The following is a 56,676-nucleotide window of genomic DNA, read 5'->3' as shown; positions in this document are numbered from 1 at the left end:
GCGGCCAACTACACGAGCGCCGCGCTCGACGGCGTGCTCTCGCCCAACGACACCCTGGCCCGCGCGGTCATCACGTCGGTCAAGGATGCCACCAAGCCGGTGCCGATCGTGACCGGACAGGACTCCGAGGTCGAGTCGGTCAAGTCGATCATGGCGGGTGAGCAGTACTCCACCATCAACAAGGACACGCGCAACCTCGTCAAGGAGACCATCGCCATGGTCACCGCCCTCCAGAAGGGTCAGACGCCGACCGTCAACGACACCAAGTCCTACAACAACGGTGTCAAGGTCGTCCCGGCCAACCTGCTGCCGCCGGTCATCGTGACCAAGGAGAACGCGGCCGAGGCCTACGCGAACGACCCGACGCTGGCCCCGCTCACCAAGTGAGCTGAGTCCGCCCGGTCACCGCAGTCTCGGTGAAAGCTCGGTGAAGGCCCGCCCCGTCAGGGGCGGGCCTTCGTCGTCCCCGGACGCTCCAGCCTCGCGCTGCGGGCGAGGCGTAGCGTCGCCCCCATGGCTGACGTCTACCTCCACGGTCACCACGCGAGCGTCCTCGCGTCGCACGGCGCGCGCACCGCCGCCGACTCGGCGGCGTACCTGCTCCCCCACCTCCGCGAGGGCCTGCTAGTCCTCGACGTGGGCTGCGGACCCGGCACGATCACGCTCGACCTCGCCGAGGCGGTCGGCCCGTCGGGTCAGGTCGTCGGTGTCGAGAACGTCGACGGCCCCCTCGACCAGACCCGTCGCCTCGCTGCGGCGCGTGGCGACGATCGCACGCGGTTCGAGCTCGCCGACGTCATGCGGCTCCCGTATGCCGGAGCGTCCTTCGACGTCGTCCACGCCCACCAGGTGCTCCAGCACCTCACCGACCCCGTGGGGGCCCTGCGCGAGATGGCGCGGGTCGCGCGCCCGGGTGGCCTCGTCGCGGTGCGCGACGTCGACTACGCCTCGATGGCGTGGCACCCGGCCTCCGAGGGCATGACGCGCTGGCTGGGGCTCTACCGCCGCCTGGCACGGCTCAACCACGCCGAGCCGGATGCCGGGCGCCACCTCGTCGCGTGGGCGCACGCCGCCGGCCTGTCCCACCTCACGCCGTCAGCCTCCCTGTGGACGTATGCGACGCCTGAGCAGTGCGGCTGGTGGGGCGGCACATGGGCGCGGCGCACGCTCGAGTCGACCTTTGCGACGCAGGCCGTCGAGCGCGGGCTCGTGACACCCGAGGAGCTCGCGGAGATCAGCGACGCCTGGCACGCCTGGTCGCGACACCCGGACGCGTGGTTCGCGATGACCCACGCCGAGGTCATCGCCCACGTCTGACGGCCTCCGGCCGCCGGCCACGGAAACGGCTCGCGACGGGCCCGCCACCTTTGCGAGAGTTGTCGTATGCCGCGCTCCTCCTCCACGTTCACGCTGGTCACCGACCCCGCCGAGGCCCGGGCACGTCTCGACGGTCTCGTCCGGCAGGAGCCGGAGGCGCTCAGCGTCGTCGCGAGCGTGACGGAGGGCCTCGTCGCCGACCCGGGCCGTTACGTCGGCCCGCGCTGGTGGGTGGTCGCCGACGACGCTGACCGGCTCGTCGGCGCCGTCATGCACACACCGCCACACCCGCTCCACATCGCGCTGGCTACGGCTGACGAGGCCCGCGACCTCGCCGCGCTGCTCGCGGACCAGGGCGACGAGCTGCCGGGCGTCGGCGGCCGGCGGGGGCCGGCCGAGGCCTTCGCCGACGAGTGGGCCACCCGCACGGGAGCGACGACGACGGTCGTCATGGAGGTGGGTCGCTTCGACCTGCCGACGCGCCCGCGAGTGCCCTTCGAGGTCAGCGGCTCCTTCCGGCCGGCCGACGGCGCCGACACCGCGCTCGTCGACGACTGGCACCAGCAGTTCGTCGACGCCATCGAGGGAGGTGGGCGGGCAGCCTCATCCCTCGCCCGGCACGTCGAGCACGGTCGGGTCGGCCTCTGGGAGGACGCCGGCCGCGCCGTGTCGATGGCGTACGCCTCCCCCGCCAACGGCGGCGTCACCCGCATCTCGGGCGTGTGGACGCCGCCGGCGCTGCGTGGCCGGGGCTACGCGAGCGGGGTGGTCGCGGCCCTCAGCCGTGCGCGCCTCGACGCGGGCGAGTCGTGCATGCTCTACACCGACCTCGCCAACCCGACGTCGAACGCCATCTACCAGGCCATGGGCTACCGCCGGGTGGGCGACAGCATCAGCATCACCTTCGGCGGCTGACGCCTCAGCGCACCACACCCCCGGCGCGCAGCGCGGCGCGGATCATCGGCCACTGGAGCGGCAGCCGTGCGACGGTGGCGGCGAGGTAGCCCTGCTTCTTCGGGTCGTCGGGGTCGCGGTCGAGCCGGCGCTTGGCCTGGCCCGTCATCGTGACGTTGGCCGGGAAGACGGCGACGAGCAGGGCCGCGGACGCGAGTCCCGCGGCGCGACGGGTGTGAGGGATGAAAAGGCCGACGGCACAAGCGATCTCGAGTGCGCCGGACGCATACACCAGTGCCCGGCGCGAGGGCAGCTGCCGGGGCACCATCGCCTCGAACGGCTCGGGCTTCACGAAGTGCATGGTGCCCGAGGTGAGGAAGAGGCCGGCCAGGGCGATGGCGTCCTTGCCGAGCGGTGCGTTCGTGGCGGTCTTCATGGGCCCCACCCTAGGCTGGGCGCCCGGTGAGGCTAGAGCAGGACGGTGGTGAACGCCCCGACCTCGCGGAAGCCACAGCGCTCGTAGGTCGCCCGGGCCGCGACGTTGAAGTCGTTGACGTAGAGCGACACCTCGTCGGCCAGGCCCGACAGCACCTGCTCGACGACGCTCGCCATGGCCGGCACCGAGAGCCCCCGTCCGCGCAGCCTGGGGTGCAGCCACACGCCCTGGACCTGCGCGCAGCCCAGCGCGAGCGAGCCCACGTCGGCCTTGAAGACGACCTCGCCGTCCTCGACCTTGACGAAGGTGTGGCCGGCGCGGATGAGTGCGGCCAGGCTCGACCGGTAACCGCGGTCGGAGCCGAAGTACGGCGGGTAGCCGATCTCCTCGGTGAACATGTGGGCGGCCGCGGGCAGGACGAGGTCGACCTCGTCGAGGCGCGCCGGGCGCACGTCGGGGTCGAGCGTCAGGCCGAGGCCCGAGGGCCGGGCGCGCGTCGTCAGCAGCGGCTGGTGGGTGCGGATCGCGCGGACCGGTCCCCACATCGGGCCGAGCCGGTCCCACAGGCCGCCGACCTGCGCGCTCGGGCCGAAGATCGAGGCGCACTGGCGTCGCATGCGGCTGATCCGCGCCGCGACGGCCGTGACCCCGTCGTCGTCGAGCTCGACCGGCACGACGTTGGCGCTGACCCACGCGAGGCCGCGCAGCTCCCCGTCGCCCCAGTGGCCGAGGAGCGCGCCCGGCGAGGCGCGCAACGAGCCCTCGACGATGCGCGCCGCGACGAAGGCGTTGGCCACCCGGTCGCGCGCGCACACCTCGAGCGCGGCGTCGTGGTCGGCCACCGACAGCGGTCGCACGGGGAGGCGTTGGCGGAGCACCACCCAAGAGTGCCTGCCCGCGGGCACCCTGTCACCCCGGCGCGCTTCACCAGCCCCGTCACGGGCTGTCCGTGACCTCCGCCGTGCTCAGCGCCGTGGGTGCAGCACCGGGCGCTCGAGGTCGGTGTTGTCGAGGACCCACGTCGCGCGGGCGCGCGGGTCGACCGCGGCGAGGTAGAGCCGCTGGCCGCCGACGTAGCGCCGGTTCGGCTCCGCGTCGGGGTCGGGGTCGTGGCCGTCGCCGAACCGGGCGTTGCCGCGCGGCACCGACACCTCGAAGGGCACGTCGACCCAGACCGCGGCGTCCCACACGTCGGCGAGCTCGGGCCGCTGGAGGAAGATGCCGTCGACGACGAGCACCGGGTCGCGTCCGACCGCGACCGGCTCGGGGTGCACCGGCCGGTCGGCCTCCACGTCGTTGACGGCCGTGGTGACCGGCTCGCCACGACGGAACGGCTCGATGACGGCGCGACGGAACGCGGCGTAGTCGTAGGAGTCCTCGTAGAAGGTCTCGGGGCCGCGGCCTCGGGCGACCCGTTGCGCCCGGGGGCGGTGGAAGCCGTCGATCGACACGCGCAGCACGTCGCGGGCACGGTCGACCGCGCCGATCACCTCGGCGAGCTGGTCGGCGAGCACCGTCTTGCCCGCGCCGTCGAACCCGTCGACAGCCACGGCCACGCGCTCACCCGGCCGCAGCGCGACGACGCGCTCGGCGAGGTCGCGCACGACGGCGAACCGCTCGCTCGACCGGACCGGGGCACGCACCTCAGCTGACGGTGACGCTCGGGGCACCGGCCGACTCGTCGTCGACCGGCTCGCCCATCTCCTCGGCGAGGCGCATGGCCTCCTCGATGAGCGTCTCGACGATCTGCGCCTCGGGGACGGTCTTGATGACCTCGCCCTTGACGAAGATCTGGCCCTTGCCGTTGCCGGACGCGACGCCGAGGTCGGCCTCGCGGGCCTCGCCCGGGCCGTTGACGACGCAGCCCATGACGGCGACGCGCAGCGGCACGGTCATGCCCTCGAGTCCGGCGGTCACCTGGTCGGCGAGCGTGTACACGTCGACCTGGGCGCGGCCGCACGACGGGCACGAGACGATCTCGAGCTTGCGGGGGCGCAGGTTGAGGCTCTGGAGGATCTGGATGCCGACCTTGACCTCCTCGACGGGCGGGGCCGACAGCGAGACGCGGATCGTGTCGCCGATGCCGCGCGAGAGCAGCGCACCGAAGGCCGTCGCCGACTTGATGGTGCCCTGGAAGGCAGGGCCGGCCTCGGTGACGCCGAGGTGCAGCGGCCAGTCGCCCCGCTCGGCGAGCAGCTCGTAGGCACGCACCATGATGACGGGGTCGTTGTGCTTGACCGAGATCTTGAAGTCGTGGAAGTCGTGCTCCTCGAAGAGGCTCGCCTCCCAGACCGCCGACTCGACGAGCGCCTCGGGCGTCGCCTTGCCGTACTTCTCCATGATCCGCTTGTCGAGGCTGCCGGCGTTGACGCCGATGCGGATGGAGACGCCGGCGTCCTTGGCGGCGCGCGCGATCTCCTTGACCTGGTCGTCGAACTGGCGGATGTTGCCGGGGTTGACGCGCACGGCCGCGCAGCCGGCGTCGATGGCCGCGTAGACGTACTTCGGCTGGAAGTGGATGTCGGCGATGACCGGGATCTGGCTCTTGCGGGCGATCGCGGGCAGCGCATCGGCGTCGTCCTGGCTGGGGCAGGCCACGCGCACGATGTCGCAGCCGGACGCGGTCAGCTCGGCGATCTGCTGGAGCGTCGCGTTGATGTCGGTCGTCGGAGTCGTCGTCATCGACTGCACCGACACGGGGAAGTCGCTCCCGACACCGACCTTGCCGACCTGGATCTGGCGGGTCTGTCGCCGCGGGGCGAGGACCGGCGGGGGCAGGGGCGGCATACCGAGGGAGACGCTCATGGCGCCATTATGTCGCGCCCCACCGAGCCCGGAGCCGAGGAGGTGCCACTCCCGGGCTCGCAGGGGTCGCTCAGCCGAAGAGCCTGATCGGCTTGACGATGTCGGCGTAGATGAGCAGGACGGACATCGTGATGAGGACGAGGCTCATCCCGTAGGCGACGGGCAGTCCCTTGGCGACGTCGACGAAGCCCGGGTCGGGGCGGTGGCGCAGTCGCGCCCAGCCTCGCTTGATCGCCTCCCAGACGGCTCCGGCGACGTGTCCGCCGTCGAGCGGGAGCAGCGGGATGAGGTTGAAGACGAAGAGCGCGAGGTTGAGCGAGGCGATGAGCAGGATCAGCTGGGCCAGCTTGACCCAGTTGCCGCCCTCGTCGGCCGGGATGTCGAGCGCCGCGACCTCGCCGCCGATGCGTCCGACGCCGACGACCGAGATGGGTCCGTTGGGGTCGCGCTCCTCCGAGCCGAAGGCCGCCTGCACGACGCCGGTCATCTTCTCGGGGATCTTGACGATGATCGAGGCGGTGTCGACGAGGCGGTCCCAGACGAAGCCCGGCGCCTGCGCGATCGGGGTCCGCACGAGCTCCTGCCCGGGGGTGATGCCGGCGAAGCCCATCGACGCGAGCACGGGCCTGCCGTCCTTGGCGACGGGGTTGCCCTGGTCGTCGTAGGTGGCACGGTCGAGGACGGCCGGGGTGATCGTGATCGGCACCTGCTGGTCGCCGCGCTGGACGACCCACGTCATCGTGCGTCCCTTGTTGTCGCGGATGGCCGCGGTGACCTGGTCCCACGTGCTGACGGCCGTGCCGTCGACGGAGACGATGCGGTCGCGCTCCTGCAGGCCCGCGGCCTTGGCGGGGGCAACGGGGTCTCCGGGCTTGCACTGCGGCTGCGGCACCTGCAGCGTCGGCGCGGTGGTCGGCACGCAGGCCGACAGGAGGCCGACCTTGGGCGCGACCTGGGGCAGCCCGTAGAGCGTGATGACGCCGGTGAGCAGCACCGCCGCGATGATGAGGTTCATGATCGGGCCGCCGAGCATGATGATGATCTTCTTGCCGGGGCTCAGCTTGTAGAAGACGCGGTCCTCGTCACCGGGCCTGACCTCCTCCATGGAGTCGGCCCGGGCCTGGTCGACCATCTGGCTGAAGCGGCCGGTCGAGAGGGTGCGCAGCTCGCCGGGCTTGTCACCGGGTCGCGGCGGGAGCATGCCGATCATGCGGACGTAGCCGCCGAGCGGGATCGCCTTGAGGCCGTACTCGGTCTCGCCGCGCTTGCGCGACCAGACCGTCGGGCCGAAGCCGACCATGTACTGGGTCACCTTGACCCCGAACTTCTTGGCCGGCACGAGGTGGCCGATCTCGTGCAGCGCGATGCTGAGCGCCACGCCGACGACGACGACCAGGACCCCTAGGAAGAACAGCACCCCTCCATTGTCACATCGACTTCCTGTGATTCCCGATTCGATGTGTTCCACGGTCACCGGTGACCGTGGAACACATCGAATCCGGGGTCATCCCGAGATGGTGCGCCGGGCGGCGTCGCGGGCCCAGGAGTCGGCGGCGAGGACGTCGTCGAGCGTCAGGTCGGTGACCCGGGAGGCCGGCTCGGCGGCATACGCGTCGACGACGTGCGCGACCGTGTCGACGATGTCGACGAAGCCGATGCGACCGTCGTGGAAGGCGTCGACCGCGACCTCGTTGGCGGCGTTGTAGACCGCCGGCCACGTGCCGCCCGCCTCCCCCACCCGGCGGGCGAGCGCCACGGCCGGGAAGGCGTCGTCGTCGAGCGGCTCGAAGTCCCACGACTGCGCCGTCGTCCAGTCCACGGGCACGTCGGCGTCGGCGATGCGCTCGGGCCAGCTGAGGCCCAGCGCGATCGGCACGAGCATCCGCGGGGGCCCGGCCTGGGCGATCGTCGAGCCGTCGACGAACTCGACCATCGAGTGGATCATCTGCTGGGGGTGCACGACGACGTCGATGCGCTCGAACGGGATGTCGAAGAGCAGGTGCGCCTCGATGACCTCGAGCCCCTTGTTGACGAGCGTCGCGGAGTTCGTCGTGATGACGCGGCCCATCGAGAAGTTCGGGTGGGCGAGCGCCTGCTCGGGAGTGACGTCGGCGAGCTCGGCTCGCGTGCGCCCGCGGAACGGGCCGCCGCTCGCGGTCACGACGAGCCGGCGCACCTCGTCGGCGCGACCTCCGCGCAGGCACTGGGCGATCGCGGAGTGCTCGCTGTCGACCGGCACGATCTGGCCGGGCCTCGCCAGGGCCTTGACGAGCGGGCCGCCGATGATGAGCGACTCCTTGTTGGCGAGCGCGAGCGTGGTGCCGGCGCGCAGCGCCGCGAGCGTGGGCTCGAGGCCGATGGCGCCGGTGATCCCGTTGACGACGACGTCGGCCTCACGGGCGGCGAGCGTCGTGCTCGCATCGGGGCCGACGAGCACCTCGGGGTCGTATGCCGTCACGCCGGCCGCGTCGGCAGCGCGGGCGACCGCTCGGGCCAGGTCGTCGTGCGTCCCGCTCGCCACCGCGATGACCGGCACGCGGAGCGCGACGGCCTGCTCGGCGACGAGGTCGAGGTTGGCGCCGGCCGAGAGCCCGAGCACCTCGAAGCGGTCGCGGTTGCGCCGGACGAGGTCGATGGCCTGGGTGCCGATCGAGCCCGTCGAACCGAGCAGGACGATGCGGCGGGGGCGGGCCGAGGTGTCAGTCACCCCGGCATTCTCGCGCAGGCTCACGCTCGGCGGTCAGGTGGTCACTCCTCTCGCCCGGAGGAGCTCGTCGCGCTTGAAGGCGTAGGCGACGGCCCAGGTCATGCGCAGGCGGTACATCCGGATGTCGTCAGCCCACGACCATGGGCTGCTGCCGTAGTGCGCCGTCCAGTGGGCCTCGACCTCGTCGCGCTCCGGTCCGGGGGCCATGAGCTCGGCGTAACCGTGGCTGAAGAGGGCGAGGTCCTCCCCGTCGACGTGGGCCACGCTCACGGCCGGGCGCGTCTCGAGGTGCTTGGCCTTGGCCGACGTGCCGGCGGTGCTGAACGTCCACGTGCCGTGGAGGAAGTGGCCGTCGAGGGCGCTGATGCGCGGCTCCCCCGACGCCGTGACGGTGGCGACCGAGAGGACCTTCATGCCGGTGAGCAGCGCGACGAGCTGCTCGGCGGTGAGGGTGCGGTCGTCGTCGATGATGCTCCTCAGGTGGCCCGTCGCCCTGGCGTGCGAGGCGTCGAGCAGGACCTGGAGCGCGGCTGTCTCGTCAGGTGTCTCGAGCATCCTCCGACGCTAGCGCCGTCCGCCGACAGCGGACCCGATCGTTCGTGATCGGTCGACGGCGCGCGGCGTCACCACCAGCTGGCCTCGCTTGCGGCGTAGAAGCCGTCGTCGCCCCAGACGAGCCACTCCCCCACGTCGTAGCCGGCCGCGGGCGCGGCGACGTGGGGTGGTGGGAGCAGGACGCTCGAGGGCAGGGCGACGTGCGCCGGGAGGGCCGCCGCACCGGGACGCGACCCACCGTCCGCCGACGGCGGGCTGAGTGGCGGGCCGAGTGGCGGGCCGAGTGACGGGCTGGGTGGCGGCCCCGGCACCCCGCCCGCCGGCGCGCCCGACGGGGGCGGCAGGTCGGGCGGCAAGTCGGGCGGCAGGTCAGGCGGCAGATCGGGCGCCTGTCCGGGAGGCAGGAAGCCCGTGCGAGGGTCGCGCTGCGGGACGACGCCGGCCTCGGCGAGGTTCTTGACGACGGCGAGCCGCGTCCCCATGAGGGCGGCGATCCCGGAACCGTCGACGACGCGCCCCGGCCCGGCCGGCAGCCACCCGGTGAAGGTCTCGGTCAGGCGGGCACCGGCCTCGCACGGCTCGATCGTCGTGACCACGTCGGCCTCGTGGGACGAGGTCAGGTCCCGCTCGACGATCCGCGTCGGCGCCGACGCCTCGACGACGAGCGAGACCGAGCATGCACGCCGCCCGTCGTCATGGCGGTGGACGGCGACCACGTGCTCGCGTCCCGGCTCGTCGGCGAGCTCGGTGCGCACGAGCTGCTCGAGCGACGGCTTGAGCAGCCGCTCCGACGAGGGCTGGGCGAGCAGCTCCCAGAGCCGGCCGGGTGCGACGGCGACCTCGATCGAGGCCGTCTCGTGCACGGGTATCACGCCGAGGCCGCCGGCCGTGGCGGCGCCGTGTCCGACGAAGCCGCTCGCCGTCGCGGCCTGCACCGGCTCGTCGGACACCGGGTCGCTCGTCCGGCTGCGCGCGGTGCCCTCGACGTCGGCCTTGAGACCGAGGAGCGCCCGGGCCATCCAGGCCCGGGCGAACTCCGCCACGGGGTCGGTCGGCGCGAGGCCGTCGAGCGTCTGGGCGACGACGCAGCCGCCGTCGAGCGCTTCGACCGTCGTCGTCAGGGCGAGCGTCGGGCCGTCCGCCGTCCGGGACACGACGCGCACGCCGTGCGCGACGTCGACGACGGTGCTGAGGCCCACCCAGAGCCGGCCGTTCGAGCGCCGCCACACGCCGACGAGCTCCGGCAGGCCGCCGGGGCCGGCCGGCAGGGCCAGCACCCGTACGCAGTCGACGCCGAGCTCGGCTCCCGGCCCGGGCGCGACGAGGTGCGGCCAGACGTCCTCGGGAGCGCGCTCGATGAAGACCCGGTGGCCGACGTCGCGCGCCACGACCGCGGGTGCCGGCTCGTCGCGTCGACCGCCCCGCTCCCCGAAGAGGCCGCGTAGAAGGCTCACGCCCGGCAGTCTCCCCCAGCACGGCCGTCCCGTCACCGGATTCGGGGCATTGCCTGCTCGGGCATGATGGCGAGGTGAAGACGCTCGGCTCGCGCCAGGTGCTGCTCGGGGTGCTCGCCGTGGCGCTCGTCGTGCTGGGCTGGGTCGTCGTGCGCGCCGCGCAGGGCCCGTCGGCGCCGGCCGGCTCCTCGGCCCGCGACGCCTCGGCGACCGGCCCGTCCGTCAGCGGCACCGCCGGGTCCGGCGCCACCGACCCCGTCTCGGGACTGCCGTGGGTCGCCGAGTCGGCCCTGCCCGCACAGGCCAAGGAGACGCTCGCCCTGATCCGCGCCGGCGGCCCGTTCCCCTACCCCCGCAGCGACAACCGGACGTTCGACAACCGCGAGCGGCTGCTACCACCGCACACGAGCGGCTACTACCGCGAGTTCACCGTCGTGACACCGGGATCCGACGACCGCGGGGCCCGCCGCATCATCACCGGCAGCAGCGGCGAGAAATACTGGACCGACGACCACTACGCGTCGTTCAGCCGGATCAGGGAGGGCACGTGACGACGTTCCTCGGCCGGCACAGCGAGGCCGACGACCACATCGCCCAGCTCGTCTGGCTCGGCCACGACGTACGCGTCGTCTCCGGCGGGGACGACAAGGCGGGCGTGCTCGAGGCGTTCGCCACGGGCCTCGACCTGCCCGACTGGTTCGGGCACAACTGGGACGCCCTGCTCGACGCGCTCCGCGACCTCGACGCGCCCCGCGGCGTGCCTATCGAGCTCGTCTGGGACCACGCGGCGTCGCTGCGCGCGCGTGACCGCACCGCCTTCGACACCGTCGTCGACATCCTCGAGCAGGTCGCCGACGAGCGCGACGACCTCCACGTCACCGTCGTCACCCGCTAGCCCCGCCGGTCCGTAGGGACCGAGGAGGTATGCCGTCACGCCACCCGTGCGCGACGCCGCGGGCCGCGGACGCCACCGGACTGCCTACCCGAGCGGACGGCATACGCCATCGGGTGCGACGGGTCAGGAGACGAAGACCCGGTCGTCGATGAGGCGCTCGGTGACCTCCTGGCCCTCCGTGTGGAAGCGGCCGTGCTCGAAGTCCTTGGCGAACTCGAGCTCGACGTGGGCCTTGCCGTGGCGGTTCTTCTCGACGCTGACGACCGACCAGCCGCGGAAGCGCTGGATGTTGCCGAGGTTGTAGACGAGGTGCTCGCGCGAGACGACGTCGACCTTGTCGTTGACGATGAGGACGACGTCGGCCTCGAAGGCCAGCGCTGACGACCCGCGCAGGTCGTGGGTGCGCATCCGGTGGCCGGAGGCGAGCGCCTCCTTGTCGGCGGCCGAGATCGCGACGACGGGCACGCGCGCGGACAGGGCGAGGTCCTTGAGGCCCTCGGCGACGGCGGTGATCCGCTCGTCCTCCTCGGCGCCGTCGGCGGGCACCTTCTGGATGTAGTCGAGCAGCACGAAGGGCGCCTGGCCCGTCGCCTCCGTGACGCGGTCGACGGTCTCGCGGACCGTGTCCAGCGTCGTCGTCGCGCCGGACGACTCGTGGATCTGGAGGCGGTCGCCGTAGCCGCTGAGCGCGGCGAGGGCGCGGCCGCCCCCGGGGAGGGCGCCGAGGACCGCGTCGAGCGAGCCGCCGTGGACGGCCGTCTCGAGGGCGTGGCGCACGTCGATGACACCGGCCACCTCGCCGGGGTCGCCCTCGGCGGCCTCCATCGAGATCAGCCGCTCGAGCAGGGTGTGGCTCTCGTGCTCGTAGGAGAGCACGAGGGCGCTCGCACCCGCGGCGACGACGTTGCGGGCGAGCTGCAGCCCGATCGTCGTCTTGCCGTGCCCGGCCGGGCCGCCGAGGAGGACGAGCTCACCGGAGCGGAAGCCGCCGGTCAGGACGGTGTCGAGCGCCGGGAAGCCCGTCGACCACACGCGCGCGCCGGCCGGGGACCCCCGTCGCAGCACGTCGTCCGTCTCGGTGAGGAGGGCGTCGAGCGGTCGCAGGGATCCCGCGTCGCGAGGGCCGGCTGGTGTGACCATGCGCAGATTGCACCACAGGCCGCCCACGCGTCGGGCCGGTTCGGCGAATGTGCCGAGCGCGCGGCACCGTCGACCCGAGACGTCAGAGCGCGATGCCGACGTACTTCGTCTCGAGGTACTCGTCGATGCCCTCGAAACCGCCCTCGCGCCCGACACCGGACGCCTTGACGCCGCCGAAGGGGGCCGCGGGGTTGGACACGATGCCCTGGTTGACGCCGACCATGCCGTACTCGAGCGCCTCGCTCATCGTGATCGCCCGCGAGAGGTCGCGGGTGAAGAGGTAGGCGACGAGGCCGTACTCCGTGTCGTTGGCGAGGCGGATCGCCTCGGCGTCGGTGCGGAACGTCGTGACCGGCGCGACGGGACCGAAGATCTCCTCGCGGGCCATGTCGGCGTCGGTCGGCACGTCGGCGAGGACCGTCGGCTCGTAGAACCAGCCGGCGCCCTGGGGTGCCGAGCCTCCGACGAGGACCTTCGCGCCCTTGGCGACGGCGTCGTCGACGAGTGCCGACACCTTGTCGCGCGCCTTCTCGTCGACGAGGGGTCCGACGTCGACCCCCTTCCTCGTGCCCTTGCCGAGCGTCAGGGCCCCCATCCGCCGCGCCAGCTTCGCACTGAACTCGTCGGCGAGGGACTCGTGCACGTAGAAACGGTTGGCCGCGGTGCAGGCCTCGCCCATGTTGCGCATCTTGGCGAGCATGGCGCCGTCGACCGCCTTGTCGACGTCGGCGTCCTCGAAGACGAGGAACGGGGCGTTCCCGCCGAGCTCCATCGAGACGCGCAGGATGCCCTGCGACGCCTGCTCCATGAGCGAGCGCCCGACGGGCGTCGAGCCGGTGAAGGTCAGCTTGCGCAGCCGCGGGTCACGGATCAGCGGCTCCATGACGTCGCCCGTCGTGGCGTGGGATGTCATGACGACGTTGAGCACGCCGTCCGGCAGGCCGCACTCGCGGAGGAGGTCGGCCAGGGCGAGCATGGTCAACGGCGTCTGGCTGGCCGGCTTGACGACCATGGTGCAGCCCGCCGCGATGGCCGGACCGATCTTGCGGGTGCCCATCGCGAGCGGGAAGTTCCACGGCGTGATCATCAGCGTCGGGCCGACGGGCTGCTTCATCGTCATGAGGCGGGTCGCGCCGTTGGGGGCGGTCGACCAGCGCCCGGAGATGCGCACGGCCTCCTCGGAGAACCACCGGAAGAACTCCGCGCCGTAGGCGACCTCGCCTCGGCTCTCGGCGAGCGTCTTGCCCATCTCGAGCGTCATGAGCATCGCGAACTCCTCGGCCCGCGCGGCGATCTTCTCGTATGCCGCCCGCAGCAGCTCGCCGCGGTCGCGCGGCGCCGTGCGCGCCCAGTCGGCCTGCGCCGACACGGCGGCGTCGAGCGCGGCCCGGCCGTCGGCGACCGAGGCGGCCGCGACGTGCGTGAGCACCCGGCCGGTCGACGGGTCGTCGACCGCGATGGTCTGCCCCTCGCTGCCGTCGCGCCACTGCCCGCCGATGAGCAGGCCCTTGGGCACCGAGTCGATCACTGACTTCTGCGTCACCGCTGCCATGCCTGAAACCCTATTCCTGTCGTGGTGCTCGTCCTCGGGGTCCCCGTCGGACGGTTCAGCGGTCGTCCATACCCCACGGGGAGCCGTAGCCCTCGGGCTTGGGCGCCGCCAGCAGGTCGAGGAACGGGACGGCGTCGAACGCCTCGGGTCCGAGCACGCCGGCGCCCTTCCACGTGCCGCCGGCGAGCAGCTCGAGCGCGACGACGGGGTTGACCGCGGTCTGCCAGACGACGCACTGGGCGTCGTAGCCCGCCATCGTCTCGGCGTTGTCGACGACGTGGTAGAGGTAGGTGCGGCGCGGCTGACCGTCCGTGCCCGTGCCCGTGACGAAGAGCCCGGCGCACGTCTTGCCCGTCATCCGCGGACCGATCGTGGCGGGGTCGGGCAGCGCAGCAGCGACGACGTCACGGGGCGAGACCTGCACGCCCTTGACGGTGATCGGCTCGGTGCGGTCGAGACCGAGCGTGTTGAGGACCTTGAGGATGGTGATGAACTCGTCGCCCAGGCCGTACTTGAAGGTGACCCGCTTGGCGTCGACCCAGCGCGGCATGAGGAGCACCTCCTCGTGCTCGACGTTGACGCACTCGACCGGCCCGATGCCCTCCGGGAAGTCGAAGACCTCCGGCTCGCTGAAGGGCGCCGTCGTGAACCAGCCGCGGTCCTTCTCCCAGACCACGGGCGGGTTGAGGCACTCCTCGATGGTCGTCCACATCGAGAAGCTCGGCGCGAAGATCTCGTTGCCGTCGTCGTCGTGGACGACGAGGTTGGCCCCGTCGCGTGTGCCGAGCTCGTCGATCTCGCTGAAGAGGTGGTCGGCGGCGTAGCGGGCGAAGACGTCGGAGAGCCCCGGCTCGACGCCGATGCCGACGAGCGCGAGGCGACCGTCGGCCTCCCAGTCGCCTGCCACGGCGAACTGCTCGTCGCCGAGCATGACGCCGACCTTCTCGTAGGGCTGCTCGGGGTGTCGCTGCGACAGGCTCATCGCCATGTCGAGGTAGTCGGCCCCTGCGGCCTTGGCGCCGTTGAAGATCGACATGTTGAACTTCGGGTCGACCGCGTTGAAGACGTGGGTCGCCCCGTGCTCGCGCGCGAGCGCCGTCACCGCCTCGGCCGACGAGGCGTCGACCTGGGCCGCGACGAAACGGGCCTCCCCCGGATGACGGCCGGCCACGGCCAAGACGGTGCGTTCGGCACGCGTTTGGTCGTAGTCGGCGACGACCCAGCGCTCGAAGAAGCCACGCTCGGCGGCGATGCGCGCGGCGGCGTCACCGACCCCGCCGGAGCCGATCATGAGGACACGCATGGGCGTTCAGGCCACCTGTCGGTTGCGCCGCTTGCCGATGACCTGACCGGTCACGACGAACAGCAGGGCGAGGAGGAACATCACGGTGCCGATGACGTACACCTGCACGGGCACCCCACGAGCCGAGGCACCCCAGACGAACATCGGGAAGGTGATCGAGCTCGGGCTGGCGTTGAAGTTCGTGATGATGTAGTCGTCGAAGCTCAGCGAGAAGGCGAGCAGGGCCCCCGCGGCGATACCCGGTGCCGCCAGGGGCAGCGTGACCCGGAGGAAGGTCTGGGCCGGGTTGGCCCCGAGGTCTGCGGCCGCCTCCTCGAGCTTGGGGTCGAGGGTGGCCACCCTCGCCTTGACGGCGACGACGACGAACGACACGCAGAACATGATGTGCGCGATGAGGATCGCCGTGCGTCCCGAGGGCACCCCGAGCATGAGGAAGAGCGTGAGCAGGCTCGAACCCATGACGACCTCGGGCGTGGCCATTGGCATGAAGATCAGCAGGTTGGTCGCAGAACGCCCGCGGAAGCGGTAGCGACCGAGGGCGAAGGCGATCATCGTCCCGAGCACGGTCGCCGTGAGCGACGCGATGACACCGATCTGCAGGCTGAGCCCGAGCGACTCGCAGATGCCTTGTGCCCCGCACGGGTTGGTCCAGGCCGCGGTGGAGAACTCGTTGAAGTTGTAGTTGTACTTGCCCTTGGGGTCGTTGAACGAGAAGGCCGCCACGATCACGTTGGGCACGAGCATGTAGATGAGGACCGCGATCGCGGCGAAGGCGATGAGGTGTCGTTTGATCCAGGCCATCAGAGCAGCTCCTCCGTTCCGGCCCGGCGCACGTAGACCGAGACTATGCCGACGATGAGGATGAGCAGGATGAACGACAGCGCGGCGGCCAACGGGTAGTCGAGCACGCGCAGGAACTGGCTGTCGATGACCGAGCCGATCATCGTCGTCTGGGTGTTGCCGAGCAGGCGGGCGTTGATGAAGTCACCGGCCGCGGGGATGAAGGTGAGCAGGGTTCCCGCGACGACACCGGGCAGAGACAGCGGCCAGGTGACCTTGCGGAAGGTCTGCCACGGTGACGCGTAGAGGTCGCCCGCCGCCTCGATGAGCCGTGGGTCCAGGCGCTCGAGCGAGGTGTAGAGCGGGAGGATCATGAAGGGCAGGAAGTTGTAGGTCAGGCCCATGATGACAGCGAACTTCGAGTTGAGGAGCGAGTCGTTCGAGGTGAGGCCGACGGCCTGCAGCAGGTCGGTGATGTGCAGCTTCTGAGCCCACGTCGTGACGAACCAGTCGTCGGACAGGATCGTGCGCCACGCCAGGGTGCGGATGAGGAAGCTGGTGAAGAACGGCGCGATGACGAGCACGAGCACGAGGTTCTTGTAGCGCCCGGCCTTCTGCGCGATGAAGTAGGCCAGCGGGTAGCCCAGGAGCAGCGCGAGCACGGTGGCGGTGCCGGCGTAGAGGAAGGAACGCAGGTACTGCGGCCAGTACTGCCTCAGCGCGTCGGCGTAGATGCCGACGTTGCCGGTGAAGGTGTAGCCGTCGTCGACGTTGCCCTCCTGAAGCGACTGCGACCCCAGGGTCACCATCGGCAGCACGAAGAAGACGACGAGCCAGAGCAGACCCGGCAACAGCAGGGCGTAGGGCACCCAGTTGCGCCGGCGCCGTGACGGCGGCGCCGAGGAGCCGGTCGAGAGGACCGAGCCCTCAGCCATGGTCGTCCACCAGCTCCGCCCCGGCCTCGGCGTCCTGCGACGCGTCGAGGGCGAAGCCGTGCTGGGCCGCCCACGAGACCGTGACGTTCTCGCCCAGCGCCGCCCGTGCCGTGCCGTCGTTCTGCTGCACGACGATGAGCTCCTGGCCCCACGGCATCTGCACGGAGTACTGCGTGGCGACGCCGCTGAACGACACGTCGCGGACGGTGCCGCGCAGGTGGTTGGGCCCACCCGCCTCGCCGAGGCGCAGCTTCTCGGGACGCACCCCGAGCCACACGTCGTTGACACCGTCGGGCAGGTGCTCGCGGGAGACCTCGAGGTCGGTGTCGTGGGTCCGCACGGTGACGATGTGGTCGGTGCCGCCGGGGTTGACCGTCGCCCGCAGCAGGTTCGACTGCCCGAGGAAGTTGGCGACGAAGGTGGACTGCGGCTGCTCGTAGAGCGTGGCCGGGTCACCGAGCTGCTCGAGACGACCCGCGTTCATCACCGCGATGGAGTCGGCCATCGTCATGGCCTCCTCCTGGTCATGGGTGACGTGGATGAAGGTCAGGCCGACCTCCTGCTGGATGCGCTTGAGCTCGATCTGCATCTGGCGCCGTAGCTTGAGGTCGAGCGCCCCGAGCGGCTCGTCGAGCAGGAGCACGTCGGGCCGGTTGACGAGGGCGCGGGCCAGCGCGACGCGCTGCTGCATGCCGCCCGAGAGCTGGGTCGGCTTCTTGTCGGACACCTGTCCCAGCTGCACGAGCTCGAGCACCTCGTTGGCCTTGGCCTTGGCGTCCTTGTCACCGCGCCGACGCAGGCCGAACATCACGTTGTCGAGCACGCTCATGTGCGGGAAGAGGGCGTAGCTCTGGAAGACCGTGTTGACGTTGCGCTGGTAGGCCTTCGTGTGGGTGATGTCGCTGTCGCCGATGCGGATGCGGCCACCCGTGGGCTCCTCGAGACCCGCGATCATCCGCAGGGTCGTCGTCTTGCCGCAGCCCGAGGGTCCGAGCAGGGCGAAGAACGAGCCCTGCGGGACGGTCAGGTCGAGAGGGTGGACAGCCGTGAAGGAGGCGAAGGACTTCGTGAGGGCGACGAGGCCGAGATCGCCCTTTCCCTCCTGCTCGCTCATGCTGTGGTCAGGCCCGAGAAGAGCTTGTTGTACTTCGTCTCCTCCTCGGGGGTGAGACCACGGAAGACCTGTGCGCGGGACAGCACCTCCGGCGTCGGCACGATCAGGGGGTTCTTGCCGAGGTCCGGGTCGATCTTCACCAGCTCCTCCTTGGTGCCCTTGACCGGCGCGATGTAGTTGACCCACGCGGCGACCTGCGCCATCACGGCCGGGTCGTAGTAGTAGTCGATGAGCTTCTCGGCGTTCTTCTTGTGGTTCGCGAGCGCCGGGATGACGAAGTTGTCGGACCAGAGCGTGAACCCCTTCTCCGGCAAGGCGTACTGGATGTTGGGGTCGTCGAACTGCAGCTGCACGACGTCACCGGTCCAGGCCACGCACGCGGCGATGTCGCCCTTGGCGAGGCCCTCGGTGTACTCGTTGCCGGTGAACCGGAGGATCTGCCCGGAGTCCTTGGCCTGCTGGATCATGTCGATCGCGGCCTGGAAGTCGGCATCGGTGAAGGAGTCGATCTTCTTGCCCTGCTCCATCATCACGAGGCCGACGGTGTCGCGCATCTCGGTGAGCAACGTGACCTTGCCCTTGAGGGCGGGGTCGGTGAGCAGCTGCGTGATCGACTCGATCTTCTTGCCCCCGGTCGCCTTGAGGTTGTAGCCGATCCCGGCAAAACCGCTCTGCCACGGGAGTGAGTACAGCCGGCCCGGGTCGAACTCGACGTTCTTGAGGGAGTCCTCGAGGTTGGCCGCGTTCGGGATGTTGGCCAGGTCGAGCTTCTGCAGGTAGCCCTGGCGGATGAGGCGGGCGACCATCCAGTCGGTGCTGCACCAGACGTCGCGGCCGGTGTCCTTGCCGCCCTCGAGGAGCGGACGCACCTTGGCGTAGAACTCGTCGTTGTCGAGGTAGTCCTCGTTGTAGGTGACCTTGATGCCGGTCTTCTTGTAGAAGGCGTCCAGGGTCGGCCGCGACTTGCCGTCCTCGCTCGTGTCGATGTACTCGGTCCAGTTCGACCAGTTGACGATCTTCTCGGTGTCGGACATGTCCTGGGCCGCCGCCGCGGTCTTGGCCGGTGCAGCGGTCCCGGACGCGCCTCCGGAGGAGGGGCTCTTCCCGGCCGATCCGCAGGCCGCGAGGAAGGCCGCCGCGCTGACGCCGGCCGCCCCCATCATGGCCGACCGCCGGCTGACGAGACCGCGCATGAGGGCGGCGCGCAGGATCGGGTTGTCCTTGTCGAAAGAGCTCTCGTTCATGGGGTTCTTCTCCAGGGGTTTCGTGGGGGTCGGGGTGGAGGGTCGACGCTGACCCGAGCTGGTGTTGCTGGTGGGATGCCGTGTCCGACAGACGAGCTCGCGCCGCCCGGTGCGGACGGCGCGAGGCTCACGAGTCGATGTTGGCCATGACGTGCTTGATGCGGGTGTAGTCCTCGAGGCCGTACATGGACAGGTCCTTGCCGTAGCCGCTGTGCTTGAAACCCCCGTGCGGCATCTCGGCGACGACCGGGATGTGGGTGTTGATCCAGACGCACCCGAAGTCGAGCCGCTTGCTCATGCGCATGGCCTTGCCGAAGTCGCGGGTCCACACGGACGAGGCGAGGCCGTACTGCACACCGTTGGCCCACGCGAGCGCCTCGGCCTCGTCGGAGAACTGCTGCACGGTGATGACGGGACCGAAGATCTCGTTCTGGATCTGCTCGTCGTCCTGCCGGAGGCCCGCGAGCACGGTGGGCTCGAAGAAGTAGCCGTCGCCGAGGCCCTCGGCGCGGCGGCCACCGGCCTCGATGCGGGCGTGGTCGGGCAGGCGGTCGATCATGCCCCCGACGTGCGCGACCTGGTTCGGGTTGTTGACGGGGCCGAAGAGGGCGTCGGGGTCATCGGGCATGCCGACCTTGGCCGAGCCCTTGGCGTACTCGGCGAGCGCGGCGACGAAGTCGTCGTGGATGCGTGGCCCGGCGAGGACGCGGGTCGCGGCGGTGCAGTCCTGGCCGGCGTTGAAGTAGCCACCGATGGCGATGCCCTCGACGGCGGCCTCGATGTCGGCGTCGTCGAAGACGATGACCGGCGCCTTGCCACCGAGCTCGAGGTGGACGCGCTTGAGGTCGCGCGACGCGCTCTCGGCGACCTGCATGCCGGCGCGGACCGAGCCGGTGATCGCGACGAGCGCCGGCGTCCGGTGCTCGACGAGCATGCGGCCGGTCTCGCGGTCGCCGGTGATGACGTTGAACGTGCCCTCGGGCAGGAACTCCGAGGCGAGCTCGGCGAGGAGCAGCGTCGTCTCGGGCGTGGTGTCGGAGGGCTTGAGGACGATGGTGTTGCCCGCGGCGAGCGCCGGGGCGATCTTCCACATCGCCATCATCATCGGGTAGTTCCACGGCGTCACCTGGCCGACGACCCCGATCGGCTCGCGGCGCACGAAGGACGTGTGGCCCTTCATGTACTCCCCCGCCGACTTGCCCTCGAGCACCCTGGCGGCGCCGGCGAAGAAGCGCAGCTGGTCGAGCATCGGAGGGATCTCCTCGCTCCGGGTCAGCGCGTGTGGCTTGCCGGTGTTCTCGCCCTCGAGGCGGATGAAGTCGTCGGCGCGTGCCTCGATGGCGTCGGCGAACTTCAGCAGGGCGGCCTGGCGCTCGCTGGGGGTCGTGTCACCCCACGTCTCGAAGCCGGCGGACGCGGCCGCATACGCCCGGTCGACGTCCGACTGGACGCTGACGGGGGCCGTGGCAACGACCTGTGCGGTGGACGGGTCGACGATGTCGGTCGTCGCGTCGCCGTCGGGGTCGACGTACTGTCCACCGATGAAGTTGCGGAGCTGGCGCGGCTGCGAAGTCATGCGGGAATGCTAAACACATACCTTCGCAATCGTGAAGACTTGGCGAGATAAATCTTCGGAATCAGTTGTGGGGGGACTTGCCAACAGCGTGTTCCACAGGTCAGTATCGGCGCATGACGACGATTCGGGGCGTGGCCAACACCGGGGGAAACGGTGCCAAGAGACCCTCGGTCAATCTCGACGACGTGAGCAAGACCATCATCGAGCTCCTACAGCACGACGGGCGCAAGTCGTACGCGTCCATCGCGCAGGAGGTCGGGCTGTCCGAGGCCGCCGTGCGCCAGCGCGTGCAGCGCCTCCTCGACGCCGACGTCATGCAGATCGTCGCGGTGACGGACCCGCTGCAGGTCGGGTTCCAGCGCCAGGCGATGGTGGGGCTGCGGGTGTCGGGAGACATGACGTCGGTCGCCGACGCGCTGACCGAGATGGAGGAGGTCTCCTACGTCGTCACGACGGCCGGGAGCTTCGACGTGCTCGCCGAGGTCGTCTGCGAGAACGACACCCACCTGCTCGAGCTGCTCACGACCCGCATCCGCCCGCTCGCGGGCGTCACGGCGACCGAGACGTTCGTCTACCTGAAACTCAACAAACAGCTCTACAACTGGGGTACACGATGAGCATCAACCCGAACGAGGTCTGGGAACCCACCTCGGATCGCCGCACTCCCGCGGGCACCCTCCACTCCGAGGCCGCGCGCGACCACCTGTGGATGCACTTCACGCGCCACTCGGTCTTCGAGGACCGGGGCGAGGGCGGGCTCGGCCACTCCGTGCCCATCATCAGCAAGGGCCAGGGCTGGAAGATCTGGGACGACCGGGGCAACGAGTACATCGACGGGCTCTCCGGCCTCTTCGTCGTCCAGGTCGGCCACGGCCGCGAGGAGCTCGCGGAGGCCGCGGCCAAGCAGGCCAAGGAGCTCGCGTTCTTCCCGCTGTGGAGCTACGCGCACCCCAAGGCGATCGAGCTGGCCGAGCGCCTCGCGAGCCACGCCCCCGGCGACCTCAACCGCGTCTTCTTCACGACCGGTGGCGGCGAGGCCGTCGAGACCGCGTGGAAGCTCGCCAAGCAGTACTTCAAGCTGACCGGCAAGCCGACCAAGCACAAGGTCATCTCGCGCAACGTCGCGTACCACGGGACGCCCCAGGGCGCCCTGTCGATCACCGGCATCCCCGCCGCCAAGGAGATGTTCGAGCCGCTCGTGCCCGGTGCGCACAAGGTCCCGAACACCAACCTCTACCGCGCCCCCGAGCACCTCCAGGGCGACGAGAAGGCCTTCGGCCGCTGGGCCGCCGACCGCATCGCCGAGGCCATCGAGTTCGAGGGCCCCGACACCGTCGCAGCCGTCTTCCTCGAGCCGGTGCAGAACTCCGGTGGCTGCTTCCCGCCGCCTGCCGGCTACTTCGAGCGGGTCCGTGAGATCTGCGACGAGTACGACGTGCTCCTCGTCTCCGACGAGGTCATCTGCTCCTTCGGCCGCATCGGCTCGATGTTCGCGTGCGACGACTTCGACTACGTGCCCGACATCATCACGTGCGCCAAGGGCATGACGAGCGGCTACTCCCCCATCGGCGCGATGATCGCCAGCGACCGCCTCTTCGAGCCGTTCAAGCACGGCACGACGTACTTCCCGCACGGCTACACCTTCGGCGGTCACCCGGTGTCGGCGGCGGTCGCCATGGCCAACCTCGACATCTTCGAGCGCGAGGGCCTCAACGACCGCGTCAAGCAGAACGCCCCGATCTTCAAGGCGACCCTCGACAAGCTGCTCGACCTGCCGCTCGTCGGCGACGTCCGCGGCGCCGGCTACTTCTACGGCATCGAGCTCGTCAAGGACAAGGCCACCCGCGAGACGTTCAACGACGCCGAGTCCGAGCGCCTGCTGCGCGGCTTCCTCTCCAAGGCGCTCTTCGACGCGGGGCTCTACTGCCGCGCCGACGACCGCGGAGACCCCGTCATCCAGCTGGCGCCGCCGCTCATCATGGGTCCGGAGCAGTTCGACGACATCGAGTCACGGCTGCGTTCGGTGCTGACGGAGGCCGAGAACCACCTCTGACCCCAGACTTTCCGACTCCGTGCGTATGCCGTGGGGGTGTCGCCGGCCACGAAGCCACCCGTTCGCGGGTGGCTTCGTGCGTTACCGTGCCGGAACGCTGGTGCCTGCCGTTCGTTGGGGTAGGTATCCGACGAGTGCGACGCCGACGCACCGCCGACGCTAGGAGAAGACATGGGATTCCTCGACAAGCTGCTGGGCCGTGAGCCCATGCAGCAGCAGCGCCCCCAGCAGGCCCAGCCGCCGACCGGACAGCCGTACGCCGTCGCGGCCCCGCGCGGGGGTGCCTCGTCCGAGGACGAGCGCGCCATCGCCCGCTACAAGTACCTGCTGCGCACCGCGCCGCCGGAGGACATCGAGAGGGTGCACACGGAGGCCTTCGCGAAGCTCTCGCCGGAGCAGCGCCAGATGGTGCTCCAGCGACTCAACGAGGACCTCCCCGAGGGTGAGCGTCCACGCAGCGACCAGCCGGCCGACCTCGCCCGGAGTGCGACCCGAGCCGAGATGAGCCGCCCCGGCTACCTCCAGGGTGCCTTCGGCGGTGGCCGAGGCGGCGGCATGGGCATGGGCGGCATGATCGCCGGCTCGATGCTCGGCACGATCGCGGGCGTCGTCGTCGGATCGGCCCTGGCCGATATGATGCTGGGCGGCTACGACTCGTCGCCCGAGGCGCAGGAGGCCGGCGACGCGACCGCCGACGCGGGTGACACGGGTGACACCGGCGACGCCGGGGGCGACGCCGGCGACGGCGCCGGGGACACGGGTGACGCCGGTGGCTCGGACTTCGGCGACTTCGGAGGCGGGGGCGACTTCGGTGACTTCGGCGGCGGCGGTGACTTCGGCGGCTTCTGACCCCACTCCGTAGCCAGGACCCCGACGCGGCCTTCGGTTCCCGTGGCCCACGACCCGCTCGCGGCCACGGATCCGGGCGTCGCGTCGGTGCGTCCCCGGTCCCTGTCCGGTGTCGGCTTCGTCCAAGACGACGGGCGCCCCCGGGGGCGATGCTGGGCGCTCATCCACCGACGAAAGGGACCCCGATGGCCATCGCCGCCCTCAAGATGCTCACCCTCGACAGCTCGGACGCACGCCGTGACGCCACCTTCTGGTCGACCGTCCTCGGCTGGGAGGTCGTGCACGCGCAGGACGAGTACGCCATGCTCACCGGCCCCGGCGGCGTGGCCCTGGGCCTCGGCCTGGTCGACGACCACGAGCCGCCGACCTGGCCGAACGAGCGCGGCACCAAGCAGTTCCACCTCGACCTCGCCGTCGACGACCTCGACGCGGCGGCGGCGGAGTGCGTCGCGGCCGGTGCGACGGTGCCCGACGACCAGCCGGGCGAAACCTGGCGCGTCCTGCTCGACCCGAGCGGCCACCCCTTCTGCCTCACCCAGGCCGCCAACTGGGCCTGAGACCCCCACACCTCGAGTGAGCGCACAACCCCACCCAAGTGAGCGGGTATCCCCATCTGGGTGACAGCGCTCACTCGACTGGGAGGGGGCGGGCGGTCAGACGCCGACGAGCCAGTGGAAGAGCGCGGCGATGCCGAGGATCACCGGCACCGACGCGAAGGTGCTGACGAAGATGACGTCGCGGGCGAGGTTGACCTCGCGCCGGTAGCGGACGGCATACGTGAAGATGTTCTGTGCCGTCGGGAGGGCCGCCGTCACGACGACGGCGAAGAGCGCCTCACCGCGCAGCCCGAGCGCGAGACCCACGCCGAGCGCGATGGCCGGCATGAGCAGGGTCTTGAGGACGACGATCGTCCACACGTGCTCGGCGGTACGGCCCGTCGCCGGACGCGGCCCGCGCCGCAGCGAGATGCCGAACGCGACGAGCATCGAGGGCACGGCCATGGCGCCGAGCAGGTCGATGGGCGCGGCGACGACGCGAGGCAGGTCGATGTCGAAGACGGCGATGAGCAGGCCGGCCACCGCGCCGAGGGTGATCGGGTTGCTGAACATCCGGCGCAGGCTCCGACCCAGCGTCGGGCGCTCGGCGCGGGCGTCGCTGTCGAAGAGCGCCATGTAGACGGGCGTGATGATGAGCAGCTGCATGAGCAGCGTCGGAGCGACCCACGCGACGTCGCCGAGGACGTAGAGCGCGATCGGGATGCCGAGGTTGCCTGCGTTGACGTATGCCGCCGAGAGGCTGCCGATGAGGCGTGACCCGAGCGTCCCTCCCGCCCAACGGAACCGGGCGATGGCCAGGTAGATGCCGACCACGAGCGCGAAGCTGATGAGCGACGTGACGAGGTTGGCCGACAGGACGGCGTCGAGCGACGTGCGCTGCATGACGGTGAGCAGCAGCGCGGGCGAGGCGACGTGGAAGGCGAGACGGGAGAGGTTGACCTGCGCCGACTCGTCGAGCACCCGACGGTCGGCGAGCAGCCACCCGACCGCGACGATGATCGCGATCGTCGCGAATCCCTCGAGCACGCCGACCATGGCGGCGATCCTTCCAGCCGCGGTTGACGGGACGTCGCCCGGGTCCGCTCCTCGACCACCTCGGCGGGGCAGGATGGGCGGCATGGAGATCGAGACCCTGGACGAGCTGGACGACCACCTCGCCTCCGACGGGCCGCTGCGCGGTCTCCGGCTGCAGGACCTCGACCTCACCTCCTATGCGGACCAGTTCGCGTCACGCAGCGACCTCACGGGCCTCGTCGTGCTGGGGGGCACGGTGCCGGTCCGGGTGGCGGAGGTGTTGCTCGCTCGTGGCGCGATCCTCTTCCCGGGCATCGCCGACGCGCCCGTCGACCCGTGGCGCGGCCTCTACTTCCCGTCCGACCTCTACACCGGCCTCGAGCACGGCTATGCCGAGACCCCGGACGCGAAGGCGTACGCGTGGTTCGTCGACGCGCGACTGCGCACCGACGCGTACGCCACCCTCGTCCGTGCCATCCACGACGACTCGGTGACGGACGAGCTCGACGAGTTCGTCCACGGCCGTTCGGTGGTGGGGATCATGGGTGGGCATGCGCTGCAACGGGACTCGGCGGCCTACGCCGGCGCCGCCGGGCTGGGGCACGCCCTCGCCGAGGAGGGTCACCTGGTCGCGACCGGTGGTGGGCCCGGCGCGATGGAGGCCGCCAACCTCGGTGCGCTGTGCCGGAGCGCGGCCGCCGTCGGGGAGGCCGTCGGGAGCATCGCGCGCGTGCCGGGCTTCCGGCCCGACGTCACCGCCTGGGCGGCGACGGCCCTCGCCGCACGGGGGGCCATCGTCGGTGAAGAGCCCCAGGCGCCGTCCGAGACGCTGGGCCCGTCGGCTCGCTCGCTCGGGATCCCGACGTGGTTCTACGGACACGAGCCGCCGAACGTCTTCTGCGACGTCATCGCCAAGTACTTCTCCAACGCGATCCGCGAGGAGGGCCTGCTCGCGCGCTCGAACGCCGGGATCGTCGTGCTCGACGGGGCGGCAGGCACCGTGCAGGAGATCTTCCAGGCGGTGACACCGCTCTACTACGCGCCTGAGGGCGCGCCGCTGGCTCCGCTCGTCCTCGTCGGGCGAGAGCACTGGACCGAGCGGGTGCCCGTCTGGCCGGCCCTCACTGCCATCGCCGCCGGCCGCCCGATGGCCGAGGCGATCCACCTCGTCGACTCCGTTGACGAGGTCCTCCCCCTGCTCCCTGCGCCTCCCGGCTGAACGCCACGGCCCCACCAGAAGTGCGCCACGGCGCAGTTCCAGCGGCCTCCAGAGCCGGATCGCCACCAGAAGTGCGCCACGGCGCAGTTCCGGCGCCCTCGAGAACAGGATTCCCACCAGAAGTGCGCCATGGCGCAGTTCCGGCGCCCTCGAGAACAGGATTCCCACCAGAAGTGCGCCATGGCGCAGTTCCAGCGGCCTCCAGAGCCGGATCGCCACCAGAAGTGCGCCACGGCGCAGTTCCGGCGAGGGCGCGTCGTAGGGTCAGGAACCGCGCAGGACAGGCGTCAGGACCTCGAGGACGGAGGCGTCCTCGATCGTGGCGGGCACGACGGCGGCTTTGCCGTCGGCCAGCTCGCGCATCGTCTTGCGCAGGATCTTGCCCGACCGCGTCTTCGGCAGGCCGGCCACGATGTCGACCTGGTGCAGGGCCGCCACGGCCCCCACCTCGGCGCGGACCCGGGCGACGAGCTCGCGCTTGATCCGGTCGCCGTCCGCCTCGGCGTCGACGCCCGCCTTGAGCACGACGAGCGCCCGGGGCACCTGACCCTTGAGGTCGTCGTGCACGCCGATGACCGCGCACTCGGCGACGGCCTCGTGCCCGGCGAGCGCGGCCTCGAGCGAGCCGGTCGACAGCCGGTGCCCGGCGACGTTGAGGACGTCGTCCGTGCGCCCCATGACGTAGAGGTAGCCGTCCTCGTCGAGGTAGCCGCCGTCGCCCGTCAGGTAGTAGCCCGGGTAGGCCGACAGGTAGGAGCTGACGTAGCGGTCGTCGTCGCCCCAGAGCGTCGGCAGGGTGCCCGGCGGCATCGGGAGCTTGATGCAGATCGCCCCTTCGGTGCCCGGCTCGACCTGCTCGCCGGTCGCGTCGAGGACCCGCACGTCATAGCCGGGGACGGCGACCGTGGGCGAGCCTGCCTTGATCGGCAACAGCCCGATCCCCTTGGGGTTGGAGGCGATCGGCCAGCCGGTCTCGGTCTGCCACCAGTTGTCGATGACGGGCTTGCTCAGCGCGGCGGAGGCCCACTCGTAGGTGTCGGGGTCGAGCCTCTCCCCCGCGAGGAAGAGTGCACGGAAGTGCGACAGGTCGTGCTCGGCGACCTTGGAGGCGCTCGAGTCGTCCTTCTTGATGGCGCGGAACGCCGTGGGCGCGGTGAACATGCAGACGGCGTCGTACTCGGCGATGACCCTCCAGAACGCGCCGGCGTCCGGGGTGCCGACGGGCTTGCCCTCGTACAGCACCGTCGTCGCGCCCGTGAGCAGCGGCGCGTAGACGATGTAGGAGTGCCCGACGACCCAGCCGACGTCGCTCGCGGTGAACATCGTCTCGCCCGGCGCCACGTCGTAGATGTTGGCCATCGACCAGCGGAGCGCGACGGCGTAGCCACCGCTGTCGCGGTAGATGCCCTTCGGCTTCCCGGTCGTGCCGGACGTGTAGAGGATGTAGAGCGGGTCGGTCGCGGCCACCGTGACGCACTCGCTGCCCTCGAGCGCGGCGTCGCCGGACTCGAAGTCCATCCAGTCGAGGTCACGGTCGCCGAGCTCGGCGACGAGCTGCTCCCGCTGGAGCACGACGCAGTGCTCGGGCCGGTGCGCCGAGCGCCTGATCGCCTCGTCGAGGAACGGCTTGTAGGGCACGACGCGGCTCGGCTCGACCCCGCACGACGCCGAGAGCACGACCTTCGGGGCCGCGTCATCGATGCGGGCCGCGAGCTCCTGGGGGGCGAAGCCACCGAAGACGACGGAGTGGATGGCCCCGATGCGGGCGCAGGCGAGCATCGCGATGACGGCCTCGGGCACCATCGGCATGTAGATGACGACCCGGTCGCCCTTGCCGACGCCGAGCCCGCGCAGGCCACCGGCCACGGCGCGCACCCGATCGAGCAGGACGGCATACGTCAGCGTGCTCTTCGTGCCCGTCACCGGGGAGTCGTAGTGGATCGCGGCCTGGTCGCCGCGGCCGGCGGCGACGTGGCGGTCGACGGCGTTGAAGCAGACGTTGAGCTCGGCATCGGGATACCACCGGTAGAACGGCGGCCTCGACTCGTCGAGGATGCGCGTCGGCGGCGTCACCCAGTCGATGCTCTCGGCCGCCTGGCGCCAGAAACCCTCCGGGTCACTCAGGCTCGCGTCGTAGGTGCTCTGGTATGCCGTCGCAGCGCCGTCGCTCATGGGCTCACTGTGCCGTCGGTGACGTCTCCGCGCCAGAGCCCGTGCGCCGAGGTGACACATCTGACAGACGAGCGGTCGAGATCGCGACGCACATCACGGCCGCGACGAGGCACAGGCCGCCCGCGACGTACCAGGCCAGGTCGTAGGTGCCGAGCTGGTCGCGGACGAGACCGGCGCCGAGGGCCGCGCCGGCCGCACCGAGCTGGTGGGAGGCGAAGACCCAGCCGAAGACGATGGGGGCGCGCTCGCCGTAGGCGCTGCGGCACAGGGCCATCGTCGGTGGCACGGTGGCCACCCAGTCGAGGCCGTAGAAGAGCACGAAGGCGAGCATGTTGACGTGCATCGAGTCGCTGAAGAGCGCCGGCAACAGGAAGAGCGAGCCGCCTCGGAGCGTGTAGTACGCCGCGAGCAGGATCCGCGAGTCGACCCGGTCGGTGAGCCAGCCGGAGAAGACGGTGCCGACGATGTCGAAGACCCCGACGAGCGCGAGCAGACCCGCCGCCGTGGTGGTCGGCATGCCGTGGTCGTGGGCCGCCGGGATGAAGTGCGTGCCGACGAGGCCGTTCGTCGAGGCGCCGCACACGGCGAAGCTGCCGGCGAGGAGCCAGAAGACCTTGGTGCGCGCGGCGTCGCGGAGCGTCGCCAGGGCCAGGTGCGCCGGGTGCCCGGTCGGGCGCGGCGGACGTCCGACCGGGGTGCCCGCGGGGGCGCCGTAGGCCGTGATGCCGAGGACGCTCGGGTGGTCGTACAGCTTCCACAGCACGAGCGGGACGACCGTCAGGGCCGCGGCCGACGTGGCGATCGCGGCGGTGCGCCAGCCGTGGTTCTCGGCGAGCCAGGCGAGGACGGGCAGGAAGACGAGCTGGCCCGTGGCGCCCGCGGCCGTGAGCACGCCGGTGACGAGGCCGCGCCGCTCGACGAACCAGCGCCCGGTGACGGTGGCGACGAGGCTCATGGCCATGGCACCCGTGCCGAGACCGACGACGATCCCCCAGCAGAGGACGAGCTGCCACGACGCCGTCATCCAGATCGGCAGCAGCGAGCCGACGCTGACGAGCACGAGGGCGACGGCGACGACCCGCTGGATGCCGAGGCGTTCCATCAGGGCCGCCGAGAAGGGCGCCGCGAGCCCGAAGAGGACGAGGTTGACCGAGACGGCGCCACCGATGACGCCCATCGGCCAGCCGAACTCCTCGTGGAGCGGCGTCATGAGCACGCCCGGCGTGGAGCGGAAGCCGGCCGCGCCGATGATCGTCAGGAAGGTGACGACAGCGACCCACCAGGCCGGGTGGATCCGGTGGCCGGAACGGATCGGCGCGCCGGCGGGGTCGGGGATGGCGCGCTCGGGGACGTCGTCGTCGGGGACGTCGGCGCGGCGGTCGGTCAGGCTCACAGGCACCACCCTGCAGGACCGCTTCGGCGATGACGAGTGGCCAGAAGGACATGATGTGCAAAGATCTGGCCATGAGTCCCGACGCCCCGCGACCGCACCGCGTCGCCGTCCTCGCCCTCGACGGCGTCGTGGCGTTCGAGCTCGGGCTGCCCCACCGCTTCTTCAGCGCGAGCGCCCTCGACCCCGGCTGGCCCGGTCGCCTCACCGGCGCTCCCCCGCCCTACGAGGTGTCCATGTGCACGCTCGACGACGGCCCCGTCATGACGTCTGCCGGCTACGCCGCTCTGCCGACGCACCCGAGATCCGTTGTCGCGCAAGCCGACACGGTCGTCATCCCGGGCATCACCAACACCGCCATCGTCACCCAGGGCGAGCTGCCCACTGCCCTGGTCGAGCTCGCCGCCACGGCCCGGTCCGACGCGCGGTGGCTCTCGATCTGCACCGGGGCCTTCGTCCTCGCTGGCCTCGGCAAGCTCGACGGCCGCGAGGCGACGACGCACTGGGTCTACGAGGACCTCTTCCGCCGTCACTTCCCGACGGTCGACCTCAACCCCGACGTGCTCTACGTCGACCACGGCGACGTCCTCACCTCGGCGGGCAACGCCGCGGGCATCGACCTGCTGCTGCACGTCCTGCGCAGCGACCTCGGCACCGAAGCCGCCAACCGGGTCGCCCGCGGCGCCGTCGTCGCACCCTGGCGCGCGGGCGGCCAGGCCCAGTTCATCGAGCGCCCCGTCCCCGACGAGTCCGAGGCCGGCACCGGATCGACACGCGCCTGGGCCCTCGAGCACCTCGACGAGCCGATCGGCCTGTCCGACCTGGCTCGTCATGCCGGAACGAGCGTGCGCACCTTCACCCGCCGCTTCCGCGAGGAGACGGGCGAGACGGCCGGTACGTGGCTCGCGCGGGCCCGGGTCGACCGTGCCCGGCACCTGCTCGAGACGACCGACCTGCCCGTCGACCGGGTCGCCGCCGCGGCAGGGTTCGGCACCAGCGCCTCACTGCGCCAGCACCTCACGGCCGCCGTGGGCCTGTCGCCCCTCGCCTACCGGCGCACCTACCGCGCCGAGCCGGCCTGACCCGCCGCACAGGTCCTCATCCGGCTCCTCGGGCTGGGCTCGTCGGSCTCGKCGGGCTCGKCGGGCTCGTCGGGCTCGTCGGGCTCGTCGGGCTCGTCGGGCTCGTCGGGCTCGTCGGGCTCAGCCGAGCCCGGCGAGGACCTGCACGATGACGATCTTGGCGATCATCGCCACCGGGTAGACGAGCACGTAGCCGAGGCTCACTCGGGTGTCGAAGCCGGTGCGGTCGTTGGCGAACGCCAGGATCGCAGGCTGGGTCTGCGCACCGGCCAGCATGCCGGCGTGCTGGGTCCCGCCCATGCGGTGGACGAGGCGCCCGGCCAGGAGCAGCAGCACGGCGGCTCCCGTCGTGACGACGAAACCGAGCACGGCGACCTTCCAGCCGAGGTCGGAGGTGATCGCACCGACGATCCGCTCGCCTGCCCGGGTGCCGGCATATGCGAGGAAGGTGATGACGCCGAAGTAGGACAAGGACTGGGCCGCGCCGTTCGACATCGAGGTCACGACGGGACCGAGGCGGCCGAGCCGGCCGAACACGAGGCCGGTGAGCAGCGTCCCAGCGGCCGCGCCGAGGGCGAAACCCCCGCCCGGCAGGGGGATGTGAACCATGCCGACGAGCAGGCCGATCGAGAGCCCGAGGGCGAAGCCGACCGGGTTGATGTCGGACATCCCCCGGTCGGAGTCCCCGAGGAAGGCCGACACCTCCGGCATCCGCTGGACCGGCGACGTGACGCGCACCCGGTCACCCATCTGCAGCACGAGCCCCGGCGCGGCCACGAGGTCGACGTCTGCGCGCCGCACCCGGCTGATGTGGGCGCCGAAGCGGCCCTCGAGGTCGATCGCGCCCACCGATCGGCCGGCGATCTTCTCGTTCGAGACCGTCACCCGGCGGTAGTCCAGGTCCTCGTGCCCCTCGACGATGTCGTGCGAGGAGCGGTGGCCGAGCTCGAGTGTGACCCGGTCGACGAGGTCACGCGGTCCGACGACCGTGACGAGGTCGTTCGGACCGAGCAGCAGCTCGTCGTCGGCCACGAGCGTCGGGTTCGAGAGGTGGTCGTGCTTGAGCCTCGAGAAGGTGACCTTGTGGTCGTAGCGCTCCTCGACGTCGGCGAGGGAGAGCCCCTCCCCGCGTTCCGTGCGGATCGTCTGGTGCACGAGCGGCTCGCTGGGAGGTGCCTCGTTGCCACGATGGCGCAGCGACCACGCCGCCGCGAGGAGCATCCCGACGACGCCCCAGAGGTAGGCGATGGAGTAGCCGACGGTCGGGCCGGCAGGATCGGCGGCCCGTTCGGTCGCCGCGGCGAGGGCGGGGGTGTTGGTCAGGGCGCCGGTGAAGGCCCCGGCCACGACCGACGACGTCAGCCCGAGGGCCCGGCCCACCAGCACTGCTGCGACCGCGACGACGGCGATCGTGGCCACGACCGTGAGCATCACCGGCCACCCTCGGGGCAGGGACGCGAAGAAGCTCGGGCCCGAGACGACCCCGATCGTGTAGGTGAAGAGCACGAGTCCGAGCGTGCCGACGTTCTCCGGGATCTGGAGCTTCACCCCGTTCGCGACGCCGATGGCCGACACGGCGATCGCGGCGAAGAGCACTCCGGCCGGGCCGATCTCGACCGTCCCCAGACGGACCCGCCCCAGCATCGTGCCGACGAGCAGGAGCAGCGCGAGGAGCAGGATCGGTTGCCCCGCCAGCAGAGTGAGCACGCCGTCCTCTCCCTTCCCGGGTCGCTGCAGCCCGGGTCAGGTCGCAAGCGGGAGGTGCGGGTGCTTCGACGAACGACCCTGGAACGACAGGATCGCGGGGTTCTGGATCTCGCCGCCACGGATCTCGATGGCCCGCCGGACCGTCGGGGAGGCGTCCCACGCATCGGGGCCGCCCATGACGGTCGGCAGGAAGGGCAGGAGCGCCTCGCTGATCTCCCACGTCGCGGCGTCCCAGAGGTAGGACGGGCTGTGGTCGACGGCGTAGTAGAGCACGTGGTCGCCGACGAGGAAGGTCGGCTCGGTGAAGGTCGTCGGCTTCGCCCAGCTGAACCCCATGCCTTCGTCGCACGAGACGTCGATGACGATGCTGCCCGGCGTCATCCGCTTGAGGTCGTCGCCCGTCATGAAGGTGATGGGCGCGTCGGTGTCCTGGAGCACGCAGTTGACGACGATGTCGTGCTCGGCGAGGAACTCCCCCAGCGCCACCGGGCCGTGCTCGGTCACGGCGTGGCTCACGCGCGCCGTCGTGTCGTCGGTGTCGAAGTGCACGATCCGGGCCGAGTGGATGGGCGAGGCGACGGCCGCCTTCTGTCGATGCGTGAGCACGTCGACGTCACCGATCCCGAGGGCGTTGAGCGCGGTGACGGCGCCACGGGCCGTCGCACCGAAGCCGATGACGACCGCGCGGCGCTGCGGGCCGTAGTCGCCCGTGATGCCGGCGATCTGGAGGGCGTGCAGCACCGAGCAGTAGCCGGCGAGCTCGTTGTTCTTGTGGAAGACGTGGAGGCTGAAGGAGCCGTCCTTGTTCCAGTGGTTCATCGCCTCGAACGCGATGAGCGTCAGCTGCCGGTCGATGGCGACCTGGGTGAGCTCGGCGTCCTGCACGCAGTGCGGCCAGCCCCAGAGGACCTGGCCCTCCCGCAGGGCCGAGATGTCGCTGAGCAGGGGCTTGGGCGCGAGGATGACGTCGCACTCCGCCACGAGCTGCTCGCGGCTGCGGAAGCCGCCGACGAAGCGCTCGAGCTGGTCGTCGGAGACGCCGTGCCGCTCGCCGTAGCCGGTCTCGAGGAAGACCCGGCCGCGCAGCTCCACGGGGATGCGGTCGACGTGCTTGGGGTGCAGCGGCAGCCGGTGCTCGTTCTCCTTGAGCGACCGGGCCATGACGCCGAGGCTGAGCTGGTCCATGCGCGTACCTCCTGGTGGGCCGCCCCGCGCTCAGCCCGGCGACTCGTCACCAGCGCCCGAGCCGGGCACGACCCCGTCAGCGTACGCGTGTCAGGCGGTCGAGGCGGCGAGCTGGCCGCAGGCGCCGTCGATGTCCTGGCCCCGGGTGTCGCGGATGGTCGTCGGGATGCCGTGGGCGCGCAGCCTCTCGACGAAGTTCTGCTCGACACCGCGTCGGCTCGCGGTCCACTTCGAGCCCGGCGTCGGGTTGAGCGGGATCGGGTTGACGTGCACCCACCCCTTGCCGCGCCGGTTCAGCTTCTCGCCGAGCAGGTCGGCGCGCCAGCCCTGGTCGTTGATGTCGCGGATGAGGGCGTACTCGATCGACACGCGCCGACCGGTCGCCTCGAAGTAGCGGTAGGCGGCGTCGAGCGCCTCGTCGACGGACCACCGGGTGTTGATCGGCACGAGCTCGTTGCGCAGCTCGTCGTCGGGGGCGTGCAGTGACAGGGCCAGCGTCACCGGGATGCCCTCGGCCGTCAGCTTGTCGATGCCGGGCACGAGGCCGACCGTCGACATCGTGATGCCGCGGGCCGACATGCCGAGGCCATCGGGGGCCTGGTCGGTGAGGCGACGGATGGCGCCGACCGACGCCTTGTAGTTGGCCAGCGCCTCGCCCATGCCCATGAAGACGACGTTGCTGACGCGCAGCGGCGCCTCCCGGTCCTCGTCGCCGCCGCCGGCGAGCTCACCCCGTCGCAGAGCCCGAGCGGCCCAGACGACCTGCTCGACGATCTCGCCCGCCGACATGTTGCGGGTCAGGCCCGCCTGGCCGGTCGCGCAGAACGGGCAGTTCATGCCGCAGCCGGCCTGGCTCGAGATGCAGATCGTCACGCGGTTGGGGTAGCGCATGAGCACGGACTCCACGATCGCGCCGTCGTGCAGGCGCCACGCGTACTTCATCGTCTGGCCGTCGTCGGCGACGCGCTGCACGATGGGCGTGAGCAGGGTCGGGAGGAGGTCGGCGACGAGCTCGGACCGCACCGCCTTGGGCAGGTCGGTCATCTGCTCGGGATCGTCCTCGAGCCGCTCGAAGTAGTGCGTCGACAGCTGCTTGGCCCGGAACCCCTTGTGCCCCAAGGACTCGACGGCTTCCTTGCGCTCGGCCGGCGTGAAGTCGGCGAGATGGCGCGGCGGCTTGCCGCGGCGGGGCGCCTGGAAGGTCAGCTGCCCCGGCACGGGACGGGCCGTCGTCGGCTCGGGCAGCGCGACCGGCGGCTGCACGTCGACGGCCTCGGTAGTGGGCTGGGGGGCGGACTCGGCGGCGGGGGCTGGGGTGTCGGTCATCTCCCCTCCAGTGTCTCAGGTGGAGTCAAAACGCGGGTCGGCCGGCCGGGCGACCCCACCGAGGGCGTATGCCGCCCTCCCGCGCCCGGGCGCCGGTCGCTCAGTCGCGTCGGGCTGCGCGCTGTTCAGTGACGGTGTTGCCGCCGTCGACGACGAGCACCTGGCCCGTGACGTAGGACGACTCACGGCTGGCGAGGAAGGCAATGGCAGCGGCGACCTCGTCGGGAGTGCCGGAGCGGGCGAGCGGCGTCGCCCGTCCCTCGCGCGCCTCGGCCTCGGTCTGCGACCCGGTCGCCACCCAGCCCGGGGCGACCGCGTTCACGGTGGTGCCGTGCATCCCCTCGTCGACCGCGAGAGCCCGCGCCAGACCGAGGAGCGCGGCCTTGGCCGTGGCGTAGGCGACCTCCCCGCGCATGGCCATGGCGCCGCCGGTGACGCTGCTGACGAGGACGAGCCGACCCGCCCCGGACGCCCGCAGGTGCGGCAGGGCGGCCCGGCTGACGAGGTAGGCGGTGTCGAGGTTGCGGGCGAGCGACCCGTGCCAGCGCGCGGGGTCGGTGGCCGCGAGGTCGCCACCGAGTGTGTCGGGGTCGGCGGCGCTCGTCATGCCGGCGTTGTTGACGACGACGTCGAGTTGACCGTGCGCCGCTATGCACGCCCCGACGAGCGCCTGTGCCGCCGGCTCGTGCGTCAGGTCGCCGACGTGGCCGCTCGCCGTCACTCCCTCGCGACGCAGCCACGCGACGCGCTCGTGCACCCGGTCGGTCGTCGCGGTGAGCACGACGGAGGCGCCCAGCCGGCCGAGCAGGCGGGCCGTGGCGAAGCCGATGCCGCTCGCGCTGCCGGCGCCAGTCACGAGGGCGACCCGGCCGGTCTGGCCGAAGGGCGCGGTCAGGGCGGCCGCCCGTGCCTCGGCCACCGGGTCAGCCCGGCTTGGCGGCGAGCAGCGTCAGCACGGCCCACACGATGGGCGCGACGACGACGAGCGAGTCGAGACGGTCCATGACCCCGCCGTGGCCGGGCAGGACGTTGGACATGTCCTTGATCCCGAGGTCGCGCTTGATGAGCGACTCCATGAGGTCGCCGACCGTGGCGGCGACGGCGACACCGACACCCAGCGCGATCCCGATGACCCACGAGTGACCGAGCAGGAAGTGGACCGTGAGCGAGCCGCCGACGATGCAGAGCAGCACCGAGCCGGCGAAGCCCTCCCAGGACTTCTTCGGGCTGATGGTCGGCGCCATGGGGTGCTTGCCGAAGAGGACGCCCGCCGCATACCCGCCGACATCGCTGCAGACGGTGGTGATGAAGAAGACGAAGATGCGTGCGACGCCGTCCTCCGGCGCGAGCAGGAGGATCGCGAAGCCGACGAGGAAGGTCGGGTAGGTGGCGATGAAGATGCCGCCGAGGACGTCGCGCCCGGCGCCGTCGAGGCGACCGGTGCCGCGCCAGAGCACGACGGCGAGGCACGTCAGGGACCAGGCGACGACGAGGCCGGCGGGACCGTGGACGAAGGCGGCCCAGAGCATCACGACCATGCCGACGACCGGTGGGACGAGCGGCGCCCGGACGGCGGCGTGGCGCAAGGCCCCACGCAGCTCCCAGATGCCCACGGCCACGCCGAGCGCGACGAGCGTGATGAACGCCTCTTTGCGGATCAGCAGGGTCGCGACGATGAGGATGCCGAGGCCGACCCCCACGGCGATCGCCGCCGGCAGGTTGCGCCCTGCCCGGCTCTGCTTCTTCTCGATGACCTGCTCGGCGGGGAGGCCGGCGAGCTCGTCGAGGCTCGGGTCGTAGGGGACGGGGTCGAGCGGCCCGGCCCCGCCGTCGCCGGCCTGCGCCGTGGGCGCGGGGTCCACGGGGTCCGGCGGGGAGTCGGTCGTCATCATCGGTCGAGCATCGAGGTCACACCTCGAGCAGCTCGGCCTCCTTGGCCTTGACGAGCCCCTCGACGAGGTCGGTGTGCTTCTTGGTGAGGCCGTCGAGCTCCTTCTCGGCGCGCGACCCGTCGTCCTCGCCGACCTCGCCGTCCTTGACGAGCTTGTCGAGGTCGGTCTTGGCCTTGCGACGGATGTTGCGCACCGAGACGCGCGCCTCCTCGGCCTTGTGGTTGGCGAGCTTGATGTACTCACGGCGGCGCTCCTCGGTCAGCTCCGGCATGACGCAGCGGATCTGGTTGCCGTCGCTGCTCGGGTTGACGCCGAGGTCGGAGTCGCGGATGGCGCGCTCGATCTCGTGCATCGCCGACTTGTCGAAGGGGATGACGAGGATGGTGCGGGGCTCGGGGTTCTGGAACGAGGCGAGCTGCTGCAGCGGGGTCGGCGCGCCGTAGTACTCGACCGTGAGCTTGTTGAACAGCCCCGGGTTGGCGCGGCCAGTGCGGATGCCCGCGAAGTCCTCCTTGAGGACCTCGACGGCCTTGTCCATCTTCTCCTCGGCCTCGAACATCGTCTCTTCGATCATGGCTCTGGCTTCCTCGTCCCTCGTTCGTGGGGTGGTGCAGGGGTTTCAGCGGGTTCGTGCGCTTCGGTGGGACTGCTCGCGTCGCAGCGGCAGGCGACCGCTCAGGCGTTGGTGACCAGCGTGCCGATCTTCTCACCGAGCAGGGCGCGCGTGATGTTACCCGCGCCCTCCATGCCGAAGACGACCATCGGCAGCTTGTTCTCCATGCAGAGGCTGAAAGCGGCCGCGTCGACGACCTTGAGTCCCTCGACGATGGCGTCCTGGAAGGTGACCGTCTCGAGCTTCTTGGCGTCGGGGTTGGTGCGCGGGTCGGAGTCGTAGACGCCGTCGACGCCGTTCTTGGCGATGAGCACGGCGTCGCACTTGATCTCGAGGGCGCGCTGGGCGCTGACCGTGTCGGTGGAGAAGAACGGCATGCCGGCGCCGGCGCCGAAGATGACGACGCGGTGCTTCTCGAGGTGGCGGATGGCCCGACGCGGGATGTAGGGCTCGGCGACCTGCTGCATGGCGATCGCGGACTGCACGCGCGTCTCGATGCCCTCCTTCTCGAGGAAGTCCTGCAGGGCGAGGCAGTTCATGACGGTGCCGAGCATGCCCATGTAGTCGGCACGCGTGCGGTCCATGCCGCGCTGCTGGAGCTCGGCGCCGCGGAAGAAGTTGCCTCCGCCGATGACGACGGCGACCTCGACGCCGCCGCGCACGGCGTCGGCGATCTGCTGGGCGATGCCGGAGACGACGGCCGGGTCGAGTCCGATGCTCCCGCCCCCGAACACCTCACCGGAGAGCTTGAGAAGGACCCGGTGGAAGGGGGTTGTCTGGGCGTCGGTCATGGCGCAGGGCCTCCTCGTGGGCAGCGTTCCGGCGGTCGGTCGATCTTTCCACATCCCGCGGACATCGGCCGCATCGGGTTCAGGCGGCGAGGACCCCGGGCAGCGCGGCCGCGAGCCGGGCGTAGTCGGACTCGTCGTTGTAGGGCGCGGCGGCGAGCCGGAGGTAGCCCCGACCGTCGAACGCGACCGGAGGCACGACGAAGCCGGCCGTGTGGGCGTTGCCACAGCGCCTCGGCGTCCTCGGTCGTGGTCGCCACTCCCTCAGGGAGCGCGACGAGACGCAGGCACGGGGCGGAGGGTATGCCGCCGAGCGGGCTGTCGGTGCCGAGCGCCTCCCGCACGAGCTCGGCCCCGCGCAGGAGCAGGTCGGCATTGCGGTGGACCTGGGGCCACCCGCCGAGGCCGGCCCAGGCGGCGAGGCCGTCGGGCACGGCCACCCACGACGAGTGGTCGACGGTGCCCTGCAGGTCGAAGCGCTCGGGGAAGGGCAGTCCGTGGCTCCATGAGGTGACGAGCGGACGCATCGCCTCGCGGTGCTCGGGAGCCACCCAGAGGGTCGCTGCGGCGCGTGGCGTGTAGGCCCACTTGTGCAGGTTGCCCGACCAGAAGGCGACGCCGAGCGCCTCGACGTCGAGTCCGGGCAGCGCGCCGGGCACGTGGGCGGCGTCGACGAGGACCGGGACGGGAGCCACGGCCGCAGCGACCTCGGCCACGGGCAGCACGAGGGCCGTCGGCGAGGTGATCTGGTCGATGACGACGAGGCGGGTGCGCGGGGTCACGGCCGACGCGAAGGCCGTCACGACGTCCCGGGGACCGCTGTCGACCCCGAAGGTCGCGGTGCGCAGCGTCCCGCCGCGCGCCTCGACGGACCAGCCGGCCGTGAGGTAGCCGTGGTTGCTGACGACGACGTCGTCCCCGGGACCGATGCCGAGGCCCTGGAGCACGACCCCGACGGCCTCGGTGACGTTGCGCACGAGCGCCGTCGACGCGGCGGGCACGCCCACGAAGGCGGCCGCGGACTCCCGTGCCGCCGCGAGCGCCGAGGGCAGCTCGTCGCGGAAGGCCCGCATGGGCGCCCCCTCGACGCTCGCCCGGGCACGGTCCTGGGCCTCACGGACCGAGCGGGGCACGGCACCGAACGCACCGTGGTTGAGGTGGGTCAGGGCCGGGTCGAGCTCGAACAGCTCGGCGATGTCGCGACGCACCCGACCATCCTGCCTCAGGGTTTGAGCCCGCCCGACATCAGGTCCGGGCACCGGGCCGCCTCTGCGGGAGTCATCGGCGCCACGTCGACGGACGCCTCGCGGGAGCGACCGAGGTTCCACGACAGGACGTCCTCACGCTGGGCGCGTGCCGCGATCGTCGAAGGAAGCACGATGCAGGCCGAGACGTCCCGGGGCAGGCCGGCGACGATCGCCGGCGTGGCGTCGGAGCCCAGCGACCGCAGGTAGGCCGCGTCGAGCTTGCCCGTGGCCTGGTAGCGGTCGATGTTGCGCTGCGCGACCCACGCCTCGGGGTTGGCGAGGCCACCGACGAGCACGAAGGCGACGGCGGACGCCAGCGCCGCGCGCGGGAGCCACCACCCCGAGAGCCGGACCCCGGCGACGAGGACGAGCACGACGAGCAGGCCGAGCCAGAGCTCGAACCCGTCGACGAGCACCCGGAGCAGCGTGAAGCCGTAGGCCTGCTGGTAGAGGTCCATCCGGTGCAGCGCCGACCCGACGACGACCAGCGTGAGACCGCACAGCGCCCCGAGCACGACGCGGAGCACGAGCCGCTCCTGTGTCGTCGATCGCGGCGCCTTGCGGACCGCGAGCGCCACGGTGGCGAGCGTGAGCACCGTCGCGGCCGTGAGCTGGCCGAAGCCCTGGTGGACGTACTCGGCGTACGTCAGCCCGGTCGTGCGCTGGACGTAGTCGTGCCCGCCGAAGAGGGCCGCGGCCTGGGCCACGACGAACGCGACGAAGAGGGCGACGACGAGGCCGACGGGCACGACCCACTCCCAGACGCGCGCCACCGGACGCGCCTCGGGCAGGGCGACGCGCTCGACGCGCGGCGGGTTGAGGGCGACGTAGCCGGCGGCGAGCAGGGCCCCGCCCATGACGAAGCCGACGAAGAAGCGGAAGGTCAGGCCGTCCCACGCGACGTGCGGCACGAGCGTCTGCGCCCACGACCCGAAGACCGCGTCGCCCGAGGCGAAGAGGCCGCCGAAGACGACGAGCGCGACCAGCGAGATGGCGGCGGTGCGCACGACCGGCCACACGACGTTGATCCGGCTCGTCGCGGAGACGGTGCGGCCGAGCAGCGGCAGGCCGCGCATGGCGGCGAGGGGCCAGGACGCGAGCCCGGCTCCGAGGGAGAGGAAGCCCTTCGCATCGGTGAGCGCCGTCGTCAGCACGAGGACCCCGAGCATCACGGACATGACCGTGAGCCACTCGGCGGCCCGCAGCACCGAGAAGGACGCGAGACCGACGCAGAGCACGCTGCTGACGGCCGTCCAGCGGGTCGTGCGGTAGCGCGTCGTGCGCCAGAGGACGACGCCCCCGAGGAGGAGCACGCCGAACAGCGCCACACCGATGTCGCGGTAGGGCAGCAGCACGGCCGACAGGACCCCGACGCCGAGGCAGAGCAGCAGTAGGCGGACCTGCGGGGCGAGACCTGCCTCGGGCCAGAGGTCACCGAAGAGCGAGTCGACGACCGGCTTCGGCGCCCCCACGGGCAGGCCGGAGTATGCCGTCGGGCGCGGTGCGGGGCCCGGCCCGCCCGGCGCTCCGCCTGGGGTGCGTCCCGCCGCGGCGGGAATGGGTGCGGGCACGGTGGGCTCCTCGGGGTCTGGACCCGCGGCGGACGCGGGCCGGGCGGTGGTGGAGGTCGGGGTCGTCGTAGGGGTGGGTGCGTCCGCGGCGTTCTGGGCGGCATACGGCGGCATGGACCCCGGCGAGCGCGGCAGGACGGCCCGGAGGCGGGCGCCGTGCTCGCCCTCGGGAGGCGCGACGGCGGCGATCGACCCGCCGTGCAGCTCGCACACCCAGCTCGCGATGGCGAGCCCGATCCCGGTCCCGCCGCCGGCGTCGTCGCCGGAGCCGAAGCGGTCGAAGATGCGGTGGGCGTGCTCGGCCGGGATGCCCGGCCCCTCGTCGGCGACCTGGAGCCACCACCGGTCCGGTCCGTCGGGACCGGCGCTGACGGTGACGCGGCCGCCCGGCGGGCTGTGCCGGTCGGCGTTGTCGAGCAGGTTGGCGAGCACCTGGGCGAGGCGGGCCGCGTCCGCGGTGACGTGCAGGTCGCTCGGGACGTCGACGACGTGCACGGTGCCGCGCCGCGAGACGCCGGCCTCCGCGACGGCGGTCTCGACGAGCTCGTGGACGTCGACGGCCGCCAGCGCGAGGGGCGTCCGCCCGCCGTCGACCGCGCTGAGGTCGAGCAGGTCGCCGACGAGCCCGCCGAGGCGCTCGGCCTGGGCGAGCGCGGTGCGCAGCACGGCGTCGTCGGGACGCACGACGCCGTCGACGAGGTTCTCGAGCAGGGCCTGCTGGGCGGCGAGTGGCGTGCGCAGCTCGTGTGAGACCGTCGCGACGAGCTGGCGTCGCTGCTGGTCGGCGTCGGCGAGGTCGGCTGCCATGGTGTTGAAGGCGTCGGCGAGCACCCCCACCTCGTCGGCGGACGTCGCCGGGACGCGCTGCGAGTAGTCGCCGGTCGCCATCCGCGACGCCGCGGCGGTCATCTCGCGCAGCGGGGACGTCATGCCGCGAGCGAGCCACTGGGTGACCCCGAGGGCGGCGGCGATCGTCACCGGGAGGGTGAGCCAGCCGGGCACGCCGGCCCGGTCGCCGATGACGGAGACGAGCGACGCGGCCACGATGCTGGCGGCCACGAGCAGGCCGAGCTTGACCTTGATCGAGCGGATGCCGTCGAGGGGCCGGTCGGCGTTCACGGTCGGCCCGCCCCGTCGGCGCGGGTGTCGTCGTCCCCGCCGGCAGGTGCGACCGGGCCGGTCTCGAGCGAGTAGCCGACGCCGTGGACGGTGCGGACGCGGTCGGACCCGATCTTGGCCCGCAGCGACTTCACGTGGCTGTCGAGGGTGCGGGTGCCGCCGGCGTCCGCCCACCCCCACACCTCGCGCATCAGCTCGTCGCGCCCCCGCACAGCGCCGGGCTCGGCGGCGAGGGCCAGGAGCAGGTCGAACTCGAGAGGCGTCAGGTGCACCTCGCTCCCCCGTGCCGAGACCCTGCGAGACCCGCGGTCGACCGTCAGGTCACCGACCACGAGCACGGGGGGCTGCTCCGCGGCCAGCTCGCGCGCCCGGTCGACGCGACGCAGCAGGGCGCGGATGCGGGCGACGACCTCGCGCATGCGGAACGGCTTGGTCACGTAGTCGTCGGCGCCGACCCCGAGGCCGACGAGCAGGTCGGTCTCGTCGGCACGCGCCGTGAGCATGAGCACCGGGACCGGCCGCTCCGCCTGGATCCGCCGGCAGACCTCGAGCCCGTCGAAGCCGGGCAGCATGAGGTCGAGGACGACGAGGTCGGGCGCGTGCTCGCCGTGGGCCGCGACCGCACCGGGTCCGTCGAACGCCTGGACGACACGGAAGCCTTCTGCCACAAGACGATCGGTGACGGCCTGGTTGATCGTCGGGTCGTCCTCGACGACGAGCAGAACGGGAGCGGCGGCGCTCGACGACGGTCCGGCATACCCCTGGTTCATGTCCCTGAGCCTAGGAGTGGGCGCGCGGGCAGCGCGGGTGCGACGTGTGGAGATCGTGTGAAGGCCGGCCGGGCCCACACCGGCCCGACCGGCCACACCCACCCACCACGCTGGATCAGATGAAGAGCAGCTGCGCGCCCTCCGTCAGCTCGATGAAGTCCGAGGCCGAGATGATCCCCTCGACGTCGTCGCGCAGGTCGTCCTCGGTCAGGTGCTGCATGTCCGCCGACATCCGGCAGGCCCACAGGTGCCCGCCCGAGCCGACGATCTGGTCGAGGAACTCCGGCACCTCGGGCACGTCGAGGTCGGCGATGGCCTTCTTCATCTGCGACGTGGCGAGGTGCGTCATCCCGGGGATGCCACCGAGGCCCTGCGGCAGGTGCGTGGCGGTGTTGCCGAGCATCGTGAACTTGAGGTCGCCCGAGGTCTTCTTGTTGATCATGTCGAAGCCCCAGAAGGTGAAGAACAGATGGGTCTCCACCCCCTCACCGAGCGCGGCGTTGGCCAGGATGAGCCCCGGGTAGGCCATGTCGAGGTTGCCCTTGCTGCAGATGATCGCGAGCTTGCGCCCCTGCGACTCGGGCGAGTCGAACACCGGCACGAACGGGGCGCTCTGGGCGGTCTGGTCGGTCTGGGTGGTTGCGGTGGTCATCACACACATCCCTTCGGCTTGGGCAGCCCCGCGACGTAGGCCATCTTCTTGGCCGGCTTGCCGGGGAAGAGGTCGAAGAGGGACTTGATCGGGGTGCCGGTCTGGGTGCTGACCCGGCGGAGCGTGGCCGTCTCGCCCAGGTGTGCGAAGTCGTCACGGAGGAAGTGGACGAGCTTCCAGTGGTCGTCGGTCAGCTCGATCCCGATGAGCCGGGCCAGCTCGGAGCCGAGGTCGTCGGACCACTGGTCGGGATGGGTGAGGAAGCCCTCGTCGTTGACCTCGACGGCATGGCCGGCGATTGTGGTGGTGGGCATGGTGGCGCTCCTTTGCTGAGCTCACGCAGCGGGGACCTTCCCCGCCATCGACATCTGCGCGGGCAGGCCGAGGGGTCGTCCGGGGAGCAGGATGTTCCAGTAGATGTGGCGGAACGCGAGCTTGCCGAGGTGGTTCGCACGCGACTGCTTGAGCAACGTCATCGGCCCGAGGTGCGGCACCGGGAAGGTGCCGGTCAACGGTTCGGTGTCGTAGTTGAAGTCGAGGAGCATCGCCTTGCCTCCGCCGGACTCGACGAAGCAGTTGGCGTGGCCGTCGAACGCATGGGTCATGTCCTGGCCGTGCACGTGCTCGATGAAGTTCTCGACGAAGACCTCGACGGAGAAGTGCGCGACGGAGCCGGCCTTCGACGTCGGGATGTTGCTCGCGTCGCCGAGGACGAAGATCGACGCGTGCTTGGTCGAGAGGCTCGTGTGCTTGTCGACCGGCACGTAGTTCAGCTCGTCGCCGAGGCCCGACCGGGCGACGAAGTCGGCGCCCATGTTGAGCGGGATCGTCACGAGCTGGTCGTAGGCGACCTCGCGCTCGTCGTAGGACACGAGGACGCGTCGCTCCTGGTCCACGTGCTCGACCATGAAGTCGGTCTCGACGGTGATGCCCTTGTCGGCGAGCAGGTGCCCGAGCTCACGGCTCGCGACCGGCTTGGTGAAGGCGCCGTCCAGCGGGGTCACGTAGACGATCTCGGTACGCTCGCGCAGGCCACGGCGTCGCAGGAAGTCGTCGGCGAGGAACGCGAACTCGAGGGGCGCCACCGGGCACTTGATCGGCATCTCGGTGACGTGCACGACCAGCCGGCCGCCCGAGAAGCCGGCGAGCGCCTCACGCAGGGCCGTCGCACCCTCGTAGGTGTAGAACTCGCCGACGCTGCGGTGCCACTCGGGCCCGAGCATCCCCGGCGTCTGGTCGGGTCGGGGGCTCGTGCCGGAGGCGATGACGAGCTCGTCGTAGACGAGGGTGCGCCCGTCGAGGAGCGAGACCTCGCGGGCGACGGGGTCGACGCGGTCGACGTCGCCGAGCACGAGCTCCACGCCCTCGGTGATGAGGCCGTGCCTGCTGCGTCGCACCTGCTCCGGCTCGATGAGCCCGAACGGCAGGAAGAGATAGCCCGGCTGGTAGTCGTGGACGTCGTCCTTGTCGACGACGGTGATGCGCCACTCGGTGGTGGGGAGGCGGTGCCTCAGCTTGTTCACGACCATGGTGCCGGCCGTACCCGCTCCCAGGACCACGAGGGACCTCATGGTGGTGGTCATGCTTCGAAAGTACCCCCACGGGTATCCGGAGCGCTGTGAGCCACGAGACAACGGGGCTGTGATGTGTGAGACAAAGGCCTGCCTCACAAGGGATTTCGTCGACGACCGCGTCAGTCCGTGGCCGTCGGTCGCCAGCAGGCCGTCAGTCGGCCTTGAGCCACCGACCGAAGAGCCGGGTCACGAACGGCAGGAAGAGGTAGGTCATCCACGGCGTCGCGAGCAGGGTCGTGACGAGGACCCGAGGCACCACGGGCCACTGCCCGCTGAACGGTGAGAGCAGGTAGGTCAGGGCCAGGCTCGTCGGGAAGAACGCGACCCAGATGACGGTCGCCTGCTTCCAGCGTGGGGGCGCAGACGGTCCCCTCGGGCCCGCCTCGCGCACCGACGACGACGTCGGCTCGTCGAACCAGCCCTCGATGCCGGTGCGGTACTCCGTGCGGCGGTGCTCGACGAGGTCGGCCGCCGAGCGCAGCCACCGGAGCCGCTCGGGCGAGCGCTCCCACGTGTCGAGGTGGGCGCGCGAGTCGAAGCGGTAGAGCATGTGCCAGTCCTCGGCGCCCGAGCGCACCCAGCCGGCACCGAGGAAGCCCTCGAAGCGCTCGGCCATCGAGGTCCCGGCATGGACCCAGGCCTGCATGAGCAGCTCGTCCTCGGGGGCCACCCGTCGGGTGATCGAGACGGTCAGCGGGCCGTCGACCTCGTCGGTGGTGGGCGTGTCGGTGCGGGTGCTCAAGGGCTCCTCCAGGGGTTCGTCCGGTCGACCCGGGTCGGGCCCGGAACGCGACGATGCCGGCCGCCCCGACGGGGGCGACCGGCATACGTCGTCGTGATGCGCGGGTTCTGCGCTACGAGTGGTGCGGTGAGGTCAGGACCTCACTGGCCGACGCGGAAGCGCGCGAAGGACTTCGCCGTGGCGCCGCCCTCCTCGAGCACCTTGCCGACGGTCTTCTTGGCGTCCTTGGCGAAGGCCTGCTCGAGCAGGACGTTCTCCTTGAAGAAGCCGTTGACGCGACCCTCGATGATGCGGGGAAGAGCAGCCTCGGGCTTGCCCTCCTCCTTGGCGGTGGCCTCGGCGACGCGACGCTCGTTCTCGACCGTCTCGGCCGGGACCTCCTCGCGCGACAGCACCGTCGGGCTGAACGCGGCGATGTGCATCGCGACGTCGCGACCGACGGTCTCGTCGCCACCCTCGAGCGCGACGAGGACGCCGATCTGCGCCGGCAGGTCGGGGCTCGTCTTGTGCAGGTAGGACACGACCTTCTCGCCCTCGACACGGGCCACGCGACGGATCTCGATCTTCTCGCCGATCGTCGCGTTGGCCTCGTCGAGCAGCTCCTGGACGGTCTTGCCGTCCTCGAGGCTGCTCTTGAGCAGCTCGTCGGCGTCGGTGGCCTTGGCGGCCACGGCCTGCGCGAGGACCTGGTCGGCGAGGGCGATGAACTTCTCACCCTTGGCGACGAAGTCGGTCTCGCAGTTGACCTCGACCAGCGTGCCGACGCCGTCGCCGGCCTCGGCCGTCACGAGGCCGTTGGAGGCCGAGCGGCCCTCACGCTTCGTGACGCCCTTGAGGCCCTTGACGCGAAGGATCTCGATGGCCTTGGCGCGGTCGCCGTCGGCCTCGTCGAGCGCCTTCTTGACGTCCATCATGCCGGCGCCCGTCTGCTCGCGCAGCGCCTTGATGTCAGCGGCGGTGTAGTTCGCCATGCTCTGTATCGCTCTTTTCGTCAGTGGAGATTGACTCGTGTTGTGAGGTGGTGAGGCTGGTGCGCGAGGCCGTCAGGCCTGCTCGGCACCGGCCGTCGCCTCGGCGGGAGCCTCGGTGGCCTCGGCGGCGGGAGCCTCAGCAGGAGCCTCGGTGGCCTCGGCAGCGGGGGCCTCGGCAGCCGGAGCCTCGGTGGCCTCGGCGGCGGGGGCCTCGGTCGCCTCGGCGGCGGGCGCATCGGCGGTCTCCGTGGAGGCAGCGGCGTCGGCGTAGAGCTCGCGCTCCCACTCGGCCAGCGGCTCCTCGGCCTGCGCGTCGCCACCGGACTTGCCGGACGAGCGCTGGACGAGACCGTCGGCGACGGCGTCGGCGATGACCCGGGTCAGCAGCGTGACGGAGCGGATCGCGTCGTCGTTGCCGGGGATCTTGTAGTCGACCTCGTCGGGGTCACAGTTCGTGTCGAGGATCGCGATGACCGGCAGGCCGAGCTTGCGGGCCTCGTCGACGGCGAGGTGCTCCTTCTTGGTGTCGACGATCCACACGGCCGAGGGGACCTTGGCCATCGTGCGGATGCCGCCGAGGGTGCGCTCGAGCTTGATCATCTCGCGCTTGAGGATGAGCAGCTCCTTCTTCGTGTAGCCCGAGCCGGCCACGTCGTCGAAGTTCAGCTCCTCGAGCTCCTTGAGGCGCGTGAGGCGCTTGGAGATCGTCTGGAAGTTGGTGAGCATGCCACCGAGCCAGCGGTGGTTGACGTACGGCATGCCGACGCGCGTCGCCTGCTCGGCGATGGGCTCCTGGGCCTGCTTCTTCGTGCCGACGAAGAGGATGGTGCCACCGTGGGCCACCGTCTCCTTGACGAAGTCGTACGCGTTGTTGATGTACGTCAGCGACTGCTGCAGGTCGATGATGTAGATGCCGTTGCGCTCGGTCATGATGAAGCGCTTCATCTTGGGGTTCCAGCGACGGGTCTGGTGCCCGAAGTGGACGCCGCTCTCGAGGAGCTGGCGCATGGTGACGACGGCCATGCCGTGTTCTCCCTTGGTTCGTTGTTGTCAGTTGTGCGTGGGCGCCGACGCCCGGCGGTCACGTCACAGACGTGGCCCGGCGGGCGGCATACGACCTCACTCCTGGCGCCTGACGCACCCCGCCCCGCCGCAAGCGGTGGGGACTGCCGTGGTGTGACCCGGTCCGGCGGACCGGCAGAAGACGCGCGAATTACGGTCCGTGCGACGAGCACACGGGACCGCCCACCATCGTACGTCCTGACCCGGGTTGTGGAGAAATCGTGGCGACCCGACACAATGGCCCGCATGGCGCACTGGGTGGACACGATCCCGGCCTTCGTCGTCCTCTCGGTGGTGCTCTTCCTGCCCGGCTGGCTGGTCGTGCGGGCCCTGGGCGCACGCGGCCTCGAGGCGCTGGCCGTCTCCCCGGCGGTCTCCGTCGGCCTCGTCGCGGTCTTCGCGACGGTCGCCCAGCGGGTGGGCGTGCGCTGGGGCCTGCTGCCGCTCCTCGTCGTCACGGCCGTCGCGGTGGCCGTCGCCTGGGGCGGGATGCGGCTGCTCGGTCGTGACGACCCGGAGCTCGGCGCGACCCGTCGCGTCTTCGGCCGCCCACGGCCGGACGCCGTCGTCGCCATCGCGATCGGGGCCGTCCTCGCGCTCGTGACGATCCTGCCCGCCATCGGGCGTCCCGACGAGCTCGTCGACTCCCCCGACGCCGTCTACCACCTGGGCCGCATCAAGACCTTCCTCGAGACCGGCAACTTCTCGATCGCCAACCCGACCTTCTACCCCAACGGCTTCCACTCGTGGATCGCGACCAGCCTCCTTCCCGGCGTCGCGGACGTGCTGCCCGGCACCAACGTCGCGACCATCGTGCTCGCGGCGCTCGTGTGGCCGATCGGCTGCGTGGCCCTCGTGCGCCACGCGCTCGGCACCTCCCGCCTCGTGACGTATGCCGCCGGGTTCTCCTCCGCGGCCTTCATCGCCTTCCCGACGATCCTCCTCGGCTGGGGCGTGCTGTGGCCCAACCTCATGGCCACCGCCCTGACACCCGGAGCTCTCGCCCTGATGCTCCAGGCTGCGAGGTCCCGGCGGATCGGGCAGTGGCTCGCGTTCGTCGCCGCCCTGCCGGGGCTCGCCCTGATCCAGCCCAACGCCCTCGTGGCCCTCGTGCTCTTCGCGCTCGTCTGGTTCGTCACCGCGCGGATCCGGGCAGGCCTGCTCCACCACGTCTCGTGGTGGGTCGTCGGGCGCGACCTCGCGATCGTCGGTGTCGTCGGTGTCGTCGGGCTCGTGGCCGCCCCGGTCGTCTCGGCCCAGCTGGCCTCCACCCAGTCCTACGAGTGGAAGGACCGCGTGTCGGCCTGGACCGCGCTCGTCGAGGTCGTCGGCGGTCGACTGCAGATCCCCGACCTGCTCTGGGGGCTCGTCCTGCTCATCGCGCTCGGCATCGGCTGGATCGCCCTGCGCGCGCGGGCTGCCCTGCCCGTCGTCGCCATGTGGGGCGCGTGCGTCGTCCTCTACGTCATGGCGGCGTCGTCGACGATGTCGTGGACCGCGCTCGTCACGGGCTACTGGTACAACGACAAGGTCAGACTGGCGTCGCTCGCCGCCGTCCCCGGCGTCGTGCTCGTCGCCGCCGCGGCCCCGGCGCTGCGCGAGCTGCTCCGCAAGGTGCCCGGGCTCGGGTCGCGGCCCGTCGTGGTGGGACTCGTCGCGGTGCTCGTCATCCCGGCACTCACACTCGGGCTCAACGGCGCGACCCGGCACCGGATGCTCACCGACTTCTTCCAGCCGAGCGACCCGAAGAAGGTCATCCTGTCGTTCGAGGGCCAGGACTCGCTGCGCCGGCTGAACTCCCTCGTCCCGGCCGGCCAGGGCGTCGTCGGACGTCCCGAGAACGGCTCGCCGCTCATGTGGCCGCTGTTCGGCACCAACACCCTCTACCGCTCGATCCCCATCCCCGCGACCGGCGACGAGATCGTCATCGGCACCGGCTTCGACGACATGGCGAACCGACCGGACGTCTGCGCCGCCATGGCGCGCCACGACATCCGCTGGGCCGTCGACTCGACCCACGTCTACTGGCTCGACCGCCCGGAGCGGTCCTCCGGGCTCAAGAACCTGGCGGACGTCGACGGCGTCGAGCCCGTGCGGACCGACGGCGACTACACGCTCTACCGCGTCACCGGCTGCGGACTCGGCAGTGCGGCCACCCCCGCGGCCACCCCCGCGGCCACCCCCGCGGCGACCCCCTGACCCGGCCGGACGGCATACGCCAGGGATGATTCGTGCATCTCCTCGTGGACGCCCCGTAACGCTCTGGGCCCTCGCGCGATGGTGGGGGTGGAGATCCCACCCAGACCCCCTGACCGGGTGGGATCTCCACCTACGTCCCGCGGCAAGGACCCCTCCACAGCCGCTGCGGGACACAAGAGCCCCCGCCACGTGCCCCGGCGGGGGCTCTGCCACGTACCCGGGGGTGCCCGTGGCTACGCTCGGGCCATGAGCTCGCCGCTGATCTCGCGCATGCAGCCTTTCGGGACGACGATCTTCGCCGAGATGTCGGCGCTCGCCGCCCGGACCGGCGCCATCAACCTCGGGCAGGGTTTCCCCGACACCGACGGGCCACGCGAGATGCTCGAGGCGGCCAAGGCCGCGATCGACGGGGGCCGCAACCAGTACCCGCCCGGCCCCGGCGTGCCTGAGCTGCTCGAGGCGGTCGGGGCGCACCAGGAGCGCTTCTACGGGATCTCGCTCGACCCCGCGTCGCAGGTGCTCGTCACCGCCGGCGCGACGGAGGCGATCGCGTCGGTCGTCCTCGCGCTCTGCGAGCCGGGCGACGAGGTCGTCACCTTCGAGCCCTACTACGACTCGTATGCCGCCACGATCGCCCTGGCGGGGGCGACGCGCCGCACGTCCGTCCTCCGCTTCCCCGACTTCGCGGTCGACGAGGCGTCGCTGCGGGCCGCCTTCTCGTCGCGGACCCGGCTCGTCCTGCTCAACACACCGCACAACCCGACGGGCAAGGTCTTCACCCGGGCCGAGCTCGAGCTCGTCGCCTCGCTCGCGCGCGAGCACGACGCCTGGGTCGTGACGGACGAGGTCTACGAGCACCTCGTCTTCGATGACGCCGTGCACGTGCCGATGGCGACCCTGCCGGGGATGGCCGACCGCACCATCACGATCAGCTCGGGCGGCAAGACCTTCTCGGCGACCGGTTGGAAGGTCGGCTGGCTCTCCGGGCCCGCCGAGGCGGTCGCGGCTGCGCGCACCGTCAAGCAGTTCCTCACGTACGTCGCGTCCGGCCCGTTCCAGCCGGCTGTGGCCCTCGCCCTGGGGCTCGGCGACGAGGTGTATGCCGATCTGCGCCACTCGCTCCAGGCCAAGCGCGACCTGCTGTGCTCAGCGCTCGAGGCATCGGGTCTGCGGGTGGCGCGGCCGTCGGGGACCTACTTCGTCATCGCCGACGCAGCCCCGCTGGGTGCGGTCGACGGGCTGGAGTTCGCGCGCCGACTGCCCGAGATCGCCGGCGTCGTCGGAGTGCCGGTGTCCGTCTTCCACGACGACCAGGACGCGGCGCGCACGTTGGTCCGGTTCGCCTTCTGCAAGAAGGACGAGGTGCTGCTCGAGGCCAGCCGGCGCCTCGCCGCCGCGGGCACACCCACACCCCCCTGACCCCATACCCCCTGGCCCCTCGAGTGAGCGCCCCACCCCACTCGAGTGAGCACTCTGCCCACGAGCCAGAGGCCGGCCGTCGTCCACATGTCCTCGCGAGACCTGATCCTCGTCCACAGGTGCGCTGACGCACCTCCCACCCCGGTTGAACGCGGACGACCATGAGGTCATGTCGATCGGTTCAGCACTGCTCAGCGCCGTCCTCGCAGCGGCGTCCGTGACGGGTGCGGGCACGATGCCAGCCGCGTCCGGGGCCCCGGACTCCTCGGGTGGACCGCTCCCCTCCCGGACCGCGGCCGGTCGATGGGCCTGGCCGCTCGACCCTCGTCCCGAGGTGGTGCGGCGCTTCGACCGCCCCGACCAGCCGTGGCTGCCCGGTCACCGAGGCGTGGATCTGGCTGCCTCTGCGGGACAGTCCGTCCGAGCACCGTCCGCCGGGCGGATCTCCTGGACCGGTGTCGTCGCCGGGCGGGCCGTCGTCGTCGTGACGCACGAAGACGGCCTGAGAAGCACCTTCGAGCCGGTCGCAGCGGCTCCACCTCTGGGCACCCCCGTCGCCCGCAGCGACATCGTGGGTGCCGTGACGTCGACCCCCGGTCACTGTGCGCCCCGAACCTGCCTGCACTGGGGCGTGCTGAGGGATGAGACCTACCTCGACCCGCTGTCGTTCGTCGGTCGAGCGCCCGTGGTCCTGCTCCCACTGCCCTGAGCTTTCGGACGTCGACCGGTCAGGCGCGGGGGTGAGCCTGCTCGTAGCTGCGTCGGAGCCGGTCGACCGAGACGTGGGTGTAGATCTGGGTCGTCGCGAGACTGGCGTGGCCGAGGATCTCCTGGACCATGCGAAGATCCGCGCCACCCTCGAGCAGGTGCGTAGCCGCGCTGTGACGCAGGCCGTGCGGGCCGAGGTCCGGCGCGTCAGGGAGGTGCGAGAGCAGCTCGTGCACAACCGACCGGACCTGGCGCGCGTCCACCCGGCGGCCCCGCCGTCCGAGGAACAGCGCGGGACCCGAGTGTTCACCCGCCAGCCTCGACCGGACCGACAGCCAGCCCTCGATCGCACGGCCCGCAGGGGCGCCGAACGGCACGATGCGCTCCTTGGCACCCTTGCCCATGACGCGCACGACGCCCTGGGCTAGGTCCACGTCGTCGATGTCGAGCGCTGCGAGCTCACCCACTCGGATCCCGCTGGCGTACAACAGCTCGAGCATCGCACGGTCGCGCACGTGAACGGGGTCGTCGTCGTCGGCCCTCGTCGCAGCTAGGTCCAGCATCTCGGTCGCCTCGCCCTGGCGCAGGACGCCCGGAAGCGTGGCGTGCCGCTTCGGCGCGACCAGGCGCAGCGACGGGTCGGTGGGGATGCGGCCGGTGTGCTCGGCCCACCTGAGGAAGGTCCGGGCCGATGCGGCCCGACGGGCGATGGTGGAGCGCGCGGCGCCGGCGCCGGCCTGGATGCCCAGCCAGGCCCGGAGGTCGCCGATGCGCAGGTCGCCGATCTCGTCGATGCCTCGTGCGGCCGCGAAGGTGAGCAAGTGGCGGACGTCGCCGAGGTAGGCGCGGCGGGTGTGGACCGAGCGACCTCGCTCCGCTCCGAGGTGGCGCGAGTAGGCGTGGAGCAGCTCCGAGTGCCGTTCGAGCACGTCGGGCACCGCCTTCACCACATCCGTCACTCCCGCACCATCGCAAAGCGCCCGCCGCATGGCAAGCACCACACCGGGTCGAACCCCCGACCCCGGCCAGTCGCACCACCCCGTCGAGTGGCCGCTTGGTCGCGTCCGTCACCGCCGTGGGGTGTGACGCGTGAGACGCATGGGCCACTCGAGTGGGACGGGGCGCTCACTCGAACGAGCCGGGCCCTCACGTGAACGAGCCGGGCGCTCACTCGAGTGGGGCGGGCGCTCCCTCGAGCGGGGGCGGGCGGTCACCCGGACTTCGCGGAGCGGGGCTGGGGGCGCTTCCGCCACGTGCCGGCGGATTCCGTCACGAGGCCCAGCCGCTCGAGGCGTCCGAGCGCTGCCCGGACCATGAGCGGAGCGTGCGCGACCTGGCGGACGACCGCGTCGAGGGTGATAGCCGAACGGAAGGGCACGGCCTCGAGAACCGACGCGTCCAGGGGCGGCAGGTCGTCCTCCGGCCGCACCGGCCCGCGGGCCGGCTCGCACGCGTCGTCGCCGAGATCGCCGACGAGGTCGATGACCTCGTCGGCGCTCGTGACGAGCACGGCCCGACCGTCGCGGATCTCCTGGTGGCAGCCGGCCGAGGTCATCGACGTCGTCGGTCCGGGCACGGCTCCGACGTGACGGCCGGCATCGATGGCGTGCTTGACGGTGTTGCGCGACCCGGAGCGCAGGTCGGCCTCGACGACGACCGTGCCTCGCGTCATCCCCGCGATCAAGCGGTTGCGTGCGAGGAACCGTGACTTCATCGGTGCCGACCCGGGAGCCACCTCGGAGACGACGAGCCCGTCGCGGGCGATGCGCGCGATGAGGGTTGCGTGTGCCGAGGGGTAGGGCCGCTCGACGCCGCCGGCGAGGACGGCGACCGTGGCGCCGTCGACGGCCAGAGCGCCGCGGTGCGCGCTGCCGTCGATGCCGAACGCCGCGCCCGACACGACCGCCCACCCTCGCTGGGCGACGCCGGCCGCGAGGTCGGCGGCCACCTGCTCGCCGTAGCCGGTGGCGGTCCGTGAGCCGACGATCGCGACGGAGCGCTCCACGGTCTCGGCGAGGTCGAGCGGTCCACGGACCCAGAGGCAGTACGGCGGCACCGGGATCTCGCTGAGGCGGTCGGGCCACTCGTCGTCGCCGGGCACGACGACGCGAGCGCCCACCTTCGCGGCGATGTCGAGGTCGCGCTCGGTGTCGACCGACGCCAGTCGCGCTCGGAACCTGGCGAGCGTGCCGTGACCGGCGCGGAGGCGCCCCAAGGTCTCGACGGCCCCCAGCTCGTCGATGAGACCGGGCACCTCCTTGTCGCACGGCTCCGCGACCCGGGACAGCGCCGCGCGAGCAAACCGGTCAGCGTCCACCTGGAACCCCCTGCGTGCTGATCGTGGGACGACCGGCGGCAGGCCGACGGTCCGGTGCAGCCGCCCTCATGCGGCCGCCCCGGCCCGGTGGCGCAGTGACAGCGCCAGGTCGACCTCCGCGCGCCCGGGCCGCTGCAGACCCATGACGTCGGCGATGGTCCAGGCGCACCGGAGCGTGCGGTCGTAGCCCCTGAGGCTGAGTGCCCCGCTCTCGAGGGCGCGGTCGAGGGTGGTCGTCGCTGAAGTCGGAAGCCGCCAGGGCCGGCCGCGCAGCACCGAGCCGGGGACGTCGGCATTGACGCCACGACGTCGTCCGAGCACCGCTCGCCAGCGCTCTCCCTGCGCGTCGCGGGCACCGGCCACCCGGGACGCCACCGCGGCGGAGGACTCGCCGGGTGCCGCCCCGGCCATCGAGAGCCCGGGAGGCTGGACGTGGACCTGGAGGTCGACCCGGTCGAGCAGCGGCCCGCTCAGCTTGCCGAAGTAGGACCGGCGCATCAGTGGGGTGCACGTGCAGTCGAGACCCTTGCCCCAGCCGTTGCCGCAGGGACACGGGTTGGCGGCGAGGACGAGCTGGAAGCGCGAAGGGAACGTCACGGTCTCCTGGGCGCGGGCGATGGAGACCGTCCCGCGCTCGAGCGGGGTGCGCAGCGACTGGAGCACGCCCTTGTCGAACTCTGGTGTCTCGTCGAGGAAGAGGACACCGCGGTGGGCCTGGGTGATGGCGCCGGGACGGATGTGCCCGCTGCCACCACCGATGACGGCGGCCTGCGAGGCACCGTGGTGGGGCGCGACGAAGGGGGGCCTCGAGATGAGCCGGACGTCCTCGCCGGCCCCGAGGGCGCCGAGCACCGAGTGGATCGCCGTGACCTCCATCGACTCGGCCTCGCCCAGCGCCGGCAGCAGTCCCGGCAGCCGCTCGGCCAGCATCGTCTTGCCGGCGCCGGGCGGCCCGGCGAGCAGGAGGTGGTGACCACCAGCGGCCGCGATCTCGAGGGCGAGCTTCGCGTCGGCCTGCCCGACGACCTCGCTGAGGTCGCGCACGGGCTCGGGCGGCGGCTCCACGACGGCCGGCACCTGCACGTCCTCGACGCCTCTGCCCTTGCCCAGTGCGTCGTAGCGCCGGACGAGCTCGGGGACGTCGGCCACCGGATGCACCTGGACGCCGGACACGAGCCGGGCCTCACCGGCGTTGGCCACCGGCACGACGACGTGGCGCACGCCCGCCATGGCTGCCGTGCGCACGAGCGGCAGCACCCCCGGGACGGCGCGCACCGTGCCGTCGAGGCCCACCTCCCCGATGTGCACGACGTCGCGCACGACCGCGGTGGGCACGAGCCTCATCGCGGCGCCCACCGCGACGAAGATGGCGAGGTCGAACCCCGTGCCGACCTTGCGCTCCCCCGCCGGCGACAGGTTGACCGTGACCCGTCGCTGGCTCACCACCATGTCGTCGATGAGGCCGGCGGCCGCCTTGATCCGATCGGACGACTGCTTCACCGCCGAGTCCCCGAGACCGCTGATCGCGAAGCCCGGCAGGCCCGGCGCCACATGGGCCTCGACGTCGACGACGAATCCGGTGACGCCGCGCAGCCCCACCGACCGCGTGCGTCCGAGTCCCTGTCCCATCAGCACACCCCCCGCAGGTACTGGAGCCGTGCCCGGCCACGTCGCGGCCGCAGGATCGAGATGACGTCGATGCGCAGGGCGAGACCGCGCGCGAGATCGTCGTGGTCGTCGCGCCAGAGTCCGGCCAGTCGTCGCAGGCGGC

At 71.5% G+C, this 56,676-nt stretch carries 53 protein-coding genes (2 of these 53 running past the window's edge); 14 read left to right on the top strand and 39 right to left on the bottom strand.

Annotation, left to right across the window (positions count from 1 at the left end):
- The 3 genes from ASD90_RS08600 to ASD90_RS08590 form a co-directional block, all read left to right on the top strand.
- On the top strand, nt 1–387 hold the final stretch of the coding sequence (locus tag ASD90_RS08600) for a sugar-binding protein (protein WP_056754005.1). Its footprint begins 714 nt before the window's first position; 387 of the gene's 1,101 nt are visible here — the last part of the coding sequence; its start codon lies beyond the left edge, outside the window; it ends in the stop codon at nt 385–387.
- 126 nt (nt 388–513) lie between these two features.
- A complete protein-coding gene (locus tag ASD90_RS08595; RefSeq protein WP_056754002.1) occupies nt 514–1,317 on the top strand; it encodes a methyltransferase domain-containing protein in 804 nt (267 codons plus the stop codon).
- A 66-nt stretch (nt 1,318–1,383) separates the two neighbouring features.
- Nucleotides 1,384–2,232, top strand: a complete 849-nt coding sequence (locus ASD90_RS08590; RefSeq protein ID WP_056753998.1) for a GNAT family N-acetyltransferase — start codon at nt 1,384–1,386, stop codon at nt 2,230–2,232.
- 4 nt (nt 2,233–2,236) lie between these two features.
- On the opposite strand, the gene ASD90_RS08585 is transcribed toward ASD90_RS08590, so the two are convergent.
- The 8 genes from ASD90_RS08585 to ASD90_RS08550 all read right to left on the bottom strand — a co-directional run bounded on the left by ASD90_RS08585 (nt 2,237) and on the right by ASD90_RS08550 (nt 10,168).
- Nucleotides 2,237–2,647: a MauE/DoxX family redox-associated membrane protein gene (locus ASD90_RS08585; RefSeq protein ID WP_056753995.1), complete on the bottom strand. Its 411-nt coding sequence runs from the start codon at nt 2,645–2,647 to the stop codon at nt 2,237–2,239.
- 32 nt (nt 2,648–2,679) lie between these two features.
- Nucleotides 2,680–3,525 (bottom strand): GNAT family N-acetyltransferase, encoded by an 846-nt coding sequence (locus ASD90_RS08580; protein WP_235506439.1) that lies wholly within the window; start codon nt 3,523–3,525, stop codon nt 2,680–2,682.
- Between the two features lie 87 nt (nt 3,526–3,612).
- Entirely contained in the window at nt 3,613–4,290 is a 678-nt protein-coding gene (locus ASD90_RS08575; RefSeq protein ID WP_056753990.1) for a hypothetical protein, read from the bottom strand.
- Nucleotide 4,291: 1 nt separating this feature from the next.
- A complete protein-coding gene (ispG, locus tag ASD90_RS08570; protein WP_056753988.1) occupies nt 4,292–5,452 on the bottom strand; it encodes a flavodoxin-dependent (E)-4-hydroxy-3-methylbut-2-enyl-diphosphate synthase in 1,161 nt (386 codons plus the stop codon).
- A 70-nt stretch (nt 5,453–5,522) separates the two neighbouring features.
- Nucleotides 5,523–6,869: an RIP metalloprotease gene (locus ASD90_RS08565; protein WP_056753985.1), complete on the bottom strand. Its 1,347-nt coding sequence runs from the start codon at nt 6,867–6,869 to the stop codon at nt 5,523–5,525.
- Nucleotides 6,870–6,956: 87 nt separating this feature from the next.
- On the bottom strand, nt 6,957–8,159 hold the full coding sequence (dxr, locus tag ASD90_RS08560; protein ID WP_056754728.1) for a 1-deoxy-D-xylulose-5-phosphate reductoisomerase: 1,203 nt from the start codon (nt 8,157–8,159) through the stop codon (nt 6,957–6,959).
- A 33-nt stretch (nt 8,160–8,192) separates the two neighbouring features.
- Nucleotides 8,193–8,714: a pyridoxamine 5'-phosphate oxidase family protein gene (locus ASD90_RS08555; protein ID WP_056753981.1), complete on the bottom strand. Its 522-nt coding sequence runs from the start codon at nt 8,712–8,714 to the stop codon at nt 8,193–8,195.
- A gap of 68 nt (nt 8,715–8,782) precedes the next feature.
- A complete protein-coding gene (locus ASD90_RS08550; protein WP_157623055.1) occupies nt 8,783–10,168 on the bottom strand; it encodes a hypothetical protein in 1,386 nt (461 codons plus the stop codon).
- Between the two features lie 74 nt (nt 10,169–10,242).
- On the opposite strand from ASD90_RS08550, the gene ASD90_RS08545 reads away from it, so the two are divergent.
- The gene (locus ASD90_RS08545) at nt 10,243–10,719 is read left to right on the top strand and encodes a ribonuclease domain-containing protein (RefSeq protein WP_056753974.1); all 477 of its coding nucleotides are present in this window, start codon (nt 10,243–10,245) and stop codon (nt 10,717–10,719) included.
- Entirely contained in the window at nt 10,716–11,063 is a 348-nt protein-coding gene (locus tag ASD90_RS08540; protein WP_056753971.1) for a barstar family protein, read from the top strand. Before ASD90_RS08545 ends, ASD90_RS08540 begins: the two co-directional genes overlap by 4 nt.
- Nucleotides 11,064–11,186: 123 nt before the next feature.
- Here the strand turns inward: ASD90_RS08540 and ASD90_RS08535 are convergent, their stop codons facing one another.
- The 8 genes from ASD90_RS08535 to ASD90_RS08500 all read right to left on the bottom strand — a co-directional run bounded on the left by ASD90_RS08535 (nt 11,187) and on the right by ASD90_RS08500 (nt 20,707).
- Nucleotides 11,187–12,203: a DnaB-like helicase C-terminal domain-containing protein gene (locus tag ASD90_RS08535; RefSeq protein ID WP_056753968.1), complete on the bottom strand. Its 1,017-nt coding sequence runs from the start codon at nt 12,201–12,203 to the stop codon at nt 11,187–11,189.
- 82 nt (nt 12,204–12,285) lie between these two features.
- Nucleotides 12,286–13,755: an NAD-dependent succinate-semialdehyde dehydrogenase gene (locus ASD90_RS08530; RefSeq protein WP_056753966.1), complete on the bottom strand. Its 1,470-nt coding sequence runs from the start codon at nt 13,753–13,755 to the stop codon at nt 12,286–12,288.
- Nucleotides 13,756–13,810: 55 nt separating this feature from the next.
- The gene (locus tag ASD90_RS08525) at nt 13,811–15,058 is read right to left on the bottom strand and encodes a saccharopine dehydrogenase family protein (protein WP_056753961.1); all 1,248 of its coding nucleotides are present in this window, start codon (nt 15,056–15,058) and stop codon (nt 13,811–13,813) included.
- A 6-nt stretch (nt 15,059–15,064) separates the two neighbouring features.
- Nucleotides 15,065–15,859, bottom strand: a complete 795-nt coding sequence (locus ASD90_RS08520) for an ABC transporter permease (protein ID WP_056753958.1) — start codon at nt 15,857–15,859, stop codon at nt 15,065–15,067.
- Nucleotides 15,859–16,773, bottom strand: a complete 915-nt coding sequence (locus ASD90_RS08515; RefSeq protein WP_056753955.1) for an ABC transporter permease — start codon at nt 16,771–16,773, stop codon at nt 15,859–15,861. The genes ASD90_RS08520 and ASD90_RS08515 overlap by 1 nt, the downstream gene beginning before the upstream one ends.
- Nucleotides 16,766–17,887, bottom strand: a complete 1,122-nt coding sequence (locus ASD90_RS08510) for an ABC transporter ATP-binding protein (RefSeq protein WP_056753951.1) — start codon at nt 17,885–17,887, stop codon at nt 16,766–16,768. Before ASD90_RS08510 ends, ASD90_RS08515 begins: the two co-directional genes overlap by 8 nt.
- Entirely contained in the window at nt 17,884–19,131 is a 1,248-nt protein-coding gene (locus ASD90_RS08505) for a PotD/PotF family extracellular solute-binding protein (RefSeq protein ID WP_056753947.1), read from the bottom strand. Before ASD90_RS08505 ends, ASD90_RS08510 begins: the two co-directional genes overlap by 4 nt.
- A gap of 127 nt (nt 19,132–19,258) precedes the next feature.
- Nucleotides 19,259–20,707: a gamma-aminobutyraldehyde dehydrogenase gene (locus tag ASD90_RS08500; RefSeq protein ID WP_056753944.1), complete on the bottom strand. Its 1,449-nt coding sequence runs from the start codon at nt 20,705–20,707 to the stop codon at nt 19,259–19,261.
- A 113-nt stretch (nt 20,708–20,820) separates the two neighbouring features.
- Between ASD90_RS08500 and ASD90_RS08495 the strand changes: the two genes are divergently transcribed.
- The 4 genes from ASD90_RS08495 to ASD90_RS08480 all read left to right on the top strand — a co-directional run bounded on the left by ASD90_RS08495 (nt 20,821) and on the right by ASD90_RS08480 (nt 24,166).
- Entirely contained in the window at nt 20,821–21,324 is a 504-nt protein-coding gene (locus tag ASD90_RS08495) for an Lrp/AsnC family transcriptional regulator (protein ID WP_056753941.1), read from the top strand.
- The gene (locus tag ASD90_RS08490) at nt 21,321–22,760 is read left to right on the top strand and encodes an aspartate aminotransferase family protein (RefSeq protein WP_056753938.1); all 1,440 of its coding nucleotides are present in this window, start codon (nt 21,321–21,323) and stop codon (nt 22,758–22,760) included. Before ASD90_RS08495 ends, ASD90_RS08490 begins: the two co-directional genes overlap by 4 nt.
- Nucleotides 22,761–22,931: 171 nt before the next feature.
- Nucleotides 22,932–23,609 carry a hypothetical protein gene (locus tag ASD90_RS08485; protein ID WP_056753936.1) on the top strand — a complete coding sequence of 226 codons (678 nt, stop codon included), beginning with the start codon at nt 22,932–22,934 and terminating at the stop codon, nt 23,607–23,609.
- A 185-nt stretch (nt 23,610–23,794) separates the two neighbouring features.
- Nucleotides 23,795–24,166 carry a VOC family protein gene (locus tag ASD90_RS08480; RefSeq protein WP_082588545.1) on the top strand — a complete coding sequence of 124 codons (372 nt, stop codon included), beginning with the start codon at nt 23,795–23,797 and terminating at the stop codon, nt 24,164–24,166.
- Nucleotides 24,167–24,262: 96 nt separating this feature from the next.
- On the opposite strand, the gene ASD90_RS08475 is transcribed toward ASD90_RS08480, so the two are convergent.
- A complete protein-coding gene (locus ASD90_RS08475; RefSeq protein ID WP_056753931.1) occupies nt 24,263–25,201 on the bottom strand; it encodes an AEC family transporter in 939 nt (312 codons plus the stop codon).
- An 82-nt stretch (nt 25,202–25,283) separates the two neighbouring features.
- Here ASD90_RS08475 and ASD90_RS08470 point away from each other — a divergent pair, with 82 nt between their 5' ends.
- Complete coding sequence (locus tag ASD90_RS08470; RefSeq protein ID WP_056753928.1) at nt 25,284–26,399, top strand: LOG family protein; 1,116 nt, start codon at nt 25,284–25,286, stop codon at nt 26,397–26,399.
- 264 nt (nt 26,400–26,663) lie between these two features.
- Here the strand turns inward: ASD90_RS08470 and ASD90_RS08465 are convergent, their stop codons facing one another.
- Nucleotides 26,664–28,571, bottom strand: coding sequence for a propionyl-CoA synthetase (locus ASD90_RS08465; protein WP_056753926.1), 1,908 nt, complete (start codon nt 28,569–28,571; stop codon nt 26,664–26,666).
- A 4-nt stretch (nt 28,572–28,575) separates the two neighbouring features.
- Nucleotides 28,576–29,964 (bottom strand): MFS transporter, encoded by a 1,389-nt coding sequence (locus ASD90_RS08460; RefSeq protein WP_056753923.1) that lies wholly within the window; start codon nt 29,962–29,964, stop codon nt 28,576–28,578.
- Nucleotides 29,965–30,035: 71 nt separating this feature from the next.
- Here ASD90_RS08460 and ASD90_RS08455 point away from each other — a divergent pair, with 71 nt between their 5' ends.
- Nucleotides 30,036–31,043 carry a GlxA family transcriptional regulator gene (locus tag ASD90_RS08455; protein ID WP_056753921.1) on the top strand — a complete coding sequence of 336 codons (1,008 nt, stop codon included), beginning with the start codon at nt 30,036–30,038 and terminating at the stop codon, nt 31,041–31,043.
- A 120-nt stretch (nt 31,044–31,163) separates the two neighbouring features.
- Here the strand turns inward: ASD90_RS08455 and ASD90_RS08450 are convergent, their stop codons facing one another.
- From ASD90_RS08450 to rpsB, 16 genes are all read right to left on the bottom strand, one after another.
- Nucleotides 31,164–32,750 carry an aspartate:alanine exchanger family transporter gene (locus ASD90_RS08450; RefSeq protein WP_235506437.1) on the bottom strand — a complete coding sequence of 529 codons (1,587 nt, stop codon included), beginning with the start codon at nt 32,748–32,750 and terminating at the stop codon, nt 31,164–31,166.
- Between the two features lie 36 nt (nt 32,751–32,786).
- Nucleotides 32,787–33,935: a N(5)-(carboxyethyl)ornithine synthase gene (locus ASD90_RS08445; protein ID WP_056753916.1), complete on the bottom strand. Its 1,149-nt coding sequence runs from the start codon at nt 33,933–33,935 to the stop codon at nt 32,787–32,789.
- Nucleotides 33,936–34,025: 90 nt separating this feature from the next.
- Nucleotides 34,026–35,261 carry a 23S rRNA (adenine(2503)-C(2))-methyltransferase RlmN gene (gene rlmN / locus ASD90_RS08440; RefSeq protein WP_082588544.1) on the bottom strand — a complete coding sequence of 412 codons (1,236 nt, stop codon included), beginning with the start codon at nt 35,259–35,261 and terminating at the stop codon, nt 34,026–34,028.
- Between the two features lie 100 nt (nt 35,262–35,361).
- On the bottom strand, nt 35,362–36,180 hold the full coding sequence (locus ASD90_RS08435) for an SDR family NAD(P)-dependent oxidoreductase (protein ID WP_235506435.1): 819 nt from the start codon (nt 36,178–36,180) through the stop codon (nt 35,362–35,364).
- Nucleotides 36,181–36,184: 4 nt separating this feature from the next.
- Nucleotides 36,185–37,153 carry a phosphatidate cytidylyltransferase gene (locus ASD90_RS08430; RefSeq protein WP_056753914.1) on the bottom strand — a complete coding sequence of 323 codons (969 nt, stop codon included), beginning with the start codon at nt 37,151–37,153 and terminating at the stop codon, nt 36,185–36,187.
- 16 nt (nt 37,154–37,169) lie between these two features.
- Entirely contained in the window at nt 37,170–37,727 is a 558-nt protein-coding gene (gene frr, locus ASD90_RS08425; protein WP_056753911.1) for a ribosome recycling factor, read from the bottom strand.
- 101 nt (nt 37,728–37,828) lie between these two features.
- Entirely contained in the window at nt 37,829–38,557 is a 729-nt protein-coding gene (gene pyrH / locus ASD90_RS08420; protein WP_056753905.1) for a UMP kinase, read from the bottom strand.
- Nucleotides 38,554–39,762 carry an aminotransferase class V-fold PLP-dependent enzyme gene (locus ASD90_RS08415; protein WP_235506434.1) on the bottom strand — a complete coding sequence of 403 codons (1,209 nt, stop codon included), beginning with the start codon at nt 39,760–39,762 and terminating at the stop codon, nt 38,554–38,556. Before ASD90_RS08415 ends, pyrH begins: the two co-directional genes overlap by 4 nt.
- Nucleotides 39,763–39,776: 14 nt before the next feature.
- A complete protein-coding gene (locus tag ASD90_RS08410; protein WP_056753902.1) occupies nt 39,777–42,491 on the bottom strand; it encodes a DUF4153 domain-containing protein in 2,715 nt (904 codons plus the stop codon).
- Nucleotides 42,488–43,261, bottom strand: coding sequence for a response regulator transcription factor (locus ASD90_RS08405; RefSeq protein WP_056753899.1), 774 nt, complete (start codon nt 43,259–43,261; stop codon nt 42,488–42,490). Before ASD90_RS08405 ends, ASD90_RS08410 begins: the two co-directional genes overlap by 4 nt.
- Before the next feature lie 115 nt (nt 43,262–43,376).
- Nucleotides 43,377–43,913, bottom strand: a complete 537-nt coding sequence (locus ASD90_RS08400; RefSeq protein WP_056753897.1) for a DsrE/DsrF/DrsH-like family protein — start codon at nt 43,911–43,913, stop codon at nt 43,377–43,379.
- Entirely contained in the window at nt 43,913–44,227 is a 315-nt protein-coding gene (locus tag ASD90_RS08395; protein WP_056753895.1) for a TusE/DsrC/DsvC family sulfur relay protein, read from the bottom strand. The genes ASD90_RS08400 and ASD90_RS08395 overlap by 1 nt, the downstream gene beginning before the upstream one ends.
- Nucleotides 44,228–44,248: 21 nt before the next feature.
- Entirely contained in the window at nt 44,249–45,496 is a 1,248-nt protein-coding gene (locus tag ASD90_RS08390; RefSeq protein ID WP_200958555.1) for an NAD(P)/FAD-dependent oxidoreductase, read from the bottom strand.
- A gap of 142 nt (nt 45,497–45,638) precedes the next feature.
- On the bottom strand, nt 45,639–46,229 hold the full coding sequence (locus tag ASD90_RS08385) for an antibiotic biosynthesis monooxygenase (protein WP_056753894.1): 591 nt from the start codon (nt 46,227–46,229) through the stop codon (nt 45,639–45,641).
- A gap of 140 nt (nt 46,230–46,369) precedes the next feature.
- Nucleotides 46,370–47,200, bottom strand: coding sequence for a translation elongation factor Ts (gene tsf / locus ASD90_RS08380; protein WP_056753887.1), 831 nt, complete (start codon nt 47,198–47,200; stop codon nt 46,370–46,372).
- 72 nt (nt 47,201–47,272) lie between these two features.
- Nucleotides 47,273–48,223, bottom strand: coding sequence for a 30S ribosomal protein S2 (gene rpsB, locus ASD90_RS08375; protein ID WP_056753884.1), 951 nt, complete (start codon nt 48,221–48,223; stop codon nt 47,273–47,275).
- A 285-nt stretch (nt 48,224–48,508) separates the two neighbouring features.
- On the opposite strand from rpsB, the gene ASD90_RS24620 reads away from it, so the two are divergent.
- The 3 genes from ASD90_RS24620 (at nt 48,509) to ASD90_RS08360 (ending at nt 52,589) form a co-directional block, all read left to right on the top strand.
- Nucleotides 48,509–50,461, top strand: coding sequence for a DUF6541 family protein (locus ASD90_RS24620; RefSeq protein WP_056754715.1), 1,953 nt, complete (start codon nt 48,509–48,511; stop codon nt 50,459–50,461).
- A gap of 246 nt (nt 50,462–50,707) precedes the next feature.
- Nucleotides 50,708–51,880: a pyridoxal phosphate-dependent aminotransferase gene (locus tag ASD90_RS08365; RefSeq protein ID WP_056753881.1), complete on the top strand. Its 1,173-nt coding sequence runs from the start codon at nt 50,708–50,710 to the stop codon at nt 51,878–51,880.
- 169 nt (nt 51,881–52,049) lie between these two features.
- The gene (locus tag ASD90_RS08360) at nt 52,050–52,589 is read left to right on the top strand and encodes a M23 family metallopeptidase (protein WP_056754712.1); all 540 of its coding nucleotides are present in this window, start codon (nt 52,050–52,052) and stop codon (nt 52,587–52,589) included.
- 19 nt (nt 52,590–52,608) lie between these two features.
- Here ASD90_RS08360 and ASD90_RS08355 read toward each other — a convergent pair whose 3' ends face one another.
- From ASD90_RS08355 to ASD90_RS08340, 4 genes are all read right to left on the bottom strand, one after another.
- A complete protein-coding gene (locus tag ASD90_RS08355) occupies nt 52,609–53,538 on the bottom strand; it encodes a tyrosine recombinase XerC (RefSeq protein WP_056753878.1) in 930 nt (309 codons plus the stop codon).
- A gap of 260 nt (nt 53,539–53,798) precedes the next feature.
- Nucleotides 53,799–54,905: a DNA-processing protein DprA gene (gene dprA / locus ASD90_RS08350; RefSeq protein WP_157623053.1), complete on the bottom strand. Its 1,107-nt coding sequence runs from the start codon at nt 54,903–54,905 to the stop codon at nt 53,799–53,801.
- 66 nt (nt 54,906–54,971) lie between these two features.
- Entirely contained in the window at nt 54,972–56,534 is a 1,563-nt protein-coding gene (locus tag ASD90_RS08345) for a YifB family Mg chelatase-like AAA ATPase (RefSeq protein WP_056754709.1), read from the bottom strand.
- Nucleotides 56,534–56,676: the 3' portion of a YraN family protein gene (locus ASD90_RS08340; RefSeq protein ID WP_056753873.1), read on the bottom strand. The gene runs 223 nt beyond the window's last position; the window shows 143 of its 366 coding nt (coding positions 224–366); its start codon lies beyond the right edge, outside the window; it ends in the stop codon at nt 56,534–56,536. The genes ASD90_RS08345 and ASD90_RS08340 overlap by 1 nt, the downstream gene beginning before the upstream one ends.

This window comes from Terrabacter sp. Root181 (assembly GCF_001428505.1).
Taxonomy (GTDB): Bacteria; Actinomycetota; Actinomycetes; order Actinomycetales; family Dermatophilaceae; genus Terrabacter.
Note: the sequence above shows the minus strand (reverse complement) of the source record. Positions and strands in the feature narration are given on the sequence as shown.

What these genes read in the sequence shown, in the direction of transcription:
- ASD90_RS08595 (WP_056754002.1), top strand. Translation starts at nt 514, where the DNA reads ATGGCTGACGTCTACCTCCACGGTCACCACGCGAGCGTCCTCGCGTCG.
- ASD90_RS08590 (WP_056753998.1), top strand. Translation starts at nt 1,384, where the DNA reads ATGCCGCGCTCCTCCTCCACGTTCACGCTGGTCACCGACCCCGCCGAG.
- ASD90_RS08585 (WP_056753995.1), bottom strand. Translation starts at nt 2,647, where the DNA reads ATGAAGACCGCCACGAACGCACCGCTCGGCAAGGACGCCATCGCCCTG.
- ispG (WP_056753988.1), bottom strand. Translation starts at nt 5,452, where the DNA reads ATGAGCGTCTCCCTCGGTATGCCGCCCCTGCCCCCGCCGGTCCTCGCC.
- ASD90_RS08555 (WP_056753981.1), bottom strand. Translation starts at nt 8,714, where the DNA reads ATGCTCGAGACACCTGACGAGACAGCCGCGCTCCAGGTCCTGCTCGAC.
- ASD90_RS08535 (WP_056753968.1), bottom strand. Translation starts at nt 12,203, where the DNA reads ATGGTCACACCAGCCGGCCCTCGCGACGCGGGATCCCTGCGACCGCTC.
- ASD90_RS08530 (WP_056753966.1), bottom strand. Translation starts at nt 13,755, where the DNA reads ATGGCAGCGGTGACGCAGAAGTCAGTGATCGACTCGGTGCCCAAGGGC.
- ASD90_RS08525 (WP_056753961.1), bottom strand. Translation starts at nt 15,058, where the DNA reads ATGCGTGTCCTCATGATCGGCTCCGGCGGGGTCGGTGACGCCGCCGCG.
- ASD90_RS08520 (WP_056753958.1), bottom strand. Translation starts at nt 15,859, where the DNA reads ATGGCCTGGATCAAACGACACCTCATCGCCTTCGCCGCGATCGCGGTC.
- ASD90_RS08515 (WP_056753955.1), bottom strand. Translation starts at nt 16,773, where the DNA reads ATGGCTGAGGGCTCGGTCCTCTCGACCGGCTCCTCGGCGCCGCCGTCA.
- ASD90_RS08510 (WP_056753951.1), bottom strand. Translation starts at nt 17,887, where the DNA reads ATGAGCGAGCAGGAGGGAAAGGGCGATCTCGGCCTCGTCGCCCTCACG.
- ASD90_RS08505 (WP_056753947.1), bottom strand. Translation starts at nt 19,131, where the DNA reads ATGAACGAGAGCTCTTTCGACAAGGACAACCCGATCCTGCGCGCCGCC.
- ASD90_RS08500 (WP_056753944.1), bottom strand. Translation starts at nt 20,707, where the DNA reads ATGACTTCGCAGCCGCGCCAGCTCCGCAACTTCATCGGTGGACAGTAC.
- ASD90_RS08495 (WP_056753941.1), top strand. Translation starts at nt 20,821, where the DNA reads ATGACGACGATTCGGGGCGTGGCCAACACCGGGGGAAACGGTGCCAAG.
- ASD90_RS08490 (WP_056753938.1), top strand. Translation starts at nt 21,321, where the DNA reads ATGAGCATCAACCCGAACGAGGTCTGGGAACCCACCTCGGATCGCCGC.
- ASD90_RS08485 (WP_056753936.1), top strand. Translation starts at nt 22,932, where the DNA reads ATGGGATTCCTCGACAAGCTGCTGGGCCGTGAGCCCATGCAGCAGCAG.
- ASD90_RS08480 (WP_082588545.1), top strand. Translation starts at nt 23,795, where the DNA reads ATGGCCATCGCCGCCCTCAAGATGCTCACCCTCGACAGCTCGGACGCA.
- ASD90_RS08475 (WP_056753931.1), bottom strand. Translation starts at nt 25,201, where the DNA reads ATGGTCGGCGTGCTCGAGGGATTCGCGACGATCGCGATCATCGTCGCG.
- ASD90_RS08470 (WP_056753928.1), top strand. Translation starts at nt 25,284, where the DNA reads ATGGAGATCGAGACCCTGGACGAGCTGGACGACCACCTCGCCTCCGAC.
- ASD90_RS08465 (WP_056753926.1), bottom strand. Translation starts at nt 28,571, where the DNA reads ATGAGCGACGGCGCTGCGACGGCATACCAGAGCACCTACGACGCGAGC.
- ASD90_RS08455 (WP_056753921.1), top strand. Translation starts at nt 30,036, where the DNA reads ATGAGTCCCGACGCCCCGCGACCGCACCGCGTCGCCGTCCTCGCCCTC.
- ASD90_RS08445 (WP_056753916.1), bottom strand. Translation starts at nt 33,935, where the DNA reads ATGGACCAGCTCAGCCTCGGCGTCATGGCCCGGTCGCTCAAGGAGAAC.
- rlmN (WP_082588544.1), bottom strand. Translation starts at nt 35,261, where the DNA reads ATGACCGACACCCCAGCCCCCGCCGCCGAGTCCGCCCCCCAGCCCACT.
- ASD90_RS08430 (WP_056753914.1), bottom strand. Translation starts at nt 37,153, where the DNA reads ATGATGACGACCGACTCCCCGCCGGACCCCGTGGACCCCGCGCCCACG.
- frr (WP_056753911.1), bottom strand. Translation starts at nt 37,727, where the DNA reads ATGATCGAAGAGACGATGTTCGAGGCCGAGGAGAAGATGGACAAGGCC.
- pyrH (WP_056753905.1), bottom strand. Translation starts at nt 38,557, where the DNA reads ATGACCGACGCCCAGACAACCCCCTTCCACCGGGTCCTTCTCAAGCTC.
- ASD90_RS08405 (WP_056753899.1), bottom strand. Translation starts at nt 43,261, where the DNA reads ATGAACCAGGGGTATGCCGGACCGTCGTCGAGCGCCGCCGCTCCCGTT.
- ASD90_RS08400 (WP_056753897.1), bottom strand. Translation starts at nt 43,913, where the DNA reads ATGACCACCGCAACCACCCAGACCGACCAGACCGCCCAGAGCGCCCCG.
- ASD90_RS08395 (WP_056753895.1), bottom strand. Translation starts at nt 44,227, where the DNA reads ATGCCCACCACCACAATCGCCGGCCATGCCGTCGAGGTCAACGACGAG.
- ASD90_RS08390 (WP_200958555.1), bottom strand. Translation starts at nt 45,496, where the DNA reads ATGACCACCACCATGAGGTCCCTCGTGGTCCTGGGAGCGGGTACGGCC.
- tsf (WP_056753887.1), bottom strand. Translation starts at nt 47,200, where the DNA reads ATGGCGAACTACACCGCCGCTGACATCAAGGCGCTGCGCGAGCAGACG.
- rpsB (WP_056753884.1), bottom strand. Translation starts at nt 48,223, where the DNA reads ATGGCCGTCGTCACCATGCGCCAGCTCCTCGAGAGCGGCGTCCACTTC.
- ASD90_RS24620 (WP_056754715.1), top strand. Translation starts at nt 48,509, where the DNA reads ATGGCGCACTGGGTGGACACGATCCCGGCCTTCGTCGTCCTCTCGGTG.
- ASD90_RS08365 (WP_056753881.1), top strand. Translation starts at nt 50,708, where the DNA reads ATGAGCTCGCCGCTGATCTCGCGCATGCAGCCTTTCGGGACGACGATC.
- ASD90_RS08360 (WP_056754712.1), top strand. Translation starts at nt 52,050, where the DNA reads ATGTCGATCGGTTCAGCACTGCTCAGCGCCGTCCTCGCAGCGGCGTCC.
- ASD90_RS08345 (WP_056754709.1), bottom strand. Translation starts at nt 56,534, where the DNA reads ATGGGACAGGGACTCGGACGCACGCGGTCGGTGGGGCTGCGCGGCGTC.